Source organism: Paraburkholderia sp. Cy-641 (assembly GCF_011752945.1).
Classification (GTDB): Bacteria; Pseudomonadota; Gammaproteobacteria; order Burkholderiales; family Burkholderiaceae; genus Paraburkholderia.
The window spans coordinates 1-55209 of record NZ_VWWM01000022.1; the positions used below are offsets into that span (position 1 = coordinate 1).

Here is a 55209-nt window from a genome sequence, read left to right on the forward strand (position 1 = left end):
TGGGCGTGCCGACCGCGATGTTCACGCCGATCTTCGTGATCGCGCGCACGGCGGGCTGGAGCGCGCACATCATCGAGCAGCGCATCGACAACAAGATCATCCGGCCGAGCGCGAATTACACCGGCCCGGACGACCTGCCGTTCGTGCCGCTTGCGAAGCGCGTTTGAGGCCAGTCCCGGGCGGCCTGTGTCACGCGTGCCGCCCGGTATTGAGCGAAATAAGCCGCGAAGCACATGTCAAAGCACGCAGCAAAACACGCATCAAAACACCCGCAATTCAGCAACACGCCAGCAGCGAGCTAAACTACCTGCACTGTCCGGCCGGCCGCGCGCTCGACGCGCCGGCCGCAGCCGGACTTTCCCTCGGCGGCCGATAACTGTCCTGTCCCCTACGCCATGAATACTGCCAACCGCAAACGCCTTCCCGGCACCGAACTCGACTTCTTCGATACGCGTGCCGCGGTCGATGCGCTCGAACCCGGCGCTTACGACAAACTGCCGTACACGTCGCGCGTGCTTGCCGAAAATCTCGTGCGCCGCTGCGATCCGGCGACGCTCGCGGCATCGCTCAGGCAGATCATCGGCCGCAAGCGCGAACTCGATTTCCCATGGTTTCCGGCGCGCGTTGTCTGTCACGACATTCTCGGGCAGACCGCGCTCGTCGATCTCGCCGGCCTGCGCGATGCGATTGCGGCGCAAGGCGGCGACCCGTCGCTCGTCAATCCGGTCGTGCCGACGCAGCTCGTGGTCGATCACTCGCTGGCCGTCGAATGCGGCGGCTTCGATCCTGATGCGTTCGCGAAGAACCGCGCGATCGAAGACCGCCGCAACGAAGACCGCTTCGACTTTATCAACTGGACCAAGCGCGCGTTTCGCAACGTCGACGTGATTCCGCCCGGCAACGGCATCCTGCATCAGATCAACCTCGAACGCATGAGCCCGGTCGTGCAGGTGAAGGACGGCGTCGCGTTTCCCGATACGCTCGTCGGCACCGACTCGCATACGCCGATGGTCGATGCGCTCGGCGTGATCGCGATCGGCGTGGGCGGCCTCGAAGCGGAGAGCGTGATGCTTGGCCGCGCGTCGTATATGCGGCTGCCCGATATCGTCGGCGTGGAGTTGACGGGCAAGCCGGGCGAGGGCATCACCGCGACCGACGTGGTGCTGTCGCTGACCGAATTCCTGCGCAAGGAAAAAGTGGTCGGCGCCTACCTCGAGTTCTACGGCGAGGGCGCGGCGAACCTGACCCTGGGCGATCGCGCGACCATCGCGAACATGGCGCCCGAATTCGGCGCGACCGCCGCGATGTTCTATATCGACGAACAGACGATCAGGTATCTGAAGCTCACGGGCCGCGACGACGCGCTCGTTGCGCTCGTCGAAACCTATGCGAAGCAAACCGGCTTGTGGGCCGATACGCTCAGGCATGCCGAATACGAGCGCGTGCTGAAGTTCGATCTCTCGACGGTCGTGCGCACGCTCGCGGGCCCCTCGAATCCGCATCGCCGTTTGCCGGTGGCGGACCTCGCCGCGCGCGGCATCAGCGGCAAGGTCGAGAACGAGCCCGGCTTGATGCCGGACGGCGCGGTCATCATCGCCGCGATCACGAGCTGCACGAATACGAACAACCCGCGCAACATGATCGCGGCGGGTCTGCTCGCGCGCAACGCGAACCGTCGCGGACTCACGCGCAAGCCGTGGGCGAAGACCTCGCTCGCACCGGGCTCGAAGGCGGTCACGCTGTACCTCGAAGAGGCGGGGCTGCTGCCGGAACTCGAACAGCTCGGCTTCGGCGTGGTCGCCTATGCCTGCACGTCGTGCAACGGCATGTCCGGCGCGTTGGACCCGGCAATCCAGAAGGAAGTGATCGAGCGCGATCTGTATGCGACCGCCGTGCTGTCGGGCAACCGCAATTTCGACGGGCGCATTCATCCGTACGCGAAGCAGGCGTTTCTGGCCTCGCCGCCGCTCGTCGTCGCCTATGCGATTGCGGGCACGATCCGCTTCGACATCGAGAAGGACGTGCTCGGTATCGATGCCGATGGAAATGCAGTCACGCTGAAAGACATCTGGCCGTCGGATGCGGAGATCGATGCGATCGTCGCCGCGAGCGTGAAGCCCGAGCAATTCCGCAAGGTGTATGAACCGATGTTCGCGCTCGCTGCCGAGAGCGGCGAGCAGGCGAATCCGCTTTACGAGTGGCGCGAGACGAGCACCTATATTCGCCGTCCGCCGTATTGGGAAGGCGCGCTCGCGGGCGAGCGCACGCTCAGGGGCATGCGCGCACTGGCCGTACTCGGCGACAACATCACGACGGACCATCTTTCGCCGTCGAATGCGATTCTGCCGGACAGTGCGGCCGGCGAATACCTGACGAAAATGGGCCTGCCCGAAGAGGACTTCAATTCCTACGCGACGCATCGCGGCGATCATCTGACCGCGCAGCGCGCGACCTTCGCGAACCCGACGCTGAAGAACGAGATGGTGCTCGACAACGGCCAGGTGAAGGCCGGGTCGCTCGCGCGCATCGAACCCGAAGGCCAGGTCACGCGCATGTGGGAAGCGATCGAAACCTACATGGAGCGCAAGCAGCCGCTGATCGTGATCGCGGGCGCCGACTACGGCCAGGGCTCGTCGCGCGACTGGGCCGCGAAGGGCGTGCGTCTGGCCGGCACCGAAGCGATCGTCGCGGAAGGCTTCGAGCGGATTCACCGCACGAACCTCGTCGGCATGGGCGTGCTGCCGCTCGAATTCAAGCCCGGCGTGAACCGCCTGACGCTCGGCATCGACGGCACCGAAACCTTCGACGTGACCGGCGAGCGCAAGCCGCGCGCGGACCTCACGCTCGTGATTCATCGCAAGGACGGCGAACGTGTCGAAGTGCCCGTGACGTGCCGGCTCGATACGGCCGAGGAAGTGTCGATCTACGAAGCGGGCGGCGTGTTGCAGCGTTTCGCGCAGGACTTTCTCGAATCGACGCAAGCGGCGGCCCGATGATTTGATGGTTTGACGTCGCTGGGTTTTACGACCGGTACCGGCGGTTTGCGCCGCAAGCGTGATTGCGGCGAACACGAAGCAGAACAATGCGATGCGGCCCGACGATGCCGCATCGCCTCCCATCGAAGACGATTTCATCTCAGGACACTCTCATGGCCCACCTTCCCCAGATCAAGATTCCGGCCACCTATATGCGCGGCGGCACCAGCAAGGGCGTGTTTTTCCGCTTGCAGGACTTGCCCGAGGCCGCGCAACAGCCGGGCGCCGCGCGCGACGCGCTGCTGATGCGCGTGATCGGCAGCCCCGACCCGTACGGCAAGCAGATCGACGGCATGGGCGCCGCGACGTCGAGCACGAGCAAGACTGTGATCGTGGCGCGCAGCAGCCGGCCCGATCACGACGTCGACTATCTGTTCGGCCAGGTATCGATCGATAAGGCGTTCGTCGACTGGAGCGGCAATTGCGGCAATCTGTCGGCGGCGGTCGGGCCGTTCGCGATCGGCGCGGGTCTCGTCGAGGCGAGCCGCGTGCCGCGCGACGGCCTCGCGACCGTGCGCATCTGGCAGGCCAATATCGGCAAGACGATCGTCGCGCACGTGCCGATGACCGATGGCGCGGTGCAGGAAACCGGCGACTTCGAACTCGACGGCGTGACGTTCCCGGCCGCCGAAGTGCAGCTCGAATTCATGGACCCGGCCGCCGAGGAAGACGGCGCGGGCGGCGCGATGTTCCCGACCGGCAAGCTCGTCGACGATCTCGACGTGCCCGGCGTCGGCACGCTGAAGGCCACGATGATCAACGCGGGCATTCCGACGATCTTCCTCAACGCCGAGGACATCGGCTACAAGGGCACCGAGTTGCAGGACGCGATCAACAGCGACGAAAAGGCGCTCGCGATGTTCGAGACGATTCGCGCGCACGGCGCGCTGCGCATGGGCCTCATCAGGCATCTCGACGAGATCGCGACGCGCCAGCACACGCCGAAGGTCGCGTTCGTCGCGAAGCCGGCCAGCTATGTGGCGTCGAGCGGCAAGCCGGTCGAGGCGGGCGACGTCGATCTGCTGGTGCGCGCGCTGTCGATGGGCAAGCTGCATCACGCGATGATGGGCACGGCGGCCGTCGCGATCGGCACGGCCGCGGCGATTTCGGGCACGCTCGTCAATCTGGCCGCGGGCGGCGGCGAGCGCGAGTCGGTGCGCTTCGGGCATCCGTCGGGCACGCTGCGCGTGGGCGCGCAGGCGAGCCTCGAAAACGGCGAGTGGGTCGTGACGAAGGCGCTGATGAGCCGCAGCGCGCGCGTGCTGATGGAAGGCTGGGTGAGGGTGCCGCAGCAGGGCTGAGGCATCGCGCGCAACCGATGTCCATCAACGTCAGCGGCACCGAGGGCTATGCAGAGCGCGCGCCGGCGCTGCGCGAGCAATGGCGCGCGATTTCGTTTGCCGGGCAGCATGGCCCGATCCTGCATTTCATGCCGGACGCGCCCGCGAAAATCGTCGATATCGGTTGCGGCATCGGCACCGATGCGGCCGCGCTCGCGGCGCTCGGGCATGCGGTGGTCGCGGTCGAACCGGTCGATGAACTACGCGAGGCGGCGCGCGAGTTGCATCCATCGGCGCCGGTCGAATGGCTCGACGACAGCCTGCCCGATCTCGCCGTTCTGCTGGCGCGGCGCGGGACCTTCGATGCGGTGATGCTGACCGCCGTGTGGATGCACCTCGACGAAGAGCAGCGCCATCGCGCGATGCCTCGCATCGCGTCGTTGCTGCGCGCTGGCGGCGTGTCGATCATGTCGCTACGGCACGGGCCGGTGCCTGAGGGCCGCCGCATGTTCGACGTCACGCCGGAAGAAACGATTCGCCTCGCGAGCATGCAGGGCTTGCGGCTCGTGTGCGAGTTGCGGACCTCGTCGGTACAGCAGGCCAATCGCGATCGCGGCGTGACGTGGACCCGGCTCGTGTTCGAGAAGTCCGTTCCGCCGGGCCGGCCGTAGGTCCGTTCGCGCCGCTGCGCGGCAAAGCGAATCGGTCGCTCGTCTACAATGAGCAGCACGCTCGTGCGTGACCGGCCGATTGCGGCTGACGGCTTAAGGCTCACGGCACGCGCATCAGAATCGGGAGGCAGAGGAGACACGATGCAGGACAGGCTGGATGCGGCGGACGCCGGCAATCCCGAAGACGCGGCGCGTAGGGCCGCGCGCGCGAATCGCGCGGTTATCGTCATTGCGATTGCGCAACTGCTCGGCACTTCGCTGTGGTTCAGCGCGAACGGCGCGATGCGCGATTTGCAGGTCGCGTGGCAACTGAGCGCATCGGGCATCGGCTGGCTTACGAATGCGGTGCAGGCCGGCTTTATCGTCGGCACGCTGCTGTCCGCTACGACCGGACTCGCCGATCGCGTGTCGGCCAGCAAGGTGTTCGCCGTCTGCGGCGTGCTCGGCGCGACGCTGAATGCGCTGTTCGCGCTGTGCAGCGGCGGGCTCGCCTCGGCGCTCGCGTTCCGCTTCGGCGTGGGCGTCGCGCTTGCGGGCATCTATCCGCTCGGCATGAAACTGCTCGTCACGTGGGCTCCGCAGCGCGCCGCGCAGACGCTCGCGCTGCTCGTCGCGATGCTGACGCTCGGCACGGCCTCGGTGCATGCGATTCGCGCGTTGTTGTCGACGGTGCCGTGGCAAACGGTCGTGCTGACATCGTCGGTGCTCGCGGTGCTCGGCGCACTGCTGGTCGTTTCGCTCGGCGAAGGGCCGCACGCGCGACGCTCGGGCAATCGCCGCTTCGGTTTGTCGGCGGGCATCGGGCAGGTGGTGCGAATCGGCGAGTTTCGCGCTGCCGCGCTCGGCTATTTTGGCCACATGTGGGAGCTGTACGCGTTCTGGACGCTCACGCCGCTGCTCGTGCAACGGGCCTTCGCGACGGGGGGCGTGCTAGCGCCCGCGAGTACAGTGGCATGGTGGTCGTTTCTGATTATCGCCATCGGCGCGCTTGGTTGCCTCGCGGGCGGCAGGCTCAGCAAATCGGTAGGCAGCGCGCGCACGGCTGCACTCGCGCTGACGATATCGGGCACGCTGTGCGCGATCTATCCGCTGACGAGTTCGCTCGGCACCGCCGCGCAGCTTGCGCTGCTGCTCGTGTGGGGCATCAGCGTGATCGCCGATTCGCCGCAGTTTTCAGCGCTGTCGGTCAAGGCCTGTCCCGCCGACAAGATCGGCGGCGCGCTGACGTTGCAGAACAGCTTCGGCTTCTTTCTGTCGGCCTGCTCGATCTTGTGGTCGACGAGCGTTTATCACGCGCTCGACGTACACGTGGCCTGGCTGTTGCTGCCGGGTCCGATTGTCGGTTTGATCGCGATGACGCCGCTGTTGCGCAAGCGGCCGCGCTGGTGATTTTTCACGCGTGATCGAAGGGGCCGAGTGGAATGCTCGCGCATTCCGCTCGACACACAATGGCAGTCGTTCATGCGGTATTGAGCGGTTCGACTTCAATTCGACGGCGAAGCGCGCGCCTCGCCGTCGAATCTCACCGGCTCACTTGTCGCCGTGCTTGTCCTGCCAGCGTTTCATCAACGCGATTTCATCGTGCTGCGCCTTGATGATGTTGCGCGCGAGCCGCTTGATCTCCGGGTCCTTGCCGTATTTCAGTTCCGCTTGCGCCATCTCGATCGCGCCCTGGTGATGCGGGATCATATGCGCGACGAAGTCGCGGTCGGCGTCGCCCGTGTATTCGGGGGCGCTCATGTCGTGCATCATGCGCTCGTCGGCGGCCTTGAAGGCCTGCGTCGAATCGCCCGCGCCGGCGTGCTCCGAATCCTCCATCTCCATGCCGGGCATGCCCTGATGCTGCGCGTGAGCCGGCATGGCCGCCACCGCGAAGGCCAAACCGCTGAACAAACAGAGAGCGCGGAAAGCGCGAAGGTTTTTCATAGTGGTGTCCTGTTGATAGGGGGAAGCCTCGGTCACGCTGCTACTGCGATGCACACGTTGAATCGCTTAATCTGTTAATCAGCTTCGGTGCGAAGGATGAAAGCCCGCCGCCTCGATCGCATCGGCGAACCGTTGCGCGGGCAAGGCCGATGTGACTCTCGCGATTTTAACGGCCACGTCGATGTCGATTCTCGCCGTGGGATCGATGCGGTTCAGCGCATGCGCGACGGCTTTCGCACAGCCACCGCAGGCCATGTCGGGGATGACGAATTCCATTGACTCTCTCCGGTCAGCAATGATTTATGCATCGTGGACCTTCCCGCAGTGGCAAGGTCAAGCGCAATCTCATGCATCTGACATGCACCTGACATGAATGTGTGCATGGATGCCGACGCATAAAAACCGCTTGCGGTATTCTTTGACGAACTGCTCTCGCCAACGTGCCGATGCACGGATAAGGCCGGTATGCCCGATGCGGGCAACTGCTTCAGGTATTCAGGCACCTGGCATGCGCCGAGTGCTTGCAATGCTGCATGAAACGCCTGCGCAACTCACCAAGGAACGCAACATGAAAGCCGTCAGAATCGGTTCGCCCGCCACTGTCGATCATCTTCAGGTCGTCGATCTCGCCGATCCCGGTCAACCCGCCGCGGGACAGATTCGCGTGCGCATTCGCGCCAGCTCGCTGAATTTTCACGACTACGGCGTGGTGAGCGGCGTACTGCCCGCCGAAGCCGGGCGCATTCCGATGGCCGATGGCGCGGGCGTTGTCGAAGCGGTGGGCGAAGGCGTGCGCGAATTCAAGCTAGGCGATCACGTCGTGTCGTGCTTCTTTCCGCTGTGGGAAAACGGGCCCGCACCGATTGCCGATTTTTCGACAACCCCGGGCGATGGTGTCGACGGTTATGCGCGCGAGGCCGTCGTGCTGCCGAGCCATTACTTCACGCATGCGCCCGCCGGCTACAGTCACGCCGAGGCCGCGACGCTGACCACGGCCGGTTTGACCGCATGGCGCGCGCTCGTCGTCGATGGTCAGTTGAAGGCGGGCAGCACGGTGCTCGTGCTCGGCACCGGCGGCGTGTCGATCTTCGGCTTGCAACTGGCGAAGGCGATGGGCGCCTCGGTGATCGCGACGTCGTCGTCGGACGGGAAGCTCGCGAAGCTGCGCGAACTCGGCGCCGACCATACGATCAACTATCGCGAGAATCCCGAGTGGGGCAAGCAGGTGCGTCAACTGACCGGCGGGCGCGGTGTCGATCACGTGATCGAAGTGGGCGGCCCCGGCACGTTGCCGCAATCGATCACGGCTTGCCGGATCGGCGGCCATATCGCGCTGATCGGCGTGCTGACCGGCCGCGAAGGTCCGGTGCCGACCGCGCATCTGATGGCGCGGCAACAGCGTTTGCAAGGGCTGATCGTCGGCAGCCGCCACGATCAGATCGAGATGATTCGCGCGCTCGAAACGACGGGCATCAAGCCCGTGATCGATAGCACGTTCGAACTGGACAAGCTGGCCGATGCGTTCCGTCACGAAGCGTCGGGCGCGCACTTCGGCAAGATCTGCGTCGCGATCTGAGCGGTGCGCGGTGACGTGCCGCCTGGCGGTTCCGGTGCGGCTCGGGTCGCTTTTTTTCAGGCAAGCGCTGTTCATGCAGCCTGTTCAGGCGGCCTGTTTGAAGTCGTCCGTTTCAAGCGGCCTTTTCAGATGGCCTTTTTCACGCAGCCCTGGAGAGATCGGTGAAGCCGATGCGCGTCGCCTCGCAGGCTTGCGTGAAGGCCTCGTCGTAGCTCGTGAAAAACACCGTGCGGGTTTGGCCGAGCGTTCTGAACAGCTCGGCCAACACGCCACGCGCCGATGCATCGAGGCCGCCGGCCGGTTCGTCGGCGATCAGCACGCGCGTGTCGCCCAGCATGGCCGCGCTCAGAAACACCTTCTTGCGGCTGCCGTAGGACATCTGTTCGAAACGCTTGTCGAGATGAGGCGCGAGACCGAAGCGCCCGGCGAGCGCAAGCACCTCGTCGTCGAGCACGGTCTTTCTCGTCGACGCGACCTGCGCCAGATACGCGCGGCCCGTCTGCTCCGGCCAGCTCATGCTGTCCTCGGGCACATAGGTGAGCACGGCCTGCGCGGCGGCTCGCGCGCCGCGCAGCGAATGGCCGCCGAGCCATACGTCGCCGCTATCGGCTTCGAGCGCGCCGGCAAGAATGCCGAGCAGCGTCGACTTGCCGCTGCCGGACTCGTTGTTCAACGCGAAGCATCCGGACGACGCGTCGTAATGCAGCCCCTCGAAGAGGACGCGTTCGCCGTAGCGCTTGCTGAGGTTGTCGAATCGAAGCATGGGTTGAGGGCGGGAATGACGGATGCGCGCCAGTGTAGCAGCGCGCGCCGAGCGACCGATGCGCCTCGTGGTCCGCGCGTTGGCGCGATGGCAGCCCGGCGGAATGTTGTCGGTAGGCGAGGTGGGGCAAGCGAGGTGAGGCTGGCGGTATGGGGCAAGCGAGGGCGGCCAGCGCATCGGCAAAGCCCGGGGCAGGGTGAGGGAATACCCGGAAAGACCCGGAAAGCCGGAATTTTGCGTGTCGGCGGCCAATTTTGAGACACACGGTCAAGCCGTGCCGGAAACGTGCGTTATGGTCATACGATTAGATTGCAGATCGCTTTCAATTGAGCGATCGATGCGACGACTATCGACGGTCAGCAGGAAAGGTACGGGGTAGCGACGATGAACGGTACGAGTAGGCCGCGAGCCGCGCAGCGTGGCGGGCGGCGTCCGGCCAATCTGGCGGACAGCGAATGACGGCATCTCGAGAACATGATCGGCTACGTGACGCGCGAAGGCGCCACGCCGCCGAAGTTCGATCAGGGCTATTGGGAGCAGCGCATTGGCGCACTCGAAGAAACGCATGAACTGATTGCGAGTCAGCGCAGCCGTATCGCGAGATTGCGCGGCAGGCTGACGGTGGAGTCGAGCTTGGAGGCTTGAGCCGCCTGCGTGAAGAGTGAGTCGAAGCGGCACAGAGAAGCGGCACAGAGAAGCGGCGCAGCGAAGCAAGGCGCCCAATCCGGATGCGGTAGGACGGAGTTAGACGCGAGGACCCAGGTAAGTAAAGCGGCGAGGAACCGCCGATGCGGGCCGGCATCGGCGAAAAAAGCAGGACCTGAGAGAAAGTGGCGATGATGCGAACGGGCCCGCAGAGGCCCGTCGCTCATCGACCCGTTGGCGTTTTGTCCGCGACAGTGAGGACCATCCTCATGTTATGACCGGCGCCGCAAAGCGCGGCGCTAATCGCAGCGCCCAGTGCTCCCTTCCCCAGTTTTCAGTTTCCGTACGGATCGAAATCGAAATACCGGCGTGCGATCTGCGCATAGGTGCCGTCCTTGAGCATCGCTGCGATCGCATCGTTCATCTGCGCCTGCAACGCGGTTTCATCCTTGCGCAGGCCCATTCCCGTGCCGCGGTCGCCCATCGAGAGCGGACCGCCGACGAACGCGAAGCCGTTGCCCTGCGGCGTGCGCAGGAAGCCATAATCGGCTTCGACATAGCCGAGCAGCGCCGCGTCGAGGCGCCCGTTGAGCAGGTCGGCGAACACTTCTTCCTGGCTCTTGTAGGGGACGACGTTCGCGCCGGCCGGCGCCCAGTTCGCGAGCGCATAGCTTTCGAACTGCGTGCCCGACTGCACCCCGATCGACTTGCCGGCCAGCGACTGACCGGTGGTGCCGAACGTGGCGCCCTTGCGCGCGACGAGCCGCGACTTGAACTGGTACAGCTTGGATGTGAAGAGAATCTGTTGCTCGCGTTTTGCCGTGATCGCCATCGAAGACATGATCGCGTCGATCTTGCGCGCCTGCAGTGCCGGAATCATGCCGGAGAACTCCAGTTCGACCCACTGGCAATGCGCGTGAATGCGGCGGCAGATTTCGTTGCCGAGGTCCACGTCGAAGCCCTTGAGCGAGCCGTCGGGCGCCTTGGCGTCCATGGGCGGATAGGTCGGATCGATGCCGAGGCGCACGGTGTCGCCCTCGCGCGCGAAGGCGCTGCTGCTGAAAGCCAATGCGATGGAAAGCAGAATCGACGGTATTTTTTTCATATCGGATGGTCGGGAAAAATGGGGTGTCTCCGGTCCAGCCGATAGTAGGATGCCTTTATGTGGGGGAATAGCTCGTATTGGCCTATCGCGATCACTTTTACCGATCAGAGTGCCTGGCGGAAAAAAAGCTCGCGGCATGAGCGAGCCCGGGAGTGGCGATGAATCGCGTCATGCGTGCTTCAGGGCAGTTTCGCCATGAAGCGGTCGTAGAGCGAGGGCGGAAGTTTTATCGTGCCGAGATTGTCGTTCTCCGGGTATTGCAGCGAGTCCTGTTCCCAGTAGAGCCTGACCGGGTCGTCCGATAGATCGACGTAGGTTCGCTCGGCAAGGAGTCGTGAGCCATTCCGGTCATAGACTCTGATCATTCTTTTTTCACCCGCATAACAACTGCGCACTACGTAGCTTTTATCAGGCGACCGTTCAACGGTGCAATCGATCGGCCGGATAAACGGCGGGTTCGTATGTCCTGCCCATCACTCCAGAGACGGCCTGTTGCGCTCACGGCGACGACGCTGATGAGCGTGCGTCGTGTCGATACGCGGAGCATTTGCTTCGCACGCTGCATACGGTCGTTCTGGCCTGAAAAGATGAAGCACAAGGCGCGGAACGTTGAAATCACCACGATGATGGCGACGATGCAGACGGCAAGCAGAAAGAATGTGGAGAGGCCAAAAGACCCCGCATAGCGGCTCATTGCCCGCCGACCAACGCCTGCAAAACCCCCGATTTCCAGATCATCTGCGCGGCGGCGACCAGCACGAATAGCAGCACCAGCACACGAAACACCGCCGGCGGCAGGCGGTCGCGCAACGGCCGCACGAGCAGGATGCCCGCGATCACGGGCACGCTCGCGCACACCGAAATCGCCAGATCGCTCCAGCTTGCATGCGCGCCACCGCTGAACGCGGCGACGAGCGTGATGATCGACACCACGAGGATGATCGCGATCTGCTTCGTGAACGCCTTGCCGGTCGCGCCCGTCGCGATCAGGTACATCGCGAGCAACGGCCCGGGCACCGACGCGATGCTCTCCATCAACGCCGCGCCAAAGCCGAGCGCGAGCCCCGCAGGCTTCGCCCATGCCGGTGACAACGTAAGCCGCGGCGCCGCGAGCAGCAGCACGGCCGCGATCATCAGCAAGGCGCCGGCCGCCGCTTGCGCGCGATGCGGCGCAAGCGAGATCAGCACCATCACGCCGACCAGATTGCCGATGACCGTGCCGATCAGCGGTGCGGCGATGCGCTTCATCGTCGGCAGCAGTTCGCCGCCTTCGAGCGCCTGCGGAATATTGCCGAGGATGATCGGCATCGACAGCAGCAGCACGGCCGCCTTGATCGGCAGGAAGTGGCTCAGGATCGGCATCGCGACGAGCGGCACGCCGATGCTGACCACGCCCTTGACCATGCCGCCGATCAACAGCGCGGCGACGATGCCGATGAGCGCATAGAGATCGAGCGTTTGCAGGCTTGAGCCCAGTATGCCGCTGGCGAGGTCGAAATGAGGCATGGTGGCAATCCGTGAATGAGGCGCGCGAATCGGCAGAGCGATGTCGCGCGTGGTCTGCTGGTATCGTGTGGCCGCCTCGGTTGCGCGTCTCGCGCGGAGCGGGAAGCGGCCGGTGAGTGAGGGCGAATGATACCGTGCCTGAGGAGAGGACCGATAACGCCTGCCCACGGCACCATGCGCCGGTTTCTTCGGGAGCGCTTCATGGCTCGATTCCGATGGTTCGGCAAACCGGAACGGCGCGGCGGTCAGCGATCGACTTGCCTCGAACCCGCTTGTCGACCACGCATGCGCAGCGGGGCAACCGGCCATCGCTTCGTCCACCTGCTCTGCACGCTTTCGCACTTTCCATTACATTGCGGAAGCGGCGACGCGCTCGCGTCGTTTCTTCCACTCAGTTATCGGTGTCGGCCATCAACGAATCCATGCAGCCAATCGTCTCCGTCACGAATCTGTCGAAAACCTATGCCAGTGGTTTTCAGGCACTGAAGAACATCAATCTGGCGATCAACCGTGGTGAAATCTTCGCCTTGCTCGGACCGAACGGCGCGGGCAAGACCACGCTCATCAGCATCATTTGCGGCATCGTCAATGCGAGCGAAGGCCGCGTGACGGTCGACGGCCGCGACATCGGCGCCGACTATCGCGCGGCCCGCTCGCTGATCGGCCTCGTGCCGCAGGAGCTGACCACCGACTCGTTCGAAACCGTCTGGGCCACCGTCTCGTTCAGCCGCGGTCTGTTCGGCAAGCCGAAGAACCCGGCCTACATCGAGAAAGTGTTGCGCGACCTGTCGCTATGGGAGAAGCGCAACAACAAGATCATGACGCTCTCGGGCGGCATGAAGCGCCGCGTGCTGATCGCAAAAGCGTTGTCGCACGAACCGCGCGTGCTGTTTCTCGACGAGCCGACCGCCGGCGTCGACGTCGAACTGCGGCGCGACATGTGGAAGCTCGTGCGCTCGCTCACGGGCAGCGGCGTGACGATCATTCTCACCACGCACTACATCGACGAGGCCGAGGAGATGGCCGACCGCATCGGCGTCATCAACGCGGGCGAGATCATGCTCGTCGAAGAGAAGACCGAGTTGATGCGCAAGCTTGGCAAGAAGCAGTTGACGCTGCAACTGGAGAGCCCGCTCGACGCGGTGCCGGGCTCGCTCGCGGGTTACACGCTCGCGCTCGCGAAGGGCGGCAACGAGTTGATCTACACCTATGAAGGCGAGGGCGGGCGTACCGACATCATCGCGCTACTCAAATCGCTCGACGATTCGGGCATCCGCTTCAAGGACCTGCACACCACGCAGAGTTCGCTCGAAGACATTTTCGTCAATCTGCTGCGGGGGGATCAATGAACATCTACGCAATGCGCGCGATCTACAAGTTCGAAATGGCGCGCACGTGGCGCACGCTGATGCAAAGCATCATCGCGCCGGTCATTTCCACGTCGCTGTATTTCGTCGTGTTCGGCTCGGCGATCGGTTCGCGCATCAAGGAAGTGGACGGCATCAGTTATGGCGCGTTCATCGTGCCGGGGCTCATCATGCTGTCGTTGCTGTCGCAGAGCATCGCGAACGCGTCGTTCGGGATTTACTTTCCGCGCTTCACGGGCACGATCTACGAACTATTGTCGGCGCCGGTGTCGTATCTCGAGATTGTCGTGAGCTATGTTGGCGCGGCGGCCAGCAAGTCGATCCTGCTCGGCCTCATCATTCTCGCGACGGCGGGATTCTTCGTGCCGTTGCAGATCATGCATCCGTTCTGGATGGTGCTGTTTCTCGTGCTGACCGCGGTCACGTTCAGTCTGCTCGGCTTCATCATCGGCATCTGGGCGGACGGCTTCGAGAAGCTGCAACTGGTGCCGCTTCTGATCGTCACGCCGCTCACGTTTCTCGGCGGCAGCTTCTACTCGGTGAACATGCTGCCGCCGTTCTGGCGCGGCGTGACGCTGTTCAATCCGATCGTCTATCTGGTGAGCGGCTTTCGCTGGAGCTTCTTCGAGCTCGGCGACGTCGATGTGGGCCTGAGCCTCGGCATGACGCTGCTGTTTCTCGCGGTGTTTCTCGTGATCGTCGGCTGGATCTTCAGGACGGGTTACCGGCTCAAGAGCTGACGACGTCGGCCGGGGCGCGCCGCTTCGCGATGCGACAACCTTCGCGGGGCGGCGCGTTGCCGTGTGGCCGCAACCGGTCGAACCGGACAGGTCTAACTGGCCTGACCAGTGCGTGGGCAACTGTATCTGTCGAAATCCCGTATCGAAAGGGAGAATGAAGTTCGCGTAATCTTGCTGAACGCGCTTCAGCATGCCGTCTCGACCGCGCCGTTCGCCGCTGTCTTGCAGACTCGCCCTTCAACCCGCCCTACCGGATACCCCGCGATGACCCGACTCCGAATGACCGCCTGCGGCCACACCTTTATCGCCGAAACCCATCCCGATGCGCCGCAGACGGTGGCCGCGTTCCTGAAGCTGCTGCCGTATCGGCAGAAGCTCATTCACGTGCGCTGGAGCGGCGAGGGTTGCTGGGTGCCGCTCGGCGATTTCAGGCTCGAGAACGACGGCGTCGCGGTCGGCTTCGAGAATCACACGAGCCATCCGTCGGTCGGCGACATCCTGTTCTATCCGGGCGGCTATAGCGAAACCGAGATCATCCTCGCCTATGGTTCGTGCTGCTTCGCAAGCAAGCTGGGACAGCTTGCCGGCAATCACTTCCTGACGATCGTCGAGGGCAAGGAGAAGCTGCGCGAACTCGGCGTCAAGGTGCTGTGGGAAGGCGCGCAGGACGTGGTGTTCGAGAAGATCTGAGGGCTGACGGGCACGGCGCGATGGCGGCCTGCCGACGCTCGCCGGCAACTCATCGCCGCTCGCCGGGCCAATGAAAAGAGGCCGCATCGCGGCCTCATGACAAAGCACGACTCAAGGCACTGCGCGCACCCCACCGCATGAACGGACGGGGTGCGCGCGACTTCACCTGAACAGCTTCATCGCCTGCGACAGCGTATTGATCACGCCCCACGCGAGCGGAATCATCACGTAGAGCCAGAACACGGCGAGCATCGCCTTGTTGGTCGGATGAGCGGTTTGAACGTTCGACATACGGGTCTCCTTACGCGCCCTTGGCGACTTGTGCATCGGTCATGTGGTGCTTCGCATCCACGCGCTTGACCAGCAGGTTGCAGATAAAGCCGATCACGAGCAGCACGGCCATGATGTGCACGGTCATCGTGTAGGCGTCCGCTTTCGCGACGCCGTTCGCGACTTCATAGGCGCGAATGTAGTTGACGAGCACCGGACCCGCGACGCCGGCCGCGGCCCACGCCGTCAGCAAACGCCCATGAATGCCGCCGACGAACGCCGTGCCGAACATGTCGGCGAGATAGGCCGGCACTGTCGAAAAGCCGCCGCCGTACATCGACAGAATGATGCAGTACGTGAGCACGAACAGCGCGATCTGCCCGTTCGCGGCAAAGCTCGGCACGAGGTAATAGAGCACCGCGCCAAGCACGAAGAAAATCGCATAGGTGTTCTTGCGGCCGATCCAGTCCGACGCCGACGCCCACACGAAACGCCCGCCCATGTTGAACAGCGACAGCAGGCCGACGAAGCCGGCCGCGGCGGCCGCCGTCACCGAGTTCTTGAAGCTCTCCTGGATCATCACCGAGGCCTGGCCGAGAATGCCGATGCCGGCCGTCACGTTGAGGAACAGCACGAGCCAGATCAGATAGAACTGCGGTGTCTTCAATGCCTGGTCGATATGCACGTGATTGCGCGAGATCAGGCGGTTCTGCGTCGTTTCAGGCGGCGTCCAGCCGGCCGGTTTCCAGTCTGCCGGCGGCACGCGGATGGCGAGTGCGCCGATCGACATCGAGATGAAATAGACGATGCCGAGCACGATGAACGTCTCGGCCACGCCGACGCTCGTCGCGCTGTGGAAGTGGTTCATCAGCGCGACCGAGAGCGGCGCGGCGATCATCGCGCCGCCGCCGAAGCCCATGATCGCCATGCCGGTCGCCATGCCGCGGCGGTCCGGAAACCAGCGGATCAGCGTCGACACCGGCGACACGTAGCCGAGGCCGAGCCCGATGCCGCCGATCACGCCATAGCCGAGATAGAGCAGCACGATCTGATGCAGATACACGCCGAGCGCGGAGACGAGAAAGCCGCCGCCGAAGCAGCAGGCGGCCGTGAACATCGTGCGGCGCGGACCGACGTGTTCGAGCCATTTGCCGGCGAATGCCGCCGACAAACCGAGGAACACGATCGCGAGCGAAAAGATCCAGCCGAGCGCGGTCAGCGACCAGTCATCGGGGGCGGACTGCGTGATGCCGATCACTTTCGTGAGCGGGCCGTTGAACACCGAGAACGCATACGCCTGGCCGATGCACAGATGCACGGCGAGCGCGGCGGGCGGCACCATCCAGCGTGAAAAACCGGGTTGGGCGACGGTGGCCTGTTTGGAAAAGAATGGGGCGGAATTTTGCTGGCCGTCAGGCTCGCTGATGCTGCTCATAGTCAGTCTCCTATGGACTGGGGGCGGGGCTGGCGCGCGGGGTCGAGGCTTGCGCGATGACCCGCTCCCATCAACGTAGTTGTGTGTGAGATTCTTCTGTTATCGGCGCTTCATACATTTTCTTCAAGCGGCGGAGTATAGCGTGCACAGGTCATCGCGCCGTTCCTATATGTATTTTTATTTCATATAGCCTGGGCCCGCCGCTCCGGGATTCCCGCCTTGCACGACAATAGGACGTGTGTCGCGGCTTCGCAATATGAGATGCGATGGCATAAGGTGTCATCCTGGTGAAAAGCGGCTGTCAGGTACGCTTTTGCGCAAATCGTGGGAAAACCGGTGCGGTTTGACGTGGATGGGCGTGCAATGAGGGATGTTTGCCGTGGCGGTTTTACCGGGCCGAGGCGGGCGGGACATGCAAAAAATGCGTACGCAAAAACGAATGGGCCGGTGTGGTATGTGTGCCGAGCCGGCCCGTTGTGAGGGCGGATTTGCGTTTGTCAGCCGAGCTTGTGTCCGGTCTTCCAACGCGTCGCGACGAGTACCGGGATCAGCCAGCTGGTTGCCAGATACACCGCGACCGGATTCCATAGGCCGCCCGCGAGGCTGACTCGCCGATCAATACCTATCGCCCTACGGATGGGTGTTTTCAACCCGGTTTGCTAATCAAAAGTACAACGAATCGAATGGCTGAGCGTTTCTCAGTCCATGATTCGAGCATGCGAGGGTCGGCGAACGCCGATGGTCAAATTTCTCGGGTGATACATGAGTGATTCGTTATGGATAGTGGTCCTGACTTCAACCTCGCACTTCAACCTCTCACCCACGCCGAACCAGCAGAAAACTCACCCCGATCGCCGCCAGAAATCCACCGCAGCAGCGATTGAACCAGCGGCGGACTTTTGCGCGCCCGAGCCATTTGCCGAGATACATGCCGGCCCACGAGTACAGCGCGATCGCGACCCATTCGAGCACGAGAAAACTTGCGCCGAGCACGGCAAACTGCGGGAGTATCGGCTGCGAGACGTCGACGAATTGCGGCAGAAACGCGGTGAAAACCAGAATCGCTTTCGGGTTGCCGGCGGCCACGAGAAATTCCTGGCGCGCGAGGCGAATGAGCGCCGCGTCCTGAGGTTGCGACGTATCGATAGCGGGTGCGTCGCTGCGCCACAATTGAATGGCAAGCCAGATCAGATAGGCCGCGCCTGCCAGTTTGATCGCGAGAAAGATCCATTCGGAGGCGTGCAGCACGACCGCGAGACCGGTGGCGGCCAGCACCAGCATCATCGCGAAAGCGAGCAGGCGACCGGTGCCGCTGGCGAACGCTTTCACGAAACCATGGCGCGCGGCCACGTTGATGGATAGCAGGTTATTGGGTCCGGGCGCGAGGTTGATGGCGAAACAGGCGGGCAGGAAGAACAGCCAGGCGGTGAGGGACATGACGGCTCGCACTCCGAACGTGAGGTGACGGTGCAGCGCGCGGCGGCGGATCGCGCGGCGCTCGCAGAGGCATGGTAGCGACGCCGCCGCGCACTTTCGCGGGCCGTTCGCTCAGTTCACCGCCTTGATAAAGCCCGGATCGCCGATCAAGGTATCGATGCTCAGTTGCACCGTGTCTTCGATCGCGATCGTATTGCTCGTGAACTTCGGCGCCTTTCGCTTGACGGTGCAGGCGGTCGTGAACATGACCCTTTGCGTGGCCGTATCGATGACCACGTAGCGTATCTTCAGCGTCCACAATGCCGGCGAACGCGTGTCGTCCACCGTAAACGTTTCAATGCTGCCGCTGAGTACGCGGCGCCTGTCGTCGATGCGAAAACCGGCGCTACGCAGACTGTAGGCGATGCGCTTGCGCACGACTTCGTTGATATCGTCTTTGAGCACGATGCCGGTCATCGCCGTATTTTCGATGCGGTTCGGCGAAATATGGTCGGCGCGGGCGGGCAGGTAGGCGAAGTCGTCGGCGGGCGCCACGCTGAGCGACCCTGTGCCATGGGCTTTGGCGTGCGTGGCACTGCTGTTGAGACCGAACCACGACCACGAGCAGGCGGACAGCATCAGCGGCAGCATCATGACGCCGCAACCCCTGAGCACGACGGCTCCTAGCGGCGAATGCGCGCGAGCCATGCGGGAGACGGATGCGAGCGAAGCGAGGGAAGTTGCCCGTTTAAATGAAGTCATCGCGCTGGAGAACAATCAGCAGGGTAGCAATGGGCCGGACTGCCGGCCCGCGTACCGGTCCCGTGGCTGATTCGCCTGGCGGGCCGGCCGTATCGAGCCGACCGCATCGAGTCGACAAACGCGCCCATCATACCTGGCCGTGTTTGCAATGGATACCGGGGAATATGCGCGGATGGCGCTTGCGCGCGGCGTGAGCGAACATCGCCAGTCGTGATGCCTGCTGGCAGCGTGAAACCGCTTGCCGCGCTTCCTCGCCTTTTCAACGGTGGAAGCGCTGAACCGGCAGCGCTGTTAGAAGAAACCCGCCTTGCCCTGCGTCATATCGATCAGCGTTCGCTTCGCCTCGTCGAGCGCATTGGCGGGCACGCGCATCGTCATTTTCACGAGCATGCCGTATGCGCTTTCCACGAGCGCGTAGCCCTCGGCGTCCATCCATCTGCGTACCTTCGCTTCATCGGCATAAGTCACTTCGACGCTCAACGACACCTGAGCAATCCGCTCGACGCGCGGCGCGTCGAGCAGGGCCGATGCGATTGCGTCGGTGTACGCGCGAACGAGGCCGCCCGCGCCGAGTTTCACGCCGCCGTAATAGCGCACCACGGCGGCCAGCACGCCGTCGAGATCGTGATGCCGCAACACTTCGAGAATCGGCCGGCCCGCGGTGCCGGACGGCTCGCCGTCGTCGGACATGCCCGATTGGCCGCCCGCCAGCAGCGCCCAGCAGACATGCGTCGCGGCCGGATGCTGTTCGCGCAGACGCTGCAATTCGGCCATCGCGGCGTCGCGATCGGCGACCGGTATCGCGTGGGCGATGAAGCGGCTCTTGCGAATCTCGAGTTCCGCGCTCAGCGGCGCGGGCAGGGTATAGGTGGGCAAGGCAAAGACTTCGGTGGATGAAAAGAGGCGGCCGCGCGCGGGGCCGTGCCCGCCATGGTAACGGATCGCCCATGCATCGGGCGCGTGGGGAGCGCGAGGCAGGCGAGGCAGGCGAGGCAGGCGAGGCAGGCGAGGCAGGCGAGGCAGGCGGGGCAAGTGAGGCAGGTGAGGCAGGCGATGCAGGCGAGGCACGTGGGCAGGCACGTGGGCAGGCACGATGCGCGGGCGAGCGCTTCGTCTACAATGGCCCGTTAAACGCGCATCCATTGACCCGCTTCAGCGCGCGCAAGGAGACCACATGCTTGATCTATCCACGTTGGGGACTTTCGTTGCCGTCGTGCTCGGGCTCTTTCTGATTCCCGGCCCGGCCGTGCTGCTGGTTTTGACGCGCACCCTGCACGGCGGACGCAAGGCCGGCATTCTCACCGGCCTCGGTATCGCAACGGGCGATTTCGTGCATACGCTCGGCGCGGCAGTGGGTCTTTCCGCGCTGCTGATGACATCCGCTCTCGCGTTCAACGCGGTGAAATTCGTCGGCGCCGCGTATCTCGTCTATCTGGGCATTCGCGCATTGCGCGAGAAGCAGGCGAGTCCGCATAGGCCGGCCGTCGTACCGGTATCGGGCTCGAAAGCGTTTTTTCAGGCGATTCCCGCCGAGGTGCTGAATCCGAAAACGGCGCTGTTTTTCCTCGCCTTCCTGCCGCAATTCGTACGGCCCGAACACGGCTCGACGTTTCTGCAGTTCGTGACGCTCGGGCTGATTTTCGTCGGCATGAGCGCGCTCTATACGACGTCGATCGTGCTGACCATGCGGCCGCTCGGCAAGCTCGTCAAGCGCCTGACCTGGCTGACCCGCTGGCAGAACAAGCTGATCGGCGTGCTGTTCATTTCGCTCGGGCTGCGCGTGGCCGTGCAGACGCGCTGAGGCGAGCCGGTCGTTTTTCTTCGGTCGCTTCCTGGACGCGTCCTGGACGTTTCGCGGTCGCTGCGAGGCTGCTTCGAGGGCGTTTCGCGATCGAGACTGGGCCACGTTTCACGCTAGACATTGCGGCGCTGTCTGCGCAAACGGCCCTCGCGCGCGTACTCCATCTGGTTTTGCGTGCTAAGCGCGCGCCGTTCCTGCTCGGTGCGGCTTTTTTGCCGCGTATCGTCGATGTCGCCGACGCGCAGCACTTCCTGCGCGATCCGGATGCGCAGCGCCATCAGCGGCTGGCCGTGCTCGACGAGCGAGCGGTCGGCGGCTCGTGCCTGCTGAACGCCGTTGTCGATCAGGCTGCGCAGTTCCAGCAGCGCGAGCCTGTGCCGCTGAATCTCGAGGATAAGCCGTTGAACGGCCTGCTCGTCACGTGTGCGCCACCAGCTGCGCAGTTCGACGAGCGTGGGTGGCTCGAAGGGAGGAAGACGCATTGTTCAGACGTAAAATACTGTATATACGTACAGTATAATCTGTCCCGCGGATGGGGATGCGCCGTAAAGATAGGGATTGTTGAAGCCGCGTAAGCGGACTGCCGTGAGCTCAGTGAGCTTAGGACAACGCGAGCAGAATCAGCGACGAAACGACGATGATGAACAGACAGGTTGCGGTGAGCATGTCGTACGGATAATTCATGGCGTGGCCGTCTCGTGTGAAGCGCAAAAAGCCATCATAGGCAGAAGCGCTGCATGCAACTGTTAAGCTTTGCAAGGCAGCGATGCCGCGATACGCGCGAGTTGCATCGCTCATGATTCGGGAGACAGTCATGAATGAGGTTGCGTCTTCACCGGTTGCCGCGTCGGCGTCGTCTGTCACGGCGCCGCGCGCCATCGAGTTCTGGTTCGACTTCGGCAGCAACTACAGCTATCTGAGCATGATGCGCATCGAGGCGCTGGCGGCCGCGCGCGGCGTGCGGGTTCTATGGCGCCCGTTCCTGCTCGGCCCCGTGTTTCGCAGGCTCGGCTACGACAACTCGCCGTTCGTGCTGCAGAAGGAAAAAGGCGCGTACGTGTGGAAGGACATGGAGCGGCAATGCCGCAAATACGGCATCGCGCTCACGCGTCCGGGCACGTTTCCGCGCGCCGCGCTACTGGCCATGCGCGTGGCGCTGCTCGGTGCGAACGAGCCGTGGATCGCCGCGTACTGCCGCAAGATCATGCAGCTGAATTTCGCCGACGACCGCGACATCGGTTCGCCCGACGTCGTGAGCGAAGCCCTCGATGTGCTCGGCTTGCCGGCGCAGCAACTGATCGCCGATGCGCAAAGCGACGCCAACAAGCTGCGCCTGCGCGAGCAGACCGATGAGGCGATCGCGAGAGGCATTTTCGGTGCGCCGATGTTTTTTGTCGGCGCGGAAATGTTCTGGGGTAACGACCGGCTGGACGATGCGTTGGACTACTGCGTGTCGATGCCGGCGAGTGGTGAGCGGAACTGACGGGGTGAATGCGCGAGTTGATGTGCGAGTCAAGGCCGGGATCAAGGCTGGAATCAAGGCCGCAGCCAACGCGGTAACGCGCTGCGTGTCGTGAAGGCGGAGATCAATCGCCGTGCTGGCAGAAGCGCCGGCCCGGCACGTGGGATACCACGGCCTGTGCGATTTCGAGCGGAGTACTTTCGGCGGGAACGACGCGGCGGCTGGCTTCGGGCGTGTGCTTCATCGTCCATTCGACGAGCCGGTAGGAGCGGCCCCACGGCGGTTGCAGCGGATCGGAGACCTTGCAGGAGTGGATCTGGCGAGTCCATTCGTGATCGGGCATGGCGCGCAGGTGTTCGAAAACCATCTCTTCAACCATGAGTGCCTCCTTTTTCTTCGCGGCCATCGGCTCGTTCGCCTCGCGTCTTTGATACCCGTTGAGAGAAAAAGCGCCGCCGATGTTCTGGCGGCTCAACAGGGGATGGTTTGCGTGATAGTTGCAGGGAAGAATTAAGCGAGACTTAAAAGATGCGCCACTGCCGCGCAGATGTGCGGTCTCGCGAAGGTGAGCACGACCCTTGCCGCGTTGACCTGTCCGCCGACGCTCAGAGCGATTGCGCCGCATCGGGCGGCACGCCGAGCAGTTGCAGCGCGCCGCCCGTCACGCCGCTGAACACCGGCCCCGCCACCGTGCCGCCATAGAACGCCTTGCCGGCCGGATCGTCGATCATCACGGCGACGATCAGGCGCGGGTCGCTCATCGGCGCCATGCCGACGAAGAGCGCGCGATAGCGGTTTTTCGCATAGCCCGCGCCGATCTGTTTGCGCGCGGTGCCGGTCTTGCCGCCGACGCGGTAGCCGTCCACCGTCGCCGCGCGGCCCGTGCCGCCCGCGCCGGTCGCCATTTCGAGCATATTGCGGATCGCGCGCGCGGTCGCCGGCGTCGTCACGGGCACGCCGCGTTCGGCGGCCAGCAGCGCATCGTCGGCGTTTGCGTTCATGGCCGCGTTCATGTTCACGCCGGCCGCGCTGTCCGCGCCATCGGGATCGCGCAACAGGCTCACGCGCTGCATCGTGCCGTCGCCCGCATAGGCGGTGTAGACCTGCGCGATCTGCAGCAGCGATACCGACAACCCGTAGCCGTACGCCATCGTCGCCTGTTCGATCGGACGCCAGCGCTTGTACGGACGCACCTTGCCGGCGGCCACGCCCGGAAAGGTCAGCTCGGGCTTCGCGCCGAGCCCGTATTGCCGGTACTTGGTCCAGATGGTTTCGGCCGGCAGGTTCAGCGCGAGCTTCGCGAGCGCGATGTTGCTCGACTTCTGCACCGCCTCGGCGACCGTCATCGCGCCGTGATTCGACGTGTCGTGGATCACGGCCGGGCCGATCCGGTACCAGCCAGGCGCCGTGTCGATGACGCTGTGCGGCCGCACCTTGCCCTCGTCGATCGACAGCGCGACGACGAGCGGCTTGATCGTCGAGCCGGGCTCGAACGTATCGATCACCGCGCGATTGCGCAGTTGCCGGCCGGAGAGGCGCGCGCGGTTGTTCGGATCGAAGCTCGGATAGTTGGCGAGCGCGAGAATCTCGCCGTTACGCGCATCGAGCACGACCACGCTGCCCGCTTCGGCCTTGTGCTGCGCGATCGCGGCCTTCAGTTGCGCGTACGCGAGTTGCTGGATGCGCCGGTCGATCGTCAGGCGGATCGTGTCGCCGTTGCGCGCGGGCACGAGCGGCCGGGTCTCCGACACGACGCGGCCGAGCCGGTCGCGGATCACCTCGCGCTGGCCCGGCACGCCGAGTAGCCGTTCGTTGGCGGCGAGCTCGACACCCTCCTGGCCGTTGTCCTCGATGTCGGTAAAGCCGACCACGTGCGCGGCCGATTCGCCTTCGGGATAGAAGCGTTTCGAATCGGCGATCTGCGTGATGCCGGCGAGCCCGAGCCGCGACAGATGCGCGGCGGTGTCGGCATCGACCTGGCGCTTGAGCAGCACGAAGCTGTGCTCGCCGCCGACGCGTCTGCGCAACTCCGCGAGCGGCAGGTCGAGCAGCTTCGCGAGCGGCGCGAGCGCGCCCTCTTCGAGCAGCTTCGGCGAGGCCCAGATTTCGTAGGTTGCGAGGCTGACCGCGAGCATCGAGCCGTGGCGATCGACGATCCGTCCGCGCGTCGCATCGAGTTCGAGCACGCGCTGATAGCGCTTTTGCCCCTCGCCGGCGTAGAAGTCCTGGTTCACGATCTGCACCCAGAACGCGCGGCCCGCGAGCGCCGCGAACGCGCCGAACACGAGCAGCACGACGAATGTCGAGCGCCACGCGGGCAGGCGCGCGGCGAGCAGCGGGTTCTTCGCGACGGGCGCGTAGGGATCGTGCGATGGCGGTTTCTTCTTGTGGATCATGGGCGCGAATAACGGGACTCTCGATTGAACGAGGCCGCCGGTACGCCAGGACGCAATGGCGGTGTGGCCGGCGGCGCGAGGCGACGGTCATTGCCGGTTGCGCGATTGCAAGGCGCTGCGGGCGCATGGGGAGGACCGTCGCTGCTGCATGATTGTAAAGAAAACGTAATTTAATGGCGAGGCTTATGAAAGGATGGCTGAGCGAGCGGTCGAGGCGCAAAGAGGTGGGGGCAGTTCCGGCCAGATAAAAAAACGCGCGGACTTGCAAAATCGGCGCGGCTGGCTCGTTCGATTGATGCGTCAACTCCGACGCGGCGTGTTGAAGAGGCGCTCCCGGCCTGTGGAGCGCCTTCTTTTTGCCTGCTCGCCGGCTTGTCGCTCGCATTTAGGAGTCGTCCGATTGCACGCTATCGGCCCGTGCGTCTACGGTGAACGCTTTCACCAACGGGAAGGAGCGCTTGAGAAATGACCAGCACGCGGACGCCTATACGCTGCAACGCCATGAATGAAAGCAATCGCCATCTCCGCATCTATCCTTCTCACTGCTCCCGCCTTTGCCATGGTGGGCTCACCTGCGCAGTGCGTTAGCTGGCCCAGGAGCATCGCCGAAGTGAAGCTGCGGAATGCAGGCATCATCGATCCCACAAAGCTCGACGCGTCGAAAACGCAAGCGGTGCGCATCGCATCGCAGAAAGTCGGCCAGGACCTTTATCGCGATGTGTACGACATGACGTTCCATGACAAGTCGGGGCGCGTGATCGAGGTCATCACGTCAAGCGAAGCATCGTCTGCCGAATGTTCCATGGGTAGCGTGGATGTCTACGTTGTCTCGCGGAAGTTAGCCGACAACTAGCCCGCTCGTGCACCGATGGCATAGGGTGGCCCGCTGCACGAGCAGCATCACGCCCGGCGCGAGCGCGCCGGGCGTCACTGTGATCGGGAGCCGGTGCAGCGGGGCTTGGACCACGAGCGTCTATTGGATTGCTGTTTATGCACCGCTCGCTGTGTTGACGGCGCAATTCGGTTTGATTACCAGCAGGAAAATCTGCCGTTTTGCGTGCCAATTCGCTGGCTTGTGTGTCTGTTTATAAACGGTTTAGCCGATGATTGTGGTGGCGATTCTGGTGCTGTTATTGGTGTGTTATTTGATATGTATTTAAAAATAATATTTGCGAATTTTAATTAAATAGCAATTCTCCGTGAAAAATAACGATTCAAAGCATGAGTAAATATAGGCGCCAGAAAACCACCGTGTAAGCCAGATACCCATCTGAGCCATACCCAGAAAGGATCATGGAAAAACACACAGTAAGCCATCGCATCAAGACTCCACAAAACGCCAAACAAACACAGAACTCCTTTATTCGACCGCAGGCGCAAAAAACAGCACATTTCTCCACTTAATCGCAACACCGGAAATGCGTGTGTATTCCAGAAAACCCGCCATAAAGAATTCCGTTATAGTCGCGCTTTTCCCGTCGCCAGCCGGGCATAGAAAAACACCAATAAGCCCGCCATCAGGAGTATTGAAAATGAACGCCCGCGAACCCGTTTTTGTTTCCCAATCCCGCAGTGCGCGTCTGCGCCAGATGCTGCTCAGCAACGAGCTCGAATTCATGATGGAGGCCCATAACGGCCTGTCCGCGCGCATCGTTCGCGAAGCCGGCTTCAAGGCGATCTGGGGCTCGGGCCTCGCGATCTCCGCGCAATTCGGCGTGCGCGACAACAACGAGGCGAGCTGGACTCAGGTGGTCGACACGCTCGAATTCATGGCCGACGCGAGCGATCTGCCGATCCTGCTCGACGGCGACACCGGCTACGGCAACTTCAACAACGTGCGCCGCCTCGTGCGCAAGCTCGAACAGCGCGGCATCGCCGGCGTGTGTATCGAAGACAAGCAGTTTCCGAAGACCAACAGCTTTATCAACGGCGAGGCGCAGCCGCTTGCCGAGATCGACGAATTCTGCGGCAAGATCAAAGCCGGCAAGGACTCGCAGAACGACGAGCATTTCTCGATCGTCGCGCGCGTCGAGGCGCTGATCGCGGGCTGGGGCATGGACGAAGCGCTGCGCCGCGCCGAAGCCTACCGCCAGGCCGGCGCCGATGCGATCCTGATTCACAGCAAGCTGTCGCGCCCCGACGAGATTCTCGAATTCGCGCGCGAATGGGCCGGCCGCGCGCCGCTCGTGATCGTGCCGACCAAGTACTACAGCACGCCGACCGACGTGTTCCGCGAGGCGGGCATCAGCGCCGTGATCTGGGCGAACCATCTGATCCGCGCGTCCACCTCGGCGATGCAGGCGGTCGCGAAGGACATCCATGCGAGCGAAACGCTCGTCAACGTCGAGGACAGCATCGCCGCCGTCAACGAAATCTTCCGTCTGCAGGATGCCGACGAATACTCGGAAGCCGAAGACCGCTATCTGTCGAGCGGCCGTGCGGCCGGCTCCGCCGTCGTGCTTGCCGCGGGCCGCGGCAAGGGGCTCGAAGCCGTCACGGAGGATCGTCCGAAAGTCATGCTGCCGATCGCGGGCAAGCCGCTGCTGCGCTGGCTCGTCGATGCGTTCAAGAAGCAGGGTGTCAACGACATCACGGTGGTCGGCGGCTATCGCGCCGACGCGATCGAAACGGCCGGCATCAAGCTCGTCGTCAACGAACAACATGCGCAGACTGGCGAACTCGCGTCGCTCGCGTGCGCGCTCGACACGCTGAGCGGCGATACCGTGATCTCGTACGGCGATCTGCTGTTCCGCAGCTATATCCTGCGCGATCTGGTGGAGAGCGAGGCGGCCTTCAGCGTGGTCGTCGATTCGTCGCTGACCGACGCGGAAAACGCGAGCGTGCGCGATTTCGCGTGGTGCTCGGCGGTCGACGACCGCGGCCTGTTCGGCACGAAGGTCGTGCTGCGGCATGTCGCGAGCGGGCAGGCTCAGGCTGAGTCGGCGGCGGCGAGCGCCGCACAGGCGCCGCATGGCCGCTGGGTCGGTCTGCTGAACGTGCGCGGCGCGGGGCGCGAGCGCTTGCAGGCCGTGATGGCGCAGTTGCAGGCACGGGCGGATTTCGCCTCGCTCGACATGCCAGCGCTGCTCAATGCGCTGATCGAAGCCGGCGAATCGATCGAGGTGCAGTACGTGCATGGTCACTGGCGCGGTGTCAACGATCTCGACGACTTTCGCCGCGCGGGCGATTTCGCCCACGCGCAGGCGCCGTTCGCGACGGCGGCGGGCGCGGTAGCGAAGCATGAAGCACAGCAGGAAGCACACGGAGACGCGCGATGATCGAAGCCGCACAGTTCGTCGAGGCGGCGCGCGAGCGCGGTTTCGACTGGTACGCGGGCGTGCCGTGCTCATATCTGACGCCGTTCATCAACTACGTGTTGCAGGACGACTCGCTGCACTACGTATCGGCGGCCAACGAGGGCGACGCGGTCGCGCTGATCGCGGGCGTCACGCTCGGCGCGCGCAACGGCCGGCGCGGCATCACGATGATGCAGAATTCGGGGCTCGGCAACGCGGTGAGCCCGCTGACCTCGTTGACATGGACCTTCCGTTTGCCGCAACTGCTGATCGTCACGTGGCGCGGCCAGCCCGGCGTCGCCGACGAGCCGCAGCACGCGCTGATGGGCCCGATCACGCCGGCGATGCTCGACACGATGGAAATCCCATGGGAGACCTTCCCGACCGAGGCGGATGCGATTGGCCCGGCACTCGAGCGAGCGGTCGCGCACATGGACGCGACCGGCCGCCCGTATGCGCTCGTGATGCAAAAGGGCAGCGTCGCGCCGTACGAACTGAAGGACGGCGGCGCGCCCGCGCGCAAGACGCCGGTGGCGCCGCGCGCTGAGTTCCGCGGCGTCGCCGCCAACGAACTTGCGACGCGTCACGATGCGCTGCAAAAGGTCATCGCGCATACGCCGCTCGACTCGACCGTGGTGCTTGCCTCGACCGGCTTTTGCGGCCGCGAACTCTATGCCATCGACGATCGCGAGAACCAGCTCTACATGGTCGGCTCGATGGGCTGCGTGACGCCGTTCGCGCTCGGTCTTGCGCTCGCGCGGCCGGACCTGCGCGTGGTCGCGCTCGACGGCGACGGCGCCGCGCTGATGCGCATGGGCGTGTTCGCGACGCTCGGCGCATACGGTCCGGCGAACCTCACGCACGTGCTGCTCGACAACGGCGCGCACGATTCGACCGGCGGCCAGGCGACGGTGTCGGCGCAGGTGTCGTTCGCGGGCGTGGCGGCCGCGTGCGGCTATGCGTCGGCGGTCGAAAGCGACGATCCGGCCGTGCTCGACGCGCTGTTCGCCGCGCCGCTGCTCGACGGTCCGCGCTTCGCATGCCTGACGATTCGCCGCGGCACGCCCGACGGCCTGCCGCGCCCGACCATCACGCCGCCCGATGTGAAGATGCGCCTGATGCGCCACATCGGCGCCGCCTGAACCCATCGCAATTGAAGGAACCCCCATGCTGCTGCTCAACCCCGGCCCGGTGACGCTCACCGAGCGTGTCCGCAACAGCCTGTTGCAGACGGACCTGTGCCATCGCGAAAGCGAGTTTTTCGATTTGCAGGAAGAGGCGCGCACGCGTCTTGTCGACGTGTACGGGCTCGACCCGAACGAATGGCAGGCCGTGCTGATGACGGGCTCCGGCACGGCCGCCGTCGAAAGCATGACGGCCGCGCTCGTGCCGCAGGGCGGCAAGCTGCTTGTCGTCGAAAACGGCGTGTACGGCGAGCGCATCGCGCAGATCGCGACGCAATACGGCATCGCGCACGAAGCGCTGAAGCACGACTGGATGGACGCGCCCGATCTCGCGAAGATCGCCGGTCGGCTCGACGCCGACAAGTCGTTCACGCACGTCGCGGTGATCCACCACGAGACGACCACGGGGCGTCTGAACGACATCGCCGCGCTCGGCGCCCTGTGCCGCGCGCGCGGCCTGCGTCTGCTGGTGGACGGCGTGAGCAGCTTCGGCGCCGAGGCGATCGATTTCGCCGACGCGAGTCTCGATGCGGTCGCCGCCACCGCGAACAAATGTCTGCACGGCGTGCCGGGCGCGTCGTTCGTGCTGGTGCGGCGCGCGGCGCTCGCGCGGGCGGCGAGCCGCACGTACTACCTCGATCTCGGCCGTCTCGCGCGCTTGCAGGATCAGCGCAATACGCCGTTCACGCCCTCGGTTCACGCGTACTACGCGCTCGTCGAAGCGCTGCGCGAACTCGCCGACGAAGGCGGCTGGCGCGCGCGCCATGCGCGCTATGCGGGGCTCGCCGGGCAGGCGCGCGCGGGGCTCGCCGAGCGCGGCATCGGTAGCGTGTTGCCGCTGGATCAGTCGTCGGTGGTGCTGCGCGCGTACCGCTTGCCGGACGGCATCGCGTATCCGCAACTGCACGACGCGCTGAAGGCGCACGGCTTCGTCATCTACGCGGGGCAGGGTGGTCTGTCGGCGGAGCTGTTCCGCATTTCGACGATGGGCAACATCCATGCGGCCGATATCGACCGCCTGCTGCAAGGCTTTACCGACCTGATGCGCTGAGCGGCCCGCGCTGCGTGCGATGCCGGGGCGCCGTGAGCGGTATCGCTCATACGGGGTCTTTGTCCGGCGGTCCGTCGGGCCGCTGCGGTTCCTCGACATGATGGCCGGGCGCGGGCGGCACGAGCGGATCGGCCTCGGGGTCGCGGTTCGGATCGGCGTTCGGGTCGGGAATCGGGCTCGTGTGCAGGTCGTCGCTCATGGCGTCACCTTTGCGGTTGGAATGCGCGAAATCGGGCGGAGAGGGGTTGCCGCGGGCCAGTAAGGGCCAGTGCGGGCCAACACGGTCCATGCATGCGGGCCGCTGCCGAAATGCGCTGCCCGTCTCCGTCGTTTTGTATTCAAGCGTAGGCGCTGGCCACGCTTCCTGTCGGCTACTTTTCCCTATTTTTTCGCGCGGCGGCCGACGCTCAGTTGCCAGTAGCGCTCGGTTGCGAATACGTCGTCGTAATGGCCGGCGCCGAACGCGCGCAACTGGCTCGCGTAGGCGTTGACGGCTTCGCGCTTGAGCTGCGCGCGGCGTTGCATGTCGATCGTATGGTCCGCGCTCGGGTGCGCCGGCGTCGCGACGATGCCGCGCCGCGCGAGATCGGCGAGCCGCGCCTGCAGCGCGCCCGGCGTGAGCCGGTGAATCGCTTCCTCGTAGCCGAACCAGTGCAGATGCGTGAGCCGCGGCAGGATTTCGCAGCAGGCTTCGAACACGCGCGCGTGGTCGTCGTGCTGCAGGCCGAGCGGCATCAGCAGCGTGTTGGCGGTCGTGCGATAGATCGTTTCCTCGAGCGCGGCCGCCATCTGGCCGATCGACGGCGAATCGGCGTACTGGCCGTCGCGAAACGGCATACGCAGCGGAATCGCGTCGAGCACGTCGAGCGCGCGATTGTCTTCGCGCGTGCGTTCGCGGATCGCCTCGCGCGCGCTCGCGAAGCCCGCTTTTTTATCCCACTCGGTGCGCATGTCGTGCTCGGGCGACGCGGCGAACACCGTGCAGACGGCGGCGTCGGGATGCGCGGCGAGCAGCGCGCCGCAGCTGAAGACGGCGTCGTCGAAATGGGGCGAGACGATGAACAGGCGTGGGGTGGTTTCGCTCATGGCGTGCGGGGCGGGTCAAGGCGTGTTTGGGGGATGCAATTCGGGGTGCGATTCGGGGCGCAATTCGAGGTGCGATTCGGGACGCCATGCACGGCGCGATGCAAGGCGCGGCCAGGGTGTAGCGAAGCGTGTGATTGCGAGGCAGATGCGGATGCGCGCGAAAAACGCGGCGTCAACTCAGCTTAGGCGGAATCGTCGCGGATTGCGCTCGGTTTCCTGACGCGCAAGCGGTGTGCCCGAAGAGCGGATCGCCGCGTATGACGAAGCGACGATGTCGGGAGGTTCGGACTTGCTGTCGGGTGGTGGTGTGGCTGTGTGGTGACGTAGTGACGTGGTGGGGCGAAGCCGTTTGTCGCGGATGTTTGCCGTTGCTGTTTGTATGACTGATCGCGCGGCGTAGCGCCTAAGCAGTCTAAATTGCCTGAGTTGCCTGAGTTGCCTGAGCCGTCTGAGCCGCCAACACCGCCGCGCGCCTGAACGCCGCCACGAGGTTCGCGACGATATCCTCGCGCAGCCGCGCGTCGGCGGTTCTGAGCGCGTACGACGGATGCCACGTCGGCACGATCAGGCGTCCGCGATGCGCGATCGTGAGCCCGAGGTATTCGGACAGATTGACGTGCGCGCCGGTCAACGCTTTCAGCGCGGTCGGCCCGAGCGTGACGACGACGCGCGGGGCGACTTGCGTCAGCTCCTCGTCCAGCCAGTATCCGCAAGCCTCGACTTCGCTGCGTTCCGGCGCGCGATGGACGCGCTGCCCGCTCTCGCGCTGCGCGCCAGGCTGCCGTGGAATAGCGCGCGCCTCGGTCGCTATCTCCCACTTGTAATGCTTGACCGCATAGGTCAGATACAACGCCGCGCGCTCGACACCGGCGCGCGCAAGCACCGTATCGAGCAACTGCCCGGCCGCGCCGCCGAACGGTTCGCCGTGCTGGTTCTCGTATTCGCCGGGCTGCTCGCCGAGCGCCATGATCGCCGCGTGCGCGGGACCGATTCCGGCGACAGCCTGCTTCGCATTGCGCCACAGTCCGCAGCGCCGGCAGGTGGCGAGCGGGCCGTTCGGCTCGCGCAACGGCGGCGTGAGCGCGGAAATCTCGATGGGCGGTGGCTGCGCCACGTGAACGGCGGCACCCCGCGCGCCAAGACGCGTGCGCTCGCGTGCGAGATGCACGGGCAGCGGCGGACCGGCGGGCGGCGTGCGCCAGTAGCGCAGCGGCACCGGCGCAGGTTGCGCGTTGACGACGTTCGCGTACCAGGCAAGCCATAGTGCTTCGGCCGGTTCGCTCGTGACGGCTTCGCCGGTCATCGCGCTCGCCGGCAAAGCATGTTCGGCCTCGATATATTCTTCCGCGGCCGGCCGGCCGATGCGCAACAGCATGCCGTTCCAGAACGCCGCGCCTCGCGGGGTCGCGAGCATCCACGTGGAGTTGCCCATGTCCGCGGCGAACTCCGTGGCGGCGCGTTCGAGCAGGTCGTGATGCGGCTCGTACCAGCCGACGAATTCCGGTGGCCCCATCGACGGATCGCGCCGTCTGAACAGCGTGCCGAGCACGAGTTCGGCGGTGGCCCGCTCGATCGCCTCGACGCGTTGCGCGAGCAGCGCGCCGTCGGGGTCGTGCAGTTCGATGACGCCGCGTTCGCCCTGCGTCCAGCGCCACAGGATGCGGTAGAGCAGAGTCCAGCGATCGTCCGAGCGATGGCACGCGGCGGTTTTTAGCTGCACGAGCAGATCGCGGGGGATGGCGGGTGTGGGGCGAGCGAGGAGCGGCGTTTCGGCGCCGAGGGTGGTTTTATCCAGGAACGGTCGGGTTCGTGGCGTTGCGGTTTTTTCCGCTTCGCCCTCGCCCTCGGCTTCAATCCATTCGACCGATAGAGGCTCGATGCCTTCGCGCAGCGCTTCGCGCGCCGCACGGCGCCAGGCGGCAAAAGTCGGTTCGATCAGGATGCGTTTCACGACGGCAAAATACTGTATAAATATACAGTATGTGCGCAAAGGGGGATTGGGGCAAGCGGGGGTGACGGGTTGGGCGAGTCCGATGCTTTTGCCGGGAGATGCCGCGCGGTCGAGGCTCGGGATGACTGCGGCGAAATGGCTCTGAGAATGGCCGTGAGAACGAGGCAAGCGCATGCCGGGTTCGCCGCCGGCGGGTGACAAACCCGCAGAACGGCAAAGCCGCAAAAACCGCCCCTAAATCCCGCGCAAATCCTCCGGCGTATCGACGTCGCGCAGGATGCCCGGATCGTCGACATCCACGCGCGTCAAACGTTGGGTCATCAGCAGCGATCTGGCGCCCGCGTCGCCGTCGAGCGCGAGCAGCGCCTCGCAATGCTCGACGCCGAAGCCGACCGGATGGCCGCGCTGTCCGTCGTAAAACGGCGCGACGAGCGCGGCGCCGTCGTCGAGCGTGCGGGCCACCGTTTCGATCGTCGGAATCGAGATGCGCGGCATGTCCGCGAGCGCGACGATCCAGCCCTCGGCGTCGTCGCTCGCTGCGATGCCCGCCGCGAGGCTCGCGCCCATGCCGCGTTCGGCGCCGGCCGCGAACACGACGTCGCAGCCGGCATCGTTGAGCACGCGGGCGAGCGCATCCGAGCCGGGCCGCACCACCGCGATCACATGCGGCACGACGAGCAGCAGCCGATGCGCCGATTCATGAGCGACGGGCGTGCCGTCGGGCAGGCGTGCGAGCAGTTTGTTGCGCAGCCCGTCCGGATCGAAACGCGAGCCGAACCCGGCGGCGAGCAAGACACCTGTGGCGAGCGAGGCGTAGGCCATCGGCGAATCCCAATAGAAGGAACGAGACCGATTGTGCGATGCAAGGCCACGTCAGGCAAGCGCGAATGCCGGCATATGGCGTTGGCCGCGCCGCTTTTCGACACCGTAACGCAATCGCGCGCTGCCAATCGCCCACCGCCAGCACCGCACGGCCAACACCCCACCGCCAACACCCCGACACACACCACTAAACCCGCATCACCTTATCGAGCGTAATCGGCAGATCCCGCACCCGCACGCCGGTCGCGTGATACACCGCATTCGCGATCGCGGCCGGCACGCCCGTAATGCCGATCTCGCCAATCCCGCGCACGCCGAGCGAGTTGATATACGGGTCGGGCCGGCCGATGAAGGCGATGTCGAGCGTGTCGATATCGGCATTCACGGGCACGTGATACTCGGCCAGATTCGCGTTCGTGAAGCGCCCGTAGCGCGTATCGAGCGACGACTCTTCCTGCAGCGCCGCGCCGATGCCCCACACGATGCCGCCCATCATCTGGCTGCGCGCGGTCTTCTCGTTGAGCACGCGCCCCACGTCGTAGACGGCCACCACGCGCGGCACGCGGATCGTGCCGAGGTCCGCGTCGACATGCACCTCGACGAACACCGCGCCGAACGAGTGGAACGCGTACTGCTGCTTCTCGTTGCCGGGCCTGACCGTCGAGGTCGCCTCGATCGGCTTGCCGCCCGCGCGCGCGATGATCGCCGCGGCCGGATCGCGCCGGTCCGGCTGCGAGCGGCTCACGACCCAGCCGTCGGCGACGGTGACGTCCTCGGGCGCGAGGCCATGCACGGGCGACGCCTGATCGGCGAGCGCGAGCGCGAGCAGCTGGCCGCGCGCCGCGCTTGCCGCCTCGCGCACGGCCGGCGACACGCTTGCCGCCGATTGCGAGCCGCCCGAGCCCGGCGCGCGCGGCAGGGTCGAATCGCCGAGCGCGAAGTGGATGTTTTCGGGCGCGAAGCCGAGCGCATCGGCGGCGACCTGGGTCATCACGGTATAGGTGCCGGTGCCGAGGTCCTGGGTGCCCGAGGCGACCATCGCGGTGCCGTCCGGCAGAATGCGCGCGAGCGCCGCCGCCTCGCTGCGGTTGGCCGGATAGGTGGCGGTCGCCATGCCCATGCCGATCAGCGTGTTGCCGTCGCGCATCGAGCGCGGCGCGGGCGAGCGGCGCGACCAGCCGAATTTCTCCGCGCCGATCTGATAGCACTCGCGCAGCGACTTGCCCGACCACGGTTTGTTCTCCTGCGGATCGCGCTCGGCGTAGTTCCTGAGGCGCAGCGCGAGCGGGTCCATCTTGAGCGCGGCAGCGAGTTCGTCCATCGCCGATTCGAGCGCGAACGAGCCCGTGGTTTCGCCGGGCGCGCGCATAAAGGTCGGCGTGCCGAGATTGAGCGGCACGAGCCGGTGCGTCGTTACCTGATTGGGCACCGCATAGAGCATGCGCGTGACCATGCAGCAGGTCTCGGTCCAGTCCTCGATCGTCGAGGTGTTCGAGAAGCTGTCGTGGCGCATCGCGGTCAGCGTGCCGTCGCGCCGCGCCGCGATGACGAAGTGCTGCTCGGTGCGCGGGCGCGCGCCGACCGGGCCGAACATCTGCGGACGTTCGAGCACGAGCCGCACCGGCCGTCCGGTTTGCCGCGCGGCCATCGCGCACAGCGATACGTGCGACCACGACGAGCCCTTGCCGCCGAAGCCGCCGCCGATGAACGGCGAGATCACGCGCACGTCGCCGGCCGGCATGCCGAACACCCTGGCGACCGCCTGCGCCGCGTTGCTCACGCCCTGGGTCGAATCGTAGAGCGTCAGTTGCGGGCCGTCCCAGCGCGCCATCGTCGCGTGCGGCTCCATCGGATTGTGATGCTCGATCGGCGTCGTATAGGTCGCCTCGATATGCACCGCGCCGCCGCGCATGCCGTCCTCGAAGCTGCCGCGCTGCGTGTCGGTCTGACGGCCTTGCGGCTTGATGGGCGCATGCGCGTTCGGCTTCGCCTGCGCGAAGTCGAGCGCCGCGGCCTCGGCCCGATAGGCGATGCGCAGCTGGCGCGCGGCATCGGTCGCATGTTCGAGCGTATCGGCGACCACCACCGCGACCGGCTCGTTGCTGTAATGCACTTCGTTGTCCTGCAGGAGCGACAGACGCCGCCCGGCCGGCGGCGCGAGCTGACCGCCGTTCGGCAGGCGCGGGGCGTTCCGGCAGGTCATCACGAGCAGCACGCCGGGCACGGCCTCGGCATGGCTCGCATCGATCGACGCGATCGTGCCGCGCGCAATCGTGCTGGTCACGAGCACCGCATGCGCGAGTCGCGCTTCGGGGAATTCGGCCGCATAACGCGCATCGCCGGTGACCTTGAGCAGGCCGTCGACGCGATCGAGCGGCTGGCCGATCAGATTCATGCGACACCTCCCGCGTAACCGGCCGCCTCGTTGATCGCGCGCACGATCGCGCGTTGCGCGAGCTGCACCTTGAAGCCGTTGTCGCGCAGCGGCCGCGCGCCGTCGAGCGCGGCTGCGGCGGCGTTCCCGAGCGTGCTCTGCGTGAGCGGCTGGCCGGCCAGCATCCGTTCGGCCGCGCTCGCGCGCCACGGTTTAGGCGCGACACCGCCGAGCGCGATGCGCGCGGTCTCTACGCGCGCGCCGTCCATCTGCAACGCGGCGGCCACCGAGACCAGCGCGAATGCGTAACTGGCGCGGTCACGCACTTTCAGATAGTGCGAGTGCGCGCTGAAGAGCGGCGGCGGCAGATCGACGGCGGTGATCAGCTCGCCGGGCAGCAGGGTCGTATCGACGTCGGGCCGCTCGGCGGGCAGCCGATGAAAATCGGCGAACGCGATCGTGCGCTCGCCGTTCGCGCCGCTCACCCGCACGGTCGCATCGAGCGCGGCCAGCGCAACGCTCATATCGGACGGATTGACCGCGATGCATTGCGGACTCGCGCCGAGAATCGCGTGCATGCGGTTGTGTCCGCCGAGCGCCGCGCAGCCGCTGCCGGGCAGGCGCTTGTTGCACTGGGTGAAGGCCGTGTCGTAGAAATAGCCGCAGCGCGTGCGTTGCAGCAGATTGCCGCCGACCGTCGCCATATTGCGCAACTGCGCCGACGCGCCCGCGAGCAGCGCTTGGGATAGCAACGGGTAGGATTCGCGCACGAGCGCGTGATTGGCCGCATCGCTGTTGCGCACGAGCGCGCCGATGCGGATGCCGCCGCCGGGCAGCGCCGTGATCGCATCGAGCCCGTCGATATGCGTGATGTCGATGAGCCGCACGGGCCGCGCGACGCCGCCCTTCATCAGATCGAGCAGATTCGTGCCGCCGCCGATAAATACCGCGCCCGGTTGTTGCGCGGCGCGCAGCGCGCTCGCGACGTCGCCGGCGCGTTCGTAGGAGATCGCATCCATGACGGTCTCCGTTACGCGTTGCCGTGCGCGGCGCGCACCGCGGCGACGATGTTCGCGTAGGCGCCGCAGCGGCAGAGGTTGCCGCTCATGCGCTCGCGGATCTCCGCGTCGGAAAGCGCGGCGGGACGCGTGCGCACGTCGGCGCTCGCGGCGCTCGCCGCACCGTTGCGGAACTCGCCGAGCAGGGCCGTCGCGGAGCACAACTGCCCGGGCGTGCAGTAGCCGCACTGGAACGCGTCGTGCTCGATGAACGCGCGTTGCAGCGGACTCAACACGCCGTTGGTCGCGAGTCCTTCGACGGTCGTGATGTTTTCGCCTTCGTGCATGACCGCGAGCGTCAGACACGAATTGATGCGGCGGCCGTCGGCGAGCACCGTGCAGGCGCCGCACTGGCCGCGGTCGCAACCTTTTTTCGTGCCCATCAGGCCGGCGTATTCGCGCAGCGCGTCGAGCAGCGTCACGCGCGGTTCGAGTTGCAGCGAGTAGGCGCGGCCGTTGACGTTCAACGCGACCGGGCGCGGCGGCACGGCCGGATTGGCTGGCGGCGTGGCCGTGGCTGGGGCTGGTGCCTCAGTTTGCGCGCGCAGAGGCGGTGCCGCGCCGATCGTCGCGGCGGCGGCGGCCGACTGGAGAAAGCGGCGGCGTGACGGTTGAGAGGGTTGAGAGGGGTGAGAGGGTTGAGAAGGTTGCGAGGGGTGGGCGGGTTCCGGGCGTTGTTCCGGAAGGGCGGGGTCGCCCGAATCCGGGCATTCGGTGTGCGTGGACATGACGTTCCGTTGACTCCATTGAAAGGCCAATGCAGGCTGACGATGCGTCGAGATTCAACGCATCGCGTCGAAACAAACCGTGCGCAGCAAATTCGGTGCCGTTGCAGGTACAACGGTATTAAAAATTGATGGGGAGAGCAAAGCCGATCTGCGCAATTAACGCAGGTCGATATTCGCAATGAATGAGGAGGCGGGGCGCGTTGCCGCATTCGTTCGCTCGGGGCGAATCGCCGGGGCAACATTTTTACCGATGACCTGTTCCGACCCGCTATGATCGCAGGGGCAGTCGCCGCGATCTATGCAGTCCCCGTCATCGCCAGATCAGGACGCAAACGGAGAAACAGCATGAAAGCCAGCACCATTGCCGAGCGGGAAGCGCGCGGGCGCGCCGCCCGCGAGCATTCGAAACGCTCGAGCCATCGCGCGGTCGGCGAGTTGCACCGCGATCCGCTCGCGCTTCTGAAGCAGAGCAGCGCCGGCCGGATCGAAAATCTCGTGCCGCTGCGCTACGGGCGCATGGCCGCGTCGCCCTTCGCGTTCTTTCGCGGCAGCGCGATTCTGCAGGCGCACGACCTGAGCAAGGTGCCCGATACGAGCCTCAGCATGCCGATCTGCGGCGACGGCCATCTGATGAACTTCGGCGGGTTCGCGACGCCCGAGCGGCAACTGGTCTTCGATCTGAACGACTTCGACGAAGTCTCGGTCGGTCCCTTCGAATGGGACCTGAAACGCCTGACCGCGAGCTTCGTGGTGGCCGCGCGCCAGATGCGCCTGAGCCGCGGCACGGCGGAAAGCCTCGTGATGACGGCGGTCCGTTCGTACCGCGATCGCATGGCCCAGTATGCGCAGTGCGGCGCGCTCGAACTCTGGTACGACCGCGTCACCTTCGACCTGATGGCGGAAACCGCCTTGACGCCCGAGCGCCGGCGCGCGATACGGCGCGGCATGGAAAAAGCCGCGAGCCGCACGAACGAGAGCCTGCTCGAAAAAATGGCCTCGTTCGACGGCGAGCGCTGGAAGGTCCACGATGCGCCGCCCGCACTTTTTCACGTGCTCGGCGCGAATACGCTGTTCACGGCGGAAGACGCCGACACCTACCGCAAGGGCAACGTCGACAAAATGGTCGAGCACGTCTGGGCCGATTACCGCAAGACGATGTCGCACGACCGCCGCGAACTGCTCGATCACTTCACGATGCAGGACATCGTGTTCAAGGTGGTGGGCGTCGGCAGTGTCGGTACGCGCTGCCTCGCGGTGCTGCTCGTCGATCACAGGGACAAGCCCTTGTTTCTGCAATTGAAGGAAGCGCGGCCTTCGGTCATCGCGCAGTTCTACAAGGCGCCGGCCGTCAAACACGAGGGCGAGCGCGTCGTGTACGGGCAGCGCATGCTGCAGGCCGCGAGCGATATCTTCCTCGGCTGGGCGACGGGGCCGCTCGGCCGGCATTTCTATTTCCGCCAGTTGCGCGACATGAAGCTGTCCGCGAATATCGAACTGTTCGACAGCGATCTGCTCGATGGCTACGCGCGGCTGTGCGGCTGGATCATGGCGCGCGCGCATGCGAAAGCGAGCGGCCAGGCGATCGAGATCAGCTCGTATATCGGCCGCGGCGATCAGTTTGCCGAAGCGTTGACCGGTTATGCGACCGGCTACGCGGACCAGGTGGAGCGCGACTACGACGTGTTTCTCAAGGCGTGCCGCAGCGGCGAGCTTGACGCACGCACCGACGAGGATATGGCGGCGGATTTCCGCGTGTAGTGTGGGGGAAGGGTGCGTTCGGCGGCGGGTGTTCGGCGTTGGGCCTTCGGTGTTTGGCCTTCAACGTTCGACGTGAAAGGGCAGCGGGTGCGGCACGTTATGCCGCCTATCGCATGCGCCGCTTGGGTGGTGTTGCTTTAGCCGTCTTGATGGCACCGGACGCATCAATCGCATCACGCATCGGGGCATCACGCCCCGACGCGCGCTTCGCGCAGCGTCACGAAACGCAGATGCTTTTCGCGCGCCGCTTCGATCACGCTCGGCAGCACGGCGAGAATCAGCGGTTTGCCTTCGATCGTGAGCGCGGCATTGCCGTCGTGCAGCAGCAGGATGTCGCGCGCGGCGAGACCGTCGAGCAGGCGGCGCGCGACGACGTGCGGATTGCGCTCGCGCGTGTCGTAGCCGCGCCGCGTCCATGCGGCGAGGCGCAGGTCGAGCTTGCGCAGCACCGGTTCGAGAAAGATGTTGCGCAGGCCGGCGGGCGCGCGGAAGAACATCGGCCGCGCGCCGCTCACGTTTTCGAGCGTGCGCTGCGCGGCGGCGATTTCACGCGTGAGCGCGCCCGGCAGCGTCACCGAAAACGTATGTACGTGAACCTGCGAGTGATTTTCGAGCGCATGGCCGCGCGCGACGATGTCGCGTGCAATTCGCGGATGGCGCTCCACTTGCGCGCCGATGCAGAAGAACGTCGCGCGGACCCCGAACGCGTCGAGCAGATCGAGCACCTGCGGCGTGACGACGGGGTCGGGACCGTCGTCGATGGTCAAGGCAATCGCGTTCTGGTTGTGCGGGCTCGCGGGCAGGCGCGTCCAGTTCGGCCCGAGCAGCGCCGTGCGCGGCAGGAGTCCGGTGATCGTAAACATCGCATGGTTCACGAAGATCGCGGCGAACCACCACGGCCACGCGGCCGGCGCGAGCAGCCAGCCGGCGAGCACCACGACGTGCCATGCGATCGTGCCGTTGAGCATCGCGGAATTGCCGGTACGCGGCCAGCGGCGCGGCGGCGCGGGCTCGGCGCCGTGCGACGGGTTGGGGCATTCATTCATCAAACATGCTTCCTGTGCGCCTTCGTCACGGTAAGGCTGTGAATCGTGCGCGTCGCGCAAGCGCGAACGATACCATTGTTGGCCGCGCCCGAATGCGTGTGAAGCGGTAATCGTGGCCGATGAAAGCGGGCTGAAAGTCGCATGCTTGCGTGCTGATTCGGGTGATACGGCGGGTGATGCGGCCGAGGGTGCGGCTGATGACGCCGCTCGCGATGCGGCGGTGCCGATGCGAGCGCGCAGCGGCAATTCGCCGTCACGCCCTGGGCGATTCATCGCGCTCATCCTTATTATCCTCACCCTCGATCCGGCACGGCGCGACGGCAATCGCACCACGGCAAGCCGCCGCATTTGCGATCGCCGATCCGCTGTTGTATGGTGCCGGGCGATAAGCGGCGCAGCGGACACCGGCCTTCGTCCGGCGAACCGGCCCCGGCAAGTCATGCGCCGCCACCCAACCCAGCACAACAGGAGATGCGCGATGTCGGACACGGAAAACGGAAAAGTGGCGCTGGTGACGGGCGCGGGCAGCGGCATCGGCCGCGCCTGCGCGCTCAGACTGCTCGAGCACGGCTACAACGTCGTGCTGGCGGGGCGCCGTCAGGCTGCGCTCGACGCAGTCGCGCAGGAAGCGCAGTCGCTGCGCGGCGAGGCGCTCGCGGTGCCGTGCGACGTGACCGATGCCGACAGCGTCGCGCAGCTGTTCGACACGCTGCGTGCGCGCTTCGGCCGGCTCGACGTGCTGTTCAACAACGCGGGCCGCAACGGCTCGCCGGTCGATATCGACGAACTCGAGATCAGCGAATGGCGCTCGATCGTCGATACCAATCTGACCGGCGTGTTCCTCTGCACGCGCGCGGCATTCGGCCTGATGAAGACGCAAAACCCGCGCGGCGGCCGCATCATCAACAACGGTTCGATCTCGGCGCATGCGCCACGGCCGAACAGCATCGGCTATACCGCGACGAAGCACGCCATCACCGGCCTGACCAAAGCCGTCTCGCTCGACGGCCGCAAGTACGACATCGTGTGCGGCCAGATCGACATCGGCAACGCGGGCACCGACATGGCCGCGCGGATGGCGCGCGGCGTGCCGCAGGCGAACGGCGAAATCGCGATCGAGCCGCTGATGGACGTGCAGCACGTCGCCGATGCGGTGCTGCATATGGCGAGCCTGCCGCTCTCGGCGAACGTGCAGTTCATGACGATCATGGCGAGCAAGATGCCGTTCGTCGGGCGAGGGTGAGGGTATCAGCGGCGGATAGGTGGCGGATAGGTGGCAGATGAGCGCGGACAGGCGGCGCGGAACCGGACGAAGCCGCGCCGCGCACAGGAGCGCGGCGCGCGCGATCAACTTATACTGAGCGCTTTCCGTCATCACGCGAAAGCCACGCGCCGTGCCCCGAGCCACCTCACGCGACGACGATCCGCCGCCGCAGCCGCCCGCGCAACCCGATCTCGAAGACTGTTGCCATAGCGGCTGCACGCAGTGTGTGTTCGATCTGTACGACGAGGCGCTCGAACGCTATGAGATCGCGTTGTCGGTGTGGCGCGAGCGCCAGGCGGACAGGCAGGACGCGCGGCTGGCTGCACGAAAGGAAGTGCGAACAGAAGCGCGTGAGGAGCCGCTAAAGGAAGCGCGAAAGAAGCCGCAAAAAAAGCCGGAGCGCGAGCCGCGACCGAATCCGCAAAGCGTGCCGCAAGCCGAATCACAAGCCGAACGGCAAGCCGGGCCCTCACGCTCGACAACCCCGCGCAGCAAACCGCGCCCGCGCCGCTGAAGCACGCACGATCTTCCACTGTCTCCGTCATGACCGAACTTCAGCTCACGCCGCCCGACCAGCAGACCGACTCGCACACGCTCGACGATCTGCATCGTTTCGTGCAGCGCCATCCGCGCCTTTTCGTGCTGACCGGCGCGGGCATCAGCACCGATTCCGGCATCCCCGGCTATCGCGACGACAACGGCGCATGGAAACGTTCGCCGCCGATCACGCTGCAGGAATTTCTCGGCACGCTCGCGATGCGTCAGCGCTACTGGGCGCGCAGCATGGTCGGCTGGCCGCTCGTCGCGCGGGCGCAGCCGAATGCCGCGCACGTCGCGCTCGCGCGGCTCGAAGCCGCGGGGCACGTGCCGACGCTCGTGACGCAGAACGTCGACGGCTTGCATCAGCGCGCGGGCAGCCGCGACGTGATCGAGCTGCATGGGGGCATCGACGGCGTAACCTGTCTCGACTGCGGCATGCAGCACGCGCGCGCCTCGATCCAGCAAACGCTCGAAGCGGACAACCCCGCGCTGCTCGACGTGACCGCCGAAGCCGCCGCCGATGGCGATGCTCACCTGGAGTGGCACGATCTCGGCGGCTTTCGCGTGCCGGCCTGTTCGAACTGCGGCGGCATGCTGAAACCATCGGTGGTGTTTTTCGGCGAGAACGTGCCGAAGACGCGCGTCGAAGCAGCCTCGCATGCGCTCGATGCGGCCGACGCGGTGCTCGTCGCCGGTTCGTCGCTGATGGTCTACTCCGGCTATCGCTTCTGCGTGTGGGCGCAGCGCCAGGGCAAGCCGATCGCGGCGATCAACCTGGGCCGCACGCGTGCCGATGCGCTGCTGTCGCTGAAGGTAGCCGCGCCGTGCGGCGACACGCTGGGCGTGCTCGCCGCGCGGCTGGCGAGCGCGTGACGCATCCGGGTCCGTGCGCCGAACCACTCTCGCACTTTTCAGGAATGTCCATGCTGACGACGATCGACCAACTCGAAGCGCTCTACGGCCAGCCGGGCGAGCGCGCGCTGCGCAAGGAAATCGCGCACGTCAACGAAGACTATCGCGCGTTCATTGAGGCCGCGCCGTTCGCCGTGCTGGCGACGAGCGGCCCCGACGGCCTCGACTGCTCGCCGCGCGGCGACGCGCCGGGCTTCGTGCGGATCGTCGACGAGCGCACGCTCGCGTTGCCCGACCGGCCCGGCAACAATCGGCTCGACAGTTTGCGCAATATCATCGCGGACCCGCGGCTCGCGCTGCTGTTCGTCGTTCCGGGCATCGGCGAGAGCCTGCGCGTGAATGGCCGCGGGCGGATTTCGGCCGACGCGGCTTGGCTGGACAGTTTCGCTGTCGACGGTAAACGGCCGCGCACCGTGCTACTGATCGACGTCGACGCCGTGTACTTCCATTGCTCGAAGGCGATGGCGCGCTCGAACCTGTGGGATCCGGCGCGGCACCTCGAACGCGCGCAACTGCCGAGCGCGGGCGAGATCCTGCGGCGCATCATCGCCGCGAACGACGGCGAGCAGTTCGACGCCGCCGCTTACGACCGCGACCTGCCGGCCCGCGTGCGCGCGACGCTGTATTGATACTTGATACGAAGCCCGAAGCCCGAAGCCCGAAGCCCGAAGCCTTAACCCGAACGAACCTCTCGCACGCCTCACCATGACAGACGCCCGGCAACACTCGCCATCCGCCGAACGCAACGGCGCACCGATCCTCGCCGTGCTGCGCGAGGCGCTGCCGGCCACCGGCCGCGTGCTCGAAATCGCGAGCGGCACCGGCGAGCATGCGGTTCTCTTCGCCGGCGCGCTGCCCGGACTCGACTGGCAGCCGAGCGATGCCGACCCCGAAGCGCGCGCGTCGATTGCCGCATGGAGCGCGCATGCCGGGCTGCCGAACCTGCGCGCGCCGCTCGCGCTCGACGTCCATCGGCCGGACTGGGGCGTCGAGACGCTCGACGCGGTGGTTTGCATCAACATGATTCACATCGCGCCGTGGAGCGCGACGCAGGCGCTATTCGTGGGCGCGAGCCGCCGCCTCGCCGAGGGCGGCGTGCTGTATCTGTACGGTCCGTACAAACGCGGCGGCGCGCATACGGCGCCGAGCAACGAGGCGTTCGATCAGTGGCTGAAGAGCCGCAACCTCGAATGGGGCGTGCGCGACATGGAAGCGGTCGTGGCCCTGGGCGCCGCGCTGGGCCTCGCGTGCGACGAACCGATCGCGATGCCGGCGAACAACTTCAGCCTCGTGTTCAGGAAGCCGGCGGGGCGTGGCAAGGCGGACGCGGCGACCTGAACCCGCCGCCCGCGGCCCGCGTCCCGGTGCCTGCCGCCAAGCGGCCGGCGCGCATTTCTTTTATCCTTTCACCCTCGACGCCGCGCCCGGTGTTCCTGCTGCGCGGCGACACGACATTTTTTGGACTCTGGAGAATTCAACATGGGCAAACAGGCAATCGGCGTGGTAGGGCTGGCGGTCATGGGCCGCAATCTGGCGCTCAACATCGAAAGCCGCGGCCACGCGGTGTCGGTCTACAACCGTAGCCGCGAGAAAACCGACGAACTCATCGCCGAATATCCGGACCGCAAACTGGTGCCGGCTTTCACGCTGGAAGAGTTCGTCGACTCGCTCGAAAAGCCGCGCCGCATTCTGCTGATGGTCAAGGCCGGCGAGCCGACCGACGCGACCATCGCGCAACTCAAGCCGCTGCTCGACCAGGGCGACATCCTGATCGACGGCGGCAATACGCATTTCACCGACACGATCCGCCGCAACCAGGAACTCGCGAAGGCGGGCCTGCACTTCATCGGTACCGGCGTGTCGGGCGGCGAGGAAGGCGCGCTGAAAGGTCCGTCGATCATGCCGGGCGGGCAGCGCGACGCCTACGACCTGGTCGCGCCGATCCTCACCGAAATCGCCGCGAAGGCGCCGGACGGCGAGCCGTGCGTCGCCTACATGGGCCCCGACGGCGCGGGCCACTTCGTGAAGATGGTGCACAACGGTATCGAATACGGCGACATGCAGCTGATCGCCGAGAGCTATGCGGTGTTGAAGCAGGTGGTCGGCCTGTCGAACGAGGAACTCGGCAAGGTCTACACCGAGTGGAACCAGGGCGAGCTCGACAGCTACCTGATCGAGATCACCTCGAAGATCTTCGGCAAGAAGGACGACGAAACCGGCAAGGACCTCGTCGACGTGATTCTCGACCGTGCCGCGCAGAAGGGCACCGGCAAGTGGACCAGCCAGAATGCGCTCGACCTCGGCGCGCCGCTGCCGCTCATCACCGAGGCGGTGTTCGCACGCGTGCTGTCGTCGCTGAAGACGCAGCGCGTGGCCGCGAGCAAGGTGCTCGAAGGGCCGGCCGCGAAGCCGCTCGACGCCGCGAAGGAGACGTTCGTCGAATCGGTGCGCCGCGCGCTCTATTTCAGCAAGGTGATTTCGTACGCGCAGGGCTTCGCGCAATTGCGCGCGGCCTCGGAAGAGTACAAGTGGGACCTCGACTACGGCGAAATCGCGAAGATTTTCCGCGCCGGCTGCATCATCCGCGCGCGCTTCCTGCAGAAGATCACCGACGCCTATGCGAACGACAAGGCGCTCGCAAACCTGCTGCTCGACCCGTACTTCCGCGACATCGCGAAGCACTACCAGGCGGCGCTGCGCGAAGTCGTGGTGGCCGCGGTCAACGCGGGCGTGCCGGTGCCGGCGTTCGCCTCGGCAATCGCGTATTTCGACGCCTACCGCTCCGAGCGTCTGCCCGCGAACCTCGTGCAGGCGCAGCGCGATTTCTTCGGCGCGCATACGTTCGAGCGCGTCGACAAGCCGGGCAGCTTCCACGCACAGTGGGCCTGAGCGTTTCCCCGGGCGTTTGAATGATGGCCCGGCGTGCGCCTTACCGAAGGCACCGCCGGGCTTTTTTTGTTTGAATGCGTGGGTGGCTGACAAAATTATTACTAAAAACTATCGGCACATTAGGTTCTCGGCCGGCAATTTGTGCGGATTGTTGCAAAAGTCGAAATGGAGTTTCCTTGTTTTAAGGGTTTACCCTAGATCGTGACCCTCCTAAACTTGCTTCCAAGCGCTGAGGGAGAAACAGAAAACCCCCGAAGCGCATCACAAACAAGTCATTTGGAGGTTAATCATGAAGACCCTGATTTCCGCAGTTGCTATCGCCGCCGCCCTCGTTGCTCCGGTTGCTTCGTTTGCTCAAGCCAGCCAGCCGGTGACCCGCGCTCAGGTTCGCGCTGAACTGGTGCAACTCGAAAAGGCCGGCTACAGCCCGGTCGGCGACTACGCGAACTATCCGGAGAACATCCAGGCTGCGCAAGCGCGCGTCGCGGCGCAAAACGGTACGGCCGTCGCGGCCAACACCGCGAACACGAGCGGCTACGGCGCCCCGGCTGCCGGTACCTCGCAAGCCGGACACGCAGTGACCCCGTTCCAGGTCGACCGTAACTCGGTGTACTTCGGCAACTAATTTGCCAGCCAGGCGCCGCTACGGGTTGCACTGAAGTTTGAAGTAAAGGTTGCAGCAGAAGTTTGCGGTAGAGGTAGAAATAGAAGTAACGAAGCAGACGCCGTCTCGCGAAACAGTGCGAAGGCGGTGGGCAAGAAAAAACGCCATCCGGCTGGTTCGGATGGCGTTTTGTCGTTTACGGCACATTCGCCATGCGATCCGTATCAATGCAGCGTGCGATGCCGCCGGCCGATTTCGTCGAAGAGCGCGCGGCTCGGTTCCAGCGCCAGAAGCCAGGATTCGTCGTAGCCGCTCAGATTGTCGAGCGCTTCGCGCAGTCGCTCGACTGCCAGCGCGGGAATCTCGACGCTCGCCTCGATGCCGCTCGACAGCCCCGCGATGCTTGCCAGCTGCACGAGCGCATCGGCGGCTTCGGCCACGTCGGCGGCGAAGACGAGATGCGTGTTCAGCAATTCGACGAGGCCAGGGGACGCCGCGATATCGTCGACGTTGAGTTGCACGGCCAGAAAGGTGGCTTTGTTCATCCTCGATTCCTCCCAGAAACCAGACGTTGTCGCATTGTCGCGAGGCGTGCTGCGCGCGGCTTGACTGAGTATAGGCGACGCCCTGGCGGTCTCGCCAATCGGACGAATCGGCCGGCGTGCCTTGCTGAAGAAGGCTCGCGGGCCATCAGACCTATAATAGGGCCAGCCGCGCGAGCGTTGTCGCCAGAGGCTCAGGTCCACGAGCCGCGGTTTTTTCGCGCTTTCCAACTGCTCGTCGACGCGGAAAGAGCATCCGATCCGCAGCGGGAGCTTTACCGCGGCGCATCACCGTGGCGCGCATTGGCGCGCCGGCAACGGCGGAACATGGCGGACCGCGAACGGCGGCGGCACGGCACATGCTCCGGCGTCGATTGAATCCGATTGAGAACAAGTCGAGGAAAATCACATGACAGGACAATGGCAACTGACGGGGGTTCGTCTGCTGACGGCGGCGGCGCTTGGCGCGATGGTCGCGGGCTGTACGACGATGCCGTGGGACAGCACGCCGTTCTACAGCAGCACGCCGCCCAATGCGACGAGCCTCTCCACGGTCCCGGTGCCCGCCGGCTTCTATCGCGTCAACCCGGGCGACACGCTCGCCGGCATCGCCTCGGCCTATGGCCACAGGCTACAGGATGTCGCGGCGTGGAACGGTCTCGTGGTCAATGCGCAGGTCGTGCCGGGGCAGGTGCTGCGCGTGTCTCCGCCGATGGCGTCCGGCAGCGTGGTGACGCCGCCTGTTGCCGTGATGCCGGCGGCGCCGGGCGCGCTGCCCACCGCGCCGGGCATGTCGGCCGCGCCGCAGCAGGGCGTGCTGCAATGGCCGTTGCGCGGGCCGATTCTCAAGACGTTCTCGGCGGGCAAGTCCAACGGCATCGTGATCGGCGGGCGTCCCGGCGATCCGGTCAAGGCCGCCGCGACCGGCCGGGTGGTCTACGCCGGCACCGGCATCGAGGCGTATGGCCCGCTCATCATCATCAAGCACGACGATTCGTTGATTACCGCGTACGGCCAGAACAGCCAACTGTTCGTCAAGGAAGGCGACGCGGTCGCGCAAGGGCAGACGATCGGCCAGGTCGGCGTCGATAGCCGCGGCGTCGCGTCGATCCAGTTCGAGGTGCGCCAGAACGGCCAGCCGGTCGATCCGCTCGCGTGGTTGCCGAAGTAGGGCGGCACCGCAGGCCGCATTCAATGGACGCACAGGGACACACCATGATCGATTTGCGCAGCGATACCGTCACCCGTCCGACTCCGCCGATGCTCGCGGCGATGTCGGCGGCCGAAGTCGGCGACGACGTCTGGGGCGACGACCCCACCGTGCTGCGTCTGCAGGCGACGCTTGCCGAGCGCGCCGGCAAGGAAGCGGGCCTGTTCTTCCCGAGCGGCACGCAAAGCAACCTCGCCGCGTTGATGGCGCACTGCGGCCGCGGCGACGAATACCTCGTCGGCCAGCAGGCGCACACCTACCAATACGAAGGCGGCGGCGCGGCGGTGCTCGGCAGCATCCAGCCGCAGCCGCTCGACAATGCCGCCGACGGCTCGATCCCGCTCGAGCGGATCGCCGCCGCGATCAAGCCGATCGACGATCACTTCGCGCGCACGCGCCTGCTCGCGCTGGAGAACACGATCGGCGGCAAGGTGCTGCCGGCCGGCTACGTGACCGAGGCGACGCAGCTCGCGCGCCGGCACGGTCTGTCGACGCACCTCGACGGCGCGCGCGTATGCAACGCGGCGGTCGCGTCGTGCAAGCCGCTCGCGGCGCTGTGCGAGCCGTTCGATTCCGTGTCGATCTGCTTTTCGAAGGGGCTCGGCGCGCCGGTCGGCTCGGTGCTGGTCGGCAGCCGCGCGCTGATCGATCTCGCGCACCGCTGGCGCAAGGTGCTCGGCGGCGGCATGCGCCAGTCGGGCGTGCTCGCGGCGGCCTGCCTGTACGCGCTCGAACACAACGTCGAGCGTCTCGCCGACGACCACGCCAACGCCGCGCATCTGGCCGCAGGGCTGGAAGCGATCGAACAGGTAACGCTGCAGTCGGTCGCGACGAACATGGTGTTCGCGCAGTTCCCGCAAGCGCATTGCGCGCCGCTCGAAGCGTGGCTCAAGGCGCGCGGCATCCTCACGCAGATGCTGTACGCGTCGCGCTTCGTCACGCACCGGGATGTGTCGCGCGACGATATCGATACGTTTATCGCCGCGGTGAAGGGGTATTTCGCGGCGCGCTGATCGGCGCGCGGCTTCAAGCCCGCGCCGCCCACGGCCTTACTTCGCTTTCGCCGCCGCCTGCGTGCCCGCGCGATGCGATGGCGCAAGCAGCCGCAAGCCGCTTGCGAGACTCGCCGCGCCGGCAAAGAACGCGCCGGTGGCGAGCGCGAGCGTCGGCCCGTGCTGCCGTCCCGAAATTCCGAAACACAGCGCGACCAATGCCGCACCGGTGGCCTGCCCGAGCAGCCGCGCCGTCGCGACGATGCCGCTCGCGCCGCCGCTGCGCTCCGGCGGCGCGCTTGCCATCAGCGCCTTCAGGTTCGGCGACTGGAAAAAGCCGAAGCCCGCGCCGCAAATCGCCATACGAATGCCGATGTCGAGTATGTGCGGATGCGCGGGCAGGAGCGCGAGCGAGGCCATTCCCGCCGACAGCACCGCAAGCCCGATCGCGCCGAGCAGCCCCGGCGGATAGTGGTCCGACAGGCCGCCCGCGAGCGGCGCGGCCAGCGCGACCACCACGGGCCATGGCGTCATCAGAAAGCCGGTTTCGACCTGGCTGCGCAGCAGCACGTCTTCGAAATAGAACGGCAGCGACACGAACGCGAGCCCTTGCGCCGCGAACGAGCACACCGCCGTGACCGCCGACAGCGCGAACACCGGCCGTCTGAACAGATCGACGGGGAGCATCGGCGCGGGATGACCCGCTTCGCGGCGAATCAGCAGCAGCCCGAACACGACGGCGAGCGCCGCCGCACTGAGCACGATCTGCAGCGAGGCGCGCTGCGCCGCCTCGCCGAGCGCGAAGATCAGCGCGGCGAACGTGACGACGTTGAGCAGCGCCGCGACCGGATCGAGCTGATGCGTGTTCTGCCCGGTATGCGGCAGCGCCGGTAGTGCAAAGCTCAGCGCGAGCACGCCGAGCGGCACGTTGACCGCGAACAGCCACGGCCACGTCGCCACGGAGAGGATCAGCGAGGCCACCGTCGGCCCGACCGCGAACGACACGCCGACGATCAGCGCATTGGTGCCGAGGCCGCGTCCGAGCCGGTGCGGCGGGTACAGATAGCGGATCAGCGCGGTGTTCACGCTCATGATCGCGCTCGCGCCGAGGCCCTGCACGATGCGCGCGGCGGCGAGCAGCGGCAGGGTCGGCGCCATCGCGCAGCCGAGCGAACTGAGCGTGAACAGCGCAATGCCGCTGATATAAATGCGCCGGTGTCCGACGATGTCGCCGAGCGCGGCGAGCGGCAGCAGCGTCGCGACCATCGCGAGCTGATAGGCGTTGATGATCCATACCGATGCCGCGGGCGCCGCGTGCAGATCGGCGGCGATCGCGGGCAAGGCGGTGTTGGCGATGGCGGTGTCGATCGTGGCGAGCGCGACGGCGAGCATGATCGCGGCCATCGCGCGGCGGTTGGCGGCGGACATCGGGCCGTCCGCCGGAAAGGTGGGCGCGGCGGCGCTGATGGGGTTGCTGAGCTTATCGGACAAGGCGCGGCTCGTCGGGTTATGCATGCCGATGCGGCGGCCGGTCGGACGACGCGGCACGGGCGGCGGGGTTGCGTGGGAATGAGGCGCGCGCGGTCCGGTTCGCCGCTGTGGCGAGGCGGTTGGCGCGGCGCAATGTCGCGATTGTTGCAGAGACGTGGAAATCGTGCAGGGACGCGGGCAGGAAGAAAGGGGAAGAGGAGTGACGATTGGCTGAGGGTCATCCATCGTCTTTATTTTTAACGCAACTAACGGTCAATCTGCCGCGGTATCTTCACGTTGACGATACCTTCGCGTTGGCTTAGTCCAGTTGTATCTCGCGATCCATCCGTTTCGCATGCAAACCCGCCGATTCGACCATGCATCGAGCCGATCTGCCGATTCCGCCGGTTCGCATCCATTCACGCCGACATGCATTTACGCCGATGCATCGAGGCGTCACGCTCCGGTCACGTACCGAAAAAATAATCGAAGCGGATGGCTCGGGAAGACTTGGGGCTTTCGCCGCGCGCGCCAGGCACGGCATGTGCGACAGAGCCCGCTCGCGCGAGCCGGTGTGCGCGAGCCGTAAAATGTCCTACTCTGTTTTCTTAATCCGCCTGACAGGCACGCGCCTCCCGTCCGTCGACCGTGCGGTTCGCGTATGCCATGTCGACTTTCCCGGAGGCTTCGATGACAGCCGTCGATCTGGAATTCGACCAGCTCAACAGTACCGTCGACGCGCTACGGCGCTCAATTTCCAATCGCATGATGTACGGCGTCGGCAAGGACGCCGTCACCGCGCATCCCCATGACTGGCTGCATGCAGCCGCGCTCGCCGTGCGCGACCGGCTCGTCGCGCGCTGGATGAAAACCACGCGCCTGCAATACGAGCAGGACGTGAAGCGGGTCTACTACCTGTCGATGGAGTTTCTGATCGGTAGAACCTTTACCAACGCGCTGCTCGCGCTCGGCATTCACGACCCGATGAAGGAGGCGCTCGCGAGCCTCGGCGTCGACATGGAGATGCTGACCGGGATCGAACCCGATGCGGCGCTCGGCAACGGCGGTCTCGGCCGGCTGGCCGCGTGTTTTCTCGATTCGATGGCGACGCTCGGCATTCCGGGCTTCGGCTACGGCATTCGCTACGAGTACGGCATGTTCCGCCAGCAGATCGTCAACGGCGAGCAGGTCGAGGCGCCCGATTACTGGCTGCGCGCCGGCAACCCGTGGGAATTTCCGCGTCCCGAGATCAAGTACATGGTGCATTTCGGCGGCCGTACCGTGCAGCACGGCGACCGGGTCGAGTGGATCGACACCGAGCATGTGAACGCGACCGCCTACGACACCGTGATTCCCGGCTACGCGACCGACGCGACCAACACGCTGCGACTGTGGTCCGCGCGCGCGACCGAGGAACTGGACCTCGATGCGTTCAATCGCGGCGACTATCGCAACGCGGTCGACACGAAGAACATGTCGGAGAACGTTTCGCGGCTGCTCTATCCGGACGACTCGACGCAGGCTGGCCGCGAATTGCGGCTGCGCCAGGAGTACTTTTTCGTCTCGGCGACGATGCAGGACCTGATCCGCCGCTATCAGCGCACCCACAGCACGTTCGGTCGCTTCTCCGAGAAAGTCGCGGTGCATCTGAACGACACGCACCCGGTGCTGGCGATTCCCGAGCTGATGCGTCTGCTCGTCGACGTGCATCATCTGCCGTGGGACAAGGCGTGGCAACACGTCACGCGAATCTTCTCGTACACGAATCACACGCTGATGCCCGAGGCGCTCGAAACCTGGGATGTCGAAATGTTGGCGCGGCTATTGCCGCGGCACCTCGAAATCATCTTCGAGATCAACGCGCAGTTCTTGAAGCACGTCAGCGAGCAGTCGGGCCACGATGGCGACATGATCCGCCGCATTTCGCTCGTCGACGAATACGGGCAGCGGCGCGTGCGCATGGCATATCTGGCGATCGTCGCGAGTCACAAGGTGAACGGCGTTTCGAAGCTGCATTCGCAACTGATGACGCGCAATATCTTTGCCGATTTCGCGCGCGTCTATCCGGACCGCTTCACGAACGTGACCAACGGCATCACGCCGCGCCGCTGGCTCGCGCAGGCGAGCCCGTCGATGGCCTCGCTGATCGACGCGCGCATCGGCACGCACTGGCGCAGCAATCTGTTCGAACTCGAACAGCTGCGCAATCTGCGCAAGGACGAGGAATTCATCGAGGCTTTCCGCGAGGCGAAGCGGCAGAACAAATTGCGGCTCGTGCAGCGGCTCGCGCATCACACGAAGCTGGCGTTCGATCCCGATGCGCTGTTCGATCTGCAGGTCAAGCGCATTCACGAATACAAACGGCAGTTGCTGAACGTGCTGCACGTGATCGTGCGCTACAACCGGATTCGCGAGAATCCCGAACGCGACTGGGTGCCGCGCGTCGTGCTGTTCGCGGGTAAGGCCGCTTCCGCCTACCGGATGGCGAAGACGATCATCAAGCTGATCGGCGACGTGAGCCAGAAGGTCAATCACGATCCGCTGATCGGCGATCGGCTGAAGGTCGTGTTCGTGCCGAACTACGGCGTGAGCGTGGCCGAGCTGATTATTCCGGCGGCCGATCTGTCGGAGCAGATTTCGACGGCCGGCACCGAGGCGTCGGGCACCGGCAACATGAAGCTCGCGCTCAACGGCGCGCTGACGATCGGCACGATGGACGGCGCGAACATCGAGATCTGCGACGCGGTGGGCCGCGAGAACATCTTCATCTTCGGCCATACCGCGGACGAGGTGGACCATCTGCGCGCAAGCGGCTACCGCCCCCGGCAGATTTACGAGGAGAACGAAGAACTGCGCATCGCGCTCGATCAGATTCGTTCGGGCTTCTTCTCGCCGGACGATCCGTTGCGCTTCTCCGAGATTTTCCACACGCTCGTCGATTGGGGCGATCACTACATGGTGCTGGCCGATTTCGCCGCGTTCGCGAAGGCGCAGGACGAAGTGGATGCGCGTTTTCTCGACCGGCGCGCATGGACCGAAAGCGCGATCGAGAACATCGCGGGAATGGGGCAGTTCTCGTCGGACCGCACGATTGGCGAATACGCACGCAATATCTGGCGCGTGAATCCGCTCGATATCGAGTGAGCGGCGGCGTGGTGCCGTAGCCGTCGGGTTCGGGGTGAGGGTTCGCTAAACGTGTTCGATGAGCGTGTTCAATCGGCACGTTCAATCTCGGGTTCGCCAAGCGAATGAAAAGCCGTGCCGGCTCGGGGAGCCGCGCACGGCTTTTCTTACTGCCGGTCGCGCATTGACCACTGACGTTACGCTCATGTCAACTCAGGCAGACCTGGCTTTACGCCTGTGCCGCGCTCGCGGCCGTCGATTTTGCCTGTTGCACGGCCACATTCACGCGCTCGACGAATTCGCGGTCGGTGCTCATCAGTGCCTCGCGCTCGCCATTGGCCGTTTGCACGATGAGCCGATGCGTGACGTCCTGGGTCGCCCAGGTGAGCCAGCCGACCACCGCGAGCATGATCCCGCACACGAGGCCCGCCGCCGAGTGCAGGATGGCGCCGGCAATCGCGCC

General features: G+C 65.3%; 55 protein-coding genes (1 of these 55 only partly in view). 27 read left to right on the plus strand and 28 right to left on the minus strand.

The genetic code is table 11. The annotated features are described in order from the left end of the window. From F3J20_RS14120 to F3J20_RS14140, 5 genes are all read left to right on the plus strand, one after another. Positions 1 to 167 (plus strand): citrate/2-methylcitrate synthase (locus F3J20_RS14120; protein ID WP_275691459.1); only part of this gene is annotated, 167 nt, incomplete at its 5' end. Between the two features lie 228 nt (positions 168 to 395). Next, entirely contained in the window at positions 396 to 2996 is a 2601-nt protein-coding gene (acnD, locus tag F3J20_RS14125) for a Fe/S-dependent 2-methylisocitrate dehydratase AcnD (protein WP_167283652.1), read from the plus strand. 152 nt (positions 2997 to 3148) lie between these two features. Further along, a complete protein-coding gene (gene prpF, locus F3J20_RS14130; protein ID WP_167283653.1) occupies positions 3149 to 4336 on the plus strand; it encodes a 2-methylaconitate cis-trans isomerase PrpF in 1188 nt (395 codons plus the stop codon). Positions 4337 to 4353: 17 nt separating this feature from the next. Next, positions 4354 to 4986, plus strand: a complete 633-nt coding sequence (locus F3J20_RS14135) for a class I SAM-dependent methyltransferase (protein ID WP_167283654.1) — start codon at positions 4354 to 4356, stop codon at positions 4984 to 4986. A gap of 141 nt (positions 4987 to 5127) precedes the next feature. Continuing rightward, positions 5128 to 6375 carry an MFS transporter gene (locus tag F3J20_RS14140; RefSeq protein WP_167039603.1) on the plus strand — a complete coding sequence of 416 codons (1248 nt, stop codon included), beginning with the start codon at positions 5128 to 5130 and terminating at the stop codon, positions 6373 to 6375. A gap of 141 nt (positions 6376 to 6516) precedes the next feature. Here F3J20_RS14140 and F3J20_RS14145 read toward each other — a convergent pair whose 3' ends face one another. Then, positions 6517 to 6912 carry a DUF305 domain-containing protein gene (locus F3J20_RS14145; RefSeq protein WP_167039605.1) on the minus strand — a complete coding sequence of 132 codons (396 nt, stop codon included), beginning with the start codon at positions 6910 to 6912 and terminating at the stop codon, positions 6517 to 6519. Positions 6913 to 6990: 78 nt separating this feature from the next. Next, entirely contained in the window at positions 6991 to 7188 is a 198-nt protein-coding gene (locus F3J20_RS14150; RefSeq protein WP_167283655.1) for a heavy-metal-associated domain-containing protein, read from the minus strand. Positions 7189 to 7480: 292 nt separating this feature from the next. Here F3J20_RS14150 and F3J20_RS14155 point away from each other — a divergent pair, with 292 nt between their 5' ends. Further along, positions 7481 to 8488 carry an NAD(P)-dependent alcohol dehydrogenase gene (locus tag F3J20_RS14155; RefSeq protein ID WP_167283656.1) on the plus strand — a complete coding sequence of 336 codons (1008 nt, stop codon included), beginning with the start codon at positions 7481 to 7483 and terminating at the stop codon, positions 8486 to 8488. Between the two features lie 139 nt (positions 8489 to 8627). On the opposite strand, the gene F3J20_RS14160 is transcribed toward F3J20_RS14155, so the two are convergent. Further along, positions 8628 to 9251, minus strand: a complete 624-nt coding sequence (locus F3J20_RS14160) for an ATP-binding cassette domain-containing protein (protein ID WP_167283657.1) — start codon at positions 9249 to 9251, stop codon at positions 8628 to 8630. Positions 9252 to 9725: 474 nt separating this feature from the next. Between F3J20_RS14160 and F3J20_RS14165 the strand changes: the two genes are divergently transcribed. Next, on the plus strand, positions 9726 to 9896 hold the full coding sequence (locus F3J20_RS14165; protein WP_240162798.1) for a hypothetical protein: 171 nt from the start codon (positions 9726 to 9728) through the stop codon (positions 9894 to 9896). A 334-nt stretch (positions 9897 to 10230) separates the two neighbouring features. Here F3J20_RS14165 and F3J20_RS14170 read toward each other — a convergent pair whose 3' ends face one another. The 4 genes from F3J20_RS14170 to F3J20_RS14185 form a co-directional block, all read right to left on the minus strand. Then, complete coding sequence (locus F3J20_RS14170; RefSeq protein WP_167039613.1) at positions 10231 to 11001, minus strand: transporter substrate-binding domain-containing protein; 771 nt, start codon at positions 10999 to 11001, stop codon at positions 10231 to 10233. Between the two features lie 179 nt (positions 11002 to 11180). After that, positions 11181 to 11366, minus strand: a complete 186-nt coding sequence (locus tag F3J20_RS14175) for a hypothetical protein (protein ID WP_167283658.1) — start codon at positions 11364 to 11366, stop codon at positions 11181 to 11183. Positions 11367 to 11395: 29 nt separating this feature from the next. After that, positions 11396 to 11695, minus strand: a complete 300-nt coding sequence (locus tag F3J20_RS14180) for a hypothetical protein (RefSeq protein ID WP_167283659.1) — start codon at positions 11693 to 11695, stop codon at positions 11396 to 11398. Beyond that, the gene (locus F3J20_RS14185; protein ID WP_167039617.1) at positions 11692 to 12507 is read right to left on the minus strand and encodes a sulfite exporter TauE/SafE family protein; all 816 of its coding nucleotides are present in this window, start codon (positions 12505 to 12507) and stop codon (positions 11692 to 11694) included. Before F3J20_RS14185 ends, F3J20_RS14180 begins: the two co-directional genes overlap by 4 nt. Positions 12508 to 12929: 422 nt before the next feature. Here F3J20_RS14185 and F3J20_RS14190 point away from each other — a divergent pair, with 422 nt between their 5' ends. From F3J20_RS14190 to F3J20_RS14200, 3 genes are all read left to right on the plus strand, one after another. Next, complete coding sequence (locus tag F3J20_RS14190) at positions 12930 to 13856, plus strand: ABC transporter ATP-binding protein (RefSeq protein WP_167039619.1); 927 nt, start codon at positions 12930 to 12932, stop codon at positions 13854 to 13856. Continuing rightward, entirely contained in the window at positions 13853 to 14614 is a 762-nt protein-coding gene (locus tag F3J20_RS14195; protein ID WP_167039621.1) for an ABC transporter permease, read from the plus strand. The genes F3J20_RS14190 and F3J20_RS14195 overlap by 4 nt, the downstream gene beginning before the upstream one ends. Before the next feature lie 264 nt (positions 14615 to 14878). Further along, positions 14879 to 15304, plus strand: a complete 426-nt coding sequence (locus F3J20_RS14200) for a DUF3830 family protein (protein ID WP_167039623.1) — start codon at positions 14879 to 14881, stop codon at positions 15302 to 15304. A gap of 162 nt (positions 15305 to 15466) precedes the next feature. On the opposite strand, the gene F3J20_RS14205 is transcribed toward F3J20_RS14200, so the two are convergent. The 6 genes from F3J20_RS14205 to F3J20_RS14230 all read right to left on the minus strand — a co-directional run bounded on the left by F3J20_RS14205 (position 15467) and on the right by F3J20_RS14230 (position 20063). Continuing rightward, complete coding sequence (locus tag F3J20_RS14205) at positions 15467 to 15595, minus strand: oxalate:formate antiporter (protein WP_167283660.1); 129 nt, start codon at positions 15593 to 15595, stop codon at positions 15467 to 15469. 10 nt (positions 15596 to 15605) lie between these two features. Next, positions 15606 to 17009 (minus strand): OFA family MFS transporter, encoded by a 1404-nt coding sequence (locus F3J20_RS14210; RefSeq protein ID WP_167039627.1) that lies wholly within the window; start codon positions 17007 to 17009, stop codon positions 15606 to 15608. 497 nt (positions 17010 to 17506) lie between these two features. Further along, entirely contained in the window at positions 17507 to 17659 is a 153-nt protein-coding gene (locus tag F3J20_RS14215; protein ID WP_167283661.1) for a hypothetical protein, read from the minus strand. A gap of 166 nt (positions 17660 to 17825) precedes the next feature. Then, a complete protein-coding gene (locus tag F3J20_RS14220) occupies positions 17826 to 18446 on the minus strand; it encodes a LysE family translocator (RefSeq protein WP_167283662.1) in 621 nt (206 codons plus the stop codon). Between the two features lie 111 nt (positions 18447 to 18557). Next, entirely contained in the window at positions 18558 to 19133 is a 576-nt protein-coding gene (locus F3J20_RS14225; RefSeq protein WP_167283663.1) for a hypothetical protein, read from the minus strand. Positions 19134 to 19478: 345 nt separating this feature from the next. Then, positions 19479 to 20063, minus strand: a complete 585-nt coding sequence (locus F3J20_RS14230) for a YigZ family protein (RefSeq protein WP_167039633.1) — start codon at positions 20061 to 20063, stop codon at positions 19479 to 19481. Positions 20064 to 20361: 298 nt separating this feature from the next. Here F3J20_RS14230 and F3J20_RS14235 point away from each other — a divergent pair, with 298 nt between their 5' ends. Continuing rightward, a complete protein-coding gene (locus F3J20_RS14235) occupies positions 20362 to 20988 on the plus strand; it encodes a LysE family translocator (RefSeq protein ID WP_167039635.1) in 627 nt (208 codons plus the stop codon). A 113-nt stretch (positions 20989 to 21101) separates the two neighbouring features. On the opposite strand, the gene F3J20_RS14240 is transcribed toward F3J20_RS14235, so the two are convergent. Both F3J20_RS14240 and F3J20_RS14245 read right to left on the minus strand, forming a co-directional pair. Continuing rightward, a complete protein-coding gene (locus tag F3J20_RS14240) occupies positions 21102 to 21470 on the minus strand; it encodes a hypothetical protein (RefSeq protein WP_167039637.1) in 369 nt (122 codons plus the stop codon). A 118-nt stretch (positions 21471 to 21588) separates the two neighbouring features. Next, positions 21589 to 21786, minus strand: coding sequence for a hypothetical protein (locus F3J20_RS14245; RefSeq protein ID WP_167039639.1), 198 nt, complete (start codon positions 21784 to 21786; stop codon positions 21589 to 21591). A gap of 16 nt (positions 21787 to 21802) precedes the next feature. Between F3J20_RS14245 and F3J20_RS14250 the strand changes: the two genes are divergently transcribed. After that, positions 21803 to 22471, plus strand: coding sequence for a 2-hydroxychromene-2-carboxylate isomerase (locus F3J20_RS14250; RefSeq protein ID WP_167039642.1), 669 nt, complete (start codon positions 21803 to 21805; stop codon positions 22469 to 22471). Positions 22472 to 22574: 103 nt separating this feature from the next. On the opposite strand, the gene F3J20_RS14255 is transcribed toward F3J20_RS14250, so the two are convergent. Both F3J20_RS14255 and F3J20_RS14260 read right to left on the minus strand, forming a co-directional pair. After that, positions 22575 to 22829, minus strand: coding sequence for a DUF2866 domain-containing protein (locus F3J20_RS14255; RefSeq protein WP_167039926.1), 255 nt, complete (start codon positions 22827 to 22829; stop codon positions 22575 to 22577). Between the two features lie 226 nt (positions 22830 to 23055). Further along, positions 23056 to 24846: a penicillin-binding protein 2 gene (locus F3J20_RS14260; RefSeq protein ID WP_167283664.1), complete on the minus strand. Its 1791-nt coding sequence runs from the start codon at positions 24844 to 24846 to the stop codon at positions 23056 to 23058. Positions 24847 to 25351: 505 nt separating this feature from the next. Between F3J20_RS14260 and F3J20_RS14265 the strand changes: the two genes are divergently transcribed. The 4 genes from F3J20_RS14265 (at position 25352) to F3J20_RS14280 (ending at position 30377) form a co-directional block, all read left to right on the plus strand. Then, entirely contained in the window at positions 25352 to 25699 is a 348-nt protein-coding gene (locus F3J20_RS14265) for a hypothetical protein (RefSeq protein WP_167283665.1), read from the plus strand. 679 nt (positions 25700 to 26378) lie between these two features. After that, on the plus strand, positions 26379 to 28124 hold the full coding sequence (gene aepX, locus F3J20_RS14270) for a phosphoenolpyruvate mutase (protein WP_167283666.1): 1746 nt from the start codon (positions 26379 to 26381) through the stop codon (positions 28122 to 28124). Further along, positions 28121 to 29284, plus strand: a complete 1164-nt coding sequence (gene aepY / locus F3J20_RS14275; RefSeq protein ID WP_167283667.1) for a phosphonopyruvate decarboxylase — start codon at positions 28121 to 28123, stop codon at positions 29282 to 29284. The genes aepX and aepY overlap by 4 nt, the downstream gene beginning before the upstream one ends. A gap of 25 nt (positions 29285 to 29309) precedes the next feature. Further along, positions 29310 to 30377 (plus strand): 2-aminoethylphosphonate aminotransferase, encoded by a 1068-nt coding sequence (locus F3J20_RS14280; RefSeq protein WP_167283668.1) that lies wholly within the window; start codon positions 29310 to 29312, stop codon positions 30375 to 30377. Positions 30378 to 30423: 46 nt separating this feature from the next. On the opposite strand, the gene F3J20_RS14285 is transcribed toward F3J20_RS14280, so the two are convergent. The 7 genes from F3J20_RS14285 to F3J20_RS14315 all read right to left on the minus strand — a co-directional run bounded on the left by F3J20_RS14285 (position 30424) and on the right by F3J20_RS14315 (position 38396). Next, entirely contained in the window at positions 30424 to 30576 is a 153-nt protein-coding gene (locus tag F3J20_RS14285; RefSeq protein WP_167039654.1) for a hypothetical protein, read from the minus strand. 182 nt (positions 30577 to 30758) lie between these two features. Beyond that, positions 30759 to 31463, minus strand: a complete 705-nt coding sequence (locus tag F3J20_RS14290; protein WP_167039656.1) for a PIG-L family deacetylase — start codon at positions 31461 to 31463, stop codon at positions 30759 to 30761. A gap of 412 nt (positions 31464 to 31875) precedes the next feature. After that, positions 31876 to 33414: a DUF4130 domain-containing protein gene (locus tag F3J20_RS14295; RefSeq protein WP_167283669.1), complete on the minus strand. Its 1539-nt coding sequence runs from the start codon at positions 33412 to 33414 to the stop codon at positions 31876 to 31878. 234 nt (positions 33415 to 33648) lie between these two features. Beyond that, on the minus strand, positions 33649 to 34236 hold the full coding sequence (locus tag F3J20_RS14300; RefSeq protein WP_167283670.1) for a nucleotidyltransferase family protein: 588 nt from the start codon (positions 34234 to 34236) through the stop codon (positions 33649 to 33651). A 187-nt stretch (positions 34237 to 34423) separates the two neighbouring features. Beyond that, complete coding sequence (locus F3J20_RS14305; RefSeq protein ID WP_167283671.1) at positions 34424 to 36631, minus strand: xanthine dehydrogenase family protein molybdopterin-binding subunit; 2208 nt, start codon at positions 36629 to 36631, stop codon at positions 34424 to 34426. After that, on the minus strand, positions 36628 to 37629 hold the full coding sequence (locus tag F3J20_RS14310) for a xanthine dehydrogenase family protein subunit M (RefSeq protein WP_167283672.1): 1002 nt from the start codon (positions 37627 to 37629) through the stop codon (positions 36628 to 36630). The genes F3J20_RS14305 and F3J20_RS14310 overlap by 4 nt, the downstream gene beginning before the upstream one ends. Positions 37630 to 37640: 11 nt before the next feature. Continuing rightward, on the minus strand, positions 37641 to 38396 hold the full coding sequence (locus tag F3J20_RS14315; protein WP_167283673.1) for a 2Fe-2S iron-sulfur cluster-binding protein: 756 nt from the start codon (positions 38394 to 38396) through the stop codon (positions 37641 to 37643). A 345-nt stretch (positions 38397 to 38741) separates the two neighbouring features. Between F3J20_RS14315 and F3J20_RS14320 the strand changes: the two genes are divergently transcribed. Continuing rightward, entirely contained in the window at positions 38742 to 40154 is a 1413-nt protein-coding gene (locus F3J20_RS14320; protein ID WP_167283674.1) for a DUF2252 domain-containing protein, read from the plus strand. A gap of 188 nt (positions 40155 to 40342) precedes the next feature. Here F3J20_RS14320 and F3J20_RS14325 read toward each other — a convergent pair whose 3' ends face one another. After that, on the minus strand, positions 40343 to 41200 hold the full coding sequence (locus tag F3J20_RS14325) for a polysaccharide deacetylase family protein (protein ID WP_167283675.1): 858 nt from the start codon (positions 41198 to 41200) through the stop codon (positions 40343 to 40345). Positions 41201 to 41678: 478 nt separating this feature from the next. On the opposite strand from F3J20_RS14325, the gene F3J20_RS14330 reads away from it, so the two are divergent. From F3J20_RS14330 to F3J20_RS14360, 7 genes are all read left to right on the plus strand, one after another. After that, positions 41679 to 42443 (plus strand): SDR family oxidoreductase, encoded by a 765-nt coding sequence (locus F3J20_RS14330; protein WP_167039672.1) that lies wholly within the window; start codon positions 41679 to 41681, stop codon positions 42441 to 42443. Between the two features lie 151 nt (positions 42444 to 42594). After that, the gene (locus F3J20_RS14335; protein WP_167039674.1) at positions 42595 to 42978 is read left to right on the plus strand and encodes an oxidoreductase-like domain-containing protein; all 384 of its coding nucleotides are present in this window, start codon (positions 42595 to 42597) and stop codon (positions 42976 to 42978) included. A 29-nt stretch (positions 42979 to 43007) separates the two neighbouring features. Further along, complete coding sequence (locus tag F3J20_RS14340) at positions 43008 to 43877, plus strand: NAD-dependent protein deacetylase (RefSeq protein ID WP_167283676.1); 870 nt, start codon at positions 43008 to 43010, stop codon at positions 43875 to 43877. A gap of 50 nt (positions 43878 to 43927) precedes the next feature. Continuing rightward, positions 43928 to 44545: a pyridoxamine 5'-phosphate oxidase family protein gene (locus F3J20_RS14345; RefSeq protein WP_167039678.1), complete on the plus strand. Its 618-nt coding sequence runs from the start codon at positions 43928 to 43930 to the stop codon at positions 44543 to 44545. Between the two features lie 76 nt (positions 44546 to 44621). Then, positions 44622 to 45254: a DUF938 domain-containing protein gene (locus F3J20_RS14350; RefSeq protein WP_167283677.1), complete on the plus strand. Its 633-nt coding sequence runs from the start codon at positions 44622 to 44624 to the stop codon at positions 45252 to 45254. Positions 45255 to 45395: 141 nt separating this feature from the next. Next, complete coding sequence (gene gndA, locus F3J20_RS14355; protein WP_167283678.1) at positions 45396 to 46805, plus strand: NADP-dependent phosphogluconate dehydrogenase; 1410 nt, start codon at positions 45396 to 45398, stop codon at positions 46803 to 46805. 289 nt (positions 46806 to 47094) lie between these two features. Then, positions 47095 to 47430 (plus strand): DUF4148 domain-containing protein, encoded by a 336-nt coding sequence (locus tag F3J20_RS14360; protein WP_167283679.1) that lies wholly within the window; start codon positions 47095 to 47097, stop codon positions 47428 to 47430. Between the two features lie 203 nt (positions 47431 to 47633). Here F3J20_RS14360 and F3J20_RS14365 read toward each other — a convergent pair whose 3' ends face one another. Next, positions 47634 to 47954, minus strand: a complete 321-nt coding sequence (locus F3J20_RS14365) for a hypothetical protein (protein ID WP_167039928.1) — start codon at positions 47952 to 47954, stop codon at positions 47634 to 47636. Between the two features lie 406 nt (positions 47955 to 48360). Between F3J20_RS14365 and F3J20_RS14370 the strand changes: the two genes are divergently transcribed. Next, a complete protein-coding gene (locus F3J20_RS14370) occupies positions 48361 to 49122 on the plus strand; it encodes a peptidoglycan DD-metalloendopeptidase family protein (protein ID WP_167039686.1) in 762 nt (253 codons plus the stop codon). Positions 49123 to 49166: 44 nt separating this feature from the next. Further along, complete coding sequence (ltaE, locus tag F3J20_RS14375; RefSeq protein WP_167283680.1) at positions 49167 to 50174, plus strand: low-specificity L-threonine aldolase; 1008 nt, start codon at positions 49167 to 49169, stop codon at positions 50172 to 50174. A gap of 36 nt (positions 50175 to 50210) precedes the next feature. On the opposite strand, the gene F3J20_RS14380 is transcribed toward ltaE, so the two are convergent. Next, positions 50211 to 51668 carry an MFS transporter gene (locus F3J20_RS14380; protein WP_167283717.1) on the minus strand — a complete coding sequence of 486 codons (1458 nt, stop codon included), beginning with the start codon at positions 51666 to 51668 and terminating at the stop codon, positions 50211 to 50213. Positions 51669 to 52313: 645 nt separating this feature from the next. On the opposite strand from F3J20_RS14380, the gene F3J20_RS14385 reads away from it, so the two are divergent. Beyond that, positions 52314 to 54767: a glycogen/starch/alpha-glucan phosphorylase gene (locus tag F3J20_RS14385; RefSeq protein WP_167039690.1), complete on the plus strand. Its 2454-nt coding sequence runs from the start codon at positions 52314 to 52316 to the stop codon at positions 54765 to 54767. A 208-nt stretch (positions 54768 to 54975) separates the two neighbouring features. Here the strand turns inward: F3J20_RS14385 and F3J20_RS14390 are convergent, their stop codons facing one another. Continuing rightward, a protein-coding gene (locus tag F3J20_RS14390) for a DUF6232 family protein (protein ID WP_167039692.1) crosses the window boundary here: on the minus strand, positions 54976 to 55209 show its 3' portion. Its footprint extends 159 nt past the window's final position; 234 of the gene's 393 nt are visible here — the last part of the coding sequence; its start codon lies beyond the right edge, outside the window; the stop codon is at positions 54976 to 54978.

Excerpts from the sequence above, each read along its gene's own strand:
- F3J20_RS14385 (WP_167039690.1), top strand. The coding sequence starts at position 52,314 with ATGACAGCCGTCGATCTGGAATTCGACCAGCTCAACAGTACCGTCGAC.
- F3J20_RS14265 (WP_167283665.1), top strand. The coding sequence starts at position 25,352 with ATGAAAGCAATCGCCATCTCCGCATCTATCCTTCTCACTGCTCCCGCC.
- F3J20_RS14225 (WP_167283663.1), bottom strand. The coding sequence starts at position 19,133 with ATGGCTCGCGCGCATTCGCCGCTAGGAGCCGTCGTGCTCAGGGGTTGC.
- F3J20_RS14255 (WP_167039926.1), bottom strand. The coding sequence starts at position 22,829 with ATGGTTGAAGAGATGGTTTTCGAACACCTGCGCGCCATGCCCGATCAC.
- F3J20_RS14290 (WP_167039656.1), bottom strand. The coding sequence starts at position 31,463 with ATGAGCGAAACCACCCCACGCCTGTTCATCGTCTCGCCCCATTTCGAC.
- F3J20_RS14190 (WP_167039619.1), top strand. The coding sequence starts at position 12,930 with ATGCAGCCAATCGTCTCCGTCACGAATCTGTCGAAAACCTATGCCAGT.
- F3J20_RS14315 (WP_167283673.1), bottom strand. The coding sequence starts at position 38,396 with ATGTCCACGCACACCGAATGCCCGGATTCGGGCGACCCCGCCCTTCCG.
- F3J20_RS14285 (WP_167039654.1), bottom strand. The coding sequence starts at position 30,576 with ATGAGCGACGACCTGCACACGAGCCCGATTCCCGACCCGAACGCCGAT.
- F3J20_RS14250 (WP_167039642.1), top strand. The coding sequence starts at position 21,803 with ATGAATGAGGTTGCGTCTTCACCGGTTGCCGCGTCGGCGTCGTCTGTC.
- F3J20_RS14365 (WP_167039928.1), bottom strand. The coding sequence starts at position 47,954 with ATGAACAAAGCCACCTTTCTGGCCGTGCAACTCAACGTCGACGATATC.
- F3J20_RS14140 (WP_167039603.1), top strand. The coding sequence starts at position 5,128 with ATGCAGGACAGGCTGGATGCGGCGGACGCCGGCAATCCCGAAGACGCG.
- gndA (WP_167283678.1), top strand. The coding sequence starts at position 45,396 with ATGGGCAAACAGGCAATCGGCGTGGTAGGGCTGGCGGTCATGGGCCGC.
- ltaE (WP_167283680.1), top strand. The coding sequence starts at position 49,167 with ATGATCGATTTGCGCAGCGATACCGTCACCCGTCCGACTCCGCCGATG.
- F3J20_RS14325 (WP_167283675.1), bottom strand. The coding sequence starts at position 41,200 with ATGAATGAATGCCCCAACCCGTCGCACGGCGCCGAGCCCGCGCCGCCG.
- prpF (WP_167283653.1), top strand. The coding sequence starts at position 3,149 with ATGGCCCACCTTCCCCAGATCAAGATTCCGGCCACCTATATGCGCGGC.
- F3J20_RS14330 (WP_167039672.1), top strand. The coding sequence starts at position 41,679 with ATGTCGGACACGGAAAACGGAAAAGTGGCGCTGGTGACGGGCGCGGGC.
- F3J20_RS14175 (WP_167283658.1), bottom strand. The coding sequence starts at position 11,366 with ATGATCAGAGTCTATGACCGGAATGGCTCACGACTCCTTGCCGAGCGA.
- F3J20_RS14300 (WP_167283670.1), bottom strand. The coding sequence starts at position 34,236 with ATGGCCTACGCCTCGCTCGCCACAGGTGTCTTGCTCGCCGCCGGGTTC.
- F3J20_RS14160 (WP_167283657.1), bottom strand. The coding sequence starts at position 9,251 with ATGCTTCGATTCGACAACCTCAGCAAGCGCTACGGCGAACGCGTCCTC.
- F3J20_RS14235 (WP_167039635.1), top strand. The coding sequence starts at position 20,362 with ATGCTTGATCTATCCACGTTGGGGACTTTCGTTGCCGTCGTGCTCGGG.
- F3J20_RS14370 (WP_167039686.1), top strand. The coding sequence starts at position 48,361 with ATGACAGGACAATGGCAACTGACGGGGGTTCGTCTGCTGACGGCGGCG.
- F3J20_RS14340 (WP_167283676.1), top strand. The coding sequence starts at position 43,008 with ATGACCGAACTTCAGCTCACGCCGCCCGACCAGCAGACCGACTCGCAC.
- F3J20_RS14245 (WP_167039639.1), bottom strand. The coding sequence starts at position 21,786 with ATGAGCGATGCAACTCGCGCGTATCGCGGCATCGCTGCCTTGCAAAGC.
- F3J20_RS14240 (WP_167039637.1), bottom strand. The coding sequence starts at position 21,470 with ATGCGTCTTCCTCCCTTCGAGCCACCCACGCTCGTCGAACTGCGCAGC.
- F3J20_RS14180 (WP_167283659.1), bottom strand. The coding sequence starts at position 11,695 with ATGAGCCGCTATGCGGGGTCTTTTGGCCTCTCCACATTCTTTCTGCTT.
- aepX (WP_167283666.1), top strand. The coding sequence starts at position 26,379 with ATGAACGCCCGCGAACCCGTTTTTGTTTCCCAATCCCGCAGTGCGCGT.
- F3J20_RS14260 (WP_167283664.1), bottom strand. The coding sequence starts at position 24,846 with ATGATCCACAAGAAGAAACCGCCATCGCACGATCCCTACGCGCCCGTC.
- F3J20_RS14165 (WP_240162798.1), top strand. The coding sequence starts at position 9,726 with ATGATCGGCTACGTGACGCGCGAAGGCGCCACGCCGCCGAAGTTCGAT.
- F3J20_RS14170 (WP_167039613.1), bottom strand. The coding sequence starts at position 11,001 with ATGAAAAAAATACCGTCGATTCTGCTTTCCATCGCATTGGCTTTCAGC.
- F3J20_RS14305 (WP_167283671.1), bottom strand. The coding sequence starts at position 36,631 with ATGAATCTGATCGGCCAGCCGCTCGATCGCGTCGACGGCCTGCTCAAG.
- F3J20_RS14360 (WP_167283679.1), top strand. The coding sequence starts at position 47,095 with ATGAAGACCCTGATTTCCGCAGTTGCTATCGCCGCCGCCCTCGTTGCT.
- F3J20_RS14135 (WP_167283654.1), top strand. The coding sequence starts at position 4,354 with ATGTCCATCAACGTCAGCGGCACCGAGGGCTATGCAGAGCGCGCGCCG.
- F3J20_RS14210 (WP_167039627.1), bottom strand. The coding sequence starts at position 17,009 with ATGAGCAGCATCAGCGAGCCTGACGGCCAGCAAAATTCCGCCCCATTC.
- F3J20_RS14150 (WP_167283655.1), bottom strand. The coding sequence starts at position 7,188 with ATGGAATTCGTCATCCCCGACATGGCCTGCGGTGGCTGTGCGAAAGCC.
- F3J20_RS14145 (WP_167039605.1), bottom strand. The coding sequence starts at position 6,912 with ATGAAAAACCTTCGCGCTTTCCGCGCTCTCTGTTTGTTCAGCGGTTTG.
- F3J20_RS14195 (WP_167039621.1), top strand. The coding sequence starts at position 13,853 with ATGAACATCTACGCAATGCGCGCGATCTACAAGTTCGAAATGGCGCGC.
- acnD (WP_167283652.1), top strand. The coding sequence starts at position 396 with ATGAATACTGCCAACCGCAAACGCCTTCCCGGCACCGAACTCGACTTC.
- F3J20_RS14380 (WP_167283717.1), bottom strand. The coding sequence starts at position 51,668 with ATGCATAACCCGACGAGCCGCGCCTTGTCCGATAAGCTCAGCAACCCC.
- F3J20_RS14280 (WP_167283668.1), top strand. The coding sequence starts at position 29,310 with ATGCTGCTGCTCAACCCCGGCCCGGTGACGCTCACCGAGCGTGTCCGC.
- F3J20_RS14350 (WP_167283677.1), top strand. The coding sequence starts at position 44,622 with ATGACAGACGCCCGGCAACACTCGCCATCCGCCGAACGCAACGGCGCA.
- F3J20_RS14155 (WP_167283656.1), top strand. The coding sequence starts at position 7,481 with ATGAAAGCCGTCAGAATCGGTTCGCCCGCCACTGTCGATCATCTTCAG.
- F3J20_RS14220 (WP_167283662.1), bottom strand. The coding sequence starts at position 18,446 with ATGTCCCTCACCGCCTGGCTGTTCTTCCTGCCCGCCTGTTTCGCCATC.
- F3J20_RS14310 (WP_167283672.1), bottom strand. The coding sequence starts at position 37,629 with ATGGATGCGATCTCCTACGAACGCGCCGGCGACGTCGCGAGCGCGCTG.
- aepY (WP_167283667.1), top strand. The coding sequence starts at position 28,121 with ATGATCGAAGCCGCACAGTTCGTCGAGGCGGCGCGCGAGCGCGGTTTC.
- F3J20_RS14185 (WP_167039617.1), bottom strand. The coding sequence starts at position 12,507 with ATGCCTCATTTCGACCTCGCCAGCGGCATACTGGGCTCAAGCCTGCAA.
- F3J20_RS14345 (WP_167039678.1), top strand. The coding sequence starts at position 43,928 with ATGCTGACGACGATCGACCAACTCGAAGCGCTCTACGGCCAGCCGGGC.
- F3J20_RS14200 (WP_167039623.1), top strand. The coding sequence starts at position 14,879 with ATGACCCGACTCCGAATGACCGCCTGCGGCCACACCTTTATCGCCGAA.
- F3J20_RS14205 (WP_167283660.1), bottom strand. The coding sequence starts at position 15,595 with ATGTCGAACGTTCAAACCGCTCATCCGACCAACAAGGCGATGCTCGCC.
- F3J20_RS14320 (WP_167283674.1), top strand. The coding sequence starts at position 38,742 with ATGAAAGCCAGCACCATTGCCGAGCGGGAAGCGCGCGGGCGCGCCGCC.